General features: G+C 65.4%; 51 protein-coding genes and 2 pseudogenes (2 of these 53 cut by a window edge). 32 read left to right on the top strand and 21 right to left on the bottom strand.

What is annotated here, in order from left to right:
• Nucleotides 1–461 (bottom strand): annotated as a pseudogene (locus ACQPZ2_RS14550) (cytochrome P450) (its annotated part extends 199 nt beyond the left edge of the window); the annotation flags it as partial.
• Nucleotides 462–614: 153 nt separating this feature from the next.
• On the opposite strand from ACQPZ2_RS14550, the gene ACQPZ2_RS14545 reads away from it, so the two are divergent.
• The 15 genes and pseudogenes from ACQPZ2_RS14545 (at nt 615) to ACQPZ2_RS14475 (ending at nt 17995) form a co-directional block, all read left to right on the top strand.
• Nucleotides 615–1904 (top strand): amidohydrolase family protein, encoded by a 1290-nt coding sequence (locus ACQPZ2_RS14545; protein WP_433526012.1) that lies wholly within the window; start codon nt 615–617, stop codon nt 1902–1904.
• Nucleotides 1905–2023: 119 nt separating this feature from the next.
• Entirely contained in the window at nt 2024–3301 is a 1278-nt protein-coding gene (locus tag ACQPZ2_RS14540; protein WP_433527425.1) for a TetR/AcrR family transcriptional regulator, read from the top strand.
• 467 nt (nt 3302–3768) lie between these two features.
• Nucleotides 3769–4509: pseudogene (locus ACQPZ2_RS14535) on the top strand (dihydrodipicolinate reductase); the annotation flags it as partial.
• Between the two features lie 177 nt (nt 4510–4686).
• Nucleotides 4687–6297, top strand: coding sequence for an SMP-30/gluconolactonase/LRE family protein (locus ACQPZ2_RS14530; RefSeq protein WP_433526011.1), 1611 nt, complete (start codon nt 4687–4689; stop codon nt 6295–6297).
• 7 nt (nt 6298–6304) lie between these two features.
• Nucleotides 6305–7159, top strand: coding sequence for an SDR family NAD(P)-dependent oxidoreductase (locus ACQPZ2_RS14525; protein WP_433526010.1), 855 nt, complete (start codon nt 6305–6307; stop codon nt 7157–7159).
• A 15-nt stretch (nt 7160–7174) separates the two neighbouring features.
• On the top strand, nt 7175–8545 hold the full coding sequence (locus ACQPZ2_RS14520) for an aromatic ring-hydroxylating oxygenase subunit alpha (RefSeq protein WP_433526009.1): 1371 nt from the start codon (nt 7175–7177) through the stop codon (nt 8543–8545).
• Nucleotides 8546–8593: 48 nt separating this feature from the next.
• Entirely contained in the window at nt 8594–10414 is a 1821-nt protein-coding gene (locus ACQPZ2_RS14515; RefSeq protein ID WP_433526008.1) for a flavin-containing monooxygenase, read from the top strand.
• Nucleotides 10415–10445: 31 nt separating this feature from the next.
• Nucleotides 10446–11360 carry an SDR family NAD(P)-dependent oxidoreductase gene (locus ACQPZ2_RS14510; protein ID WP_433526007.1) on the top strand — a complete coding sequence of 305 codons (915 nt, stop codon included), beginning with the start codon at nt 10446–10448 and terminating at the stop codon, nt 11358–11360.
• A gap of 2 nt (nt 11361–11362) precedes the next feature.
• Nucleotides 11363–13069 carry a thiamine pyrophosphate-binding protein gene (locus ACQPZ2_RS14505; RefSeq protein WP_433526006.1) on the top strand — a complete coding sequence of 569 codons (1707 nt, stop codon included), beginning with the start codon at nt 11363–11365 and terminating at the stop codon, nt 13067–13069.
• Nucleotides 13069–14493: an aldehyde dehydrogenase family protein gene (locus tag ACQPZ2_RS14500; RefSeq protein WP_433527424.1), complete on the top strand. Its 1425-nt coding sequence runs from the start codon at nt 13069–13071 to the stop codon at nt 14491–14493. The genes ACQPZ2_RS14505 and ACQPZ2_RS14500 overlap by 1 nt, the downstream gene beginning before the upstream one ends.
• A gap of 9 nt (nt 14494–14502) precedes the next feature.
• Nucleotides 14503–15330: a TauD/TfdA dioxygenase family protein gene (locus ACQPZ2_RS14495; protein WP_433526005.1), complete on the top strand. Its 828-nt coding sequence runs from the start codon at nt 14503–14505 to the stop codon at nt 15328–15330.
• Nucleotides 15327–16082 carry an SDR family NAD(P)-dependent oxidoreductase gene (locus ACQPZ2_RS14490; protein WP_433526004.1) on the top strand — a complete coding sequence of 252 codons (756 nt, stop codon included), beginning with the start codon at nt 15327–15329 and terminating at the stop codon, nt 16080–16082. Before ACQPZ2_RS14495 ends, ACQPZ2_RS14490 begins: the two co-directional genes overlap by 4 nt.
• A 24-nt stretch (nt 16083–16106) precedes the next feature.
• Nucleotides 16107–16685 (top strand): carboxymuconolactone decarboxylase family protein, encoded by a 579-nt coding sequence (locus ACQPZ2_RS14485; protein WP_433526003.1) that lies wholly within the window; start codon nt 16107–16109, stop codon nt 16683–16685.
• Between the two features lie 11 nt (nt 16686–16696).
• A complete protein-coding gene (locus tag ACQPZ2_RS14480) occupies nt 16697–17596 on the top strand; it encodes an acyl-CoA thioesterase (protein WP_433526002.1) in 900 nt (299 codons plus the stop codon).
• 15 nt (nt 17597–17611) lie between these two features.
• Entirely contained in the window at nt 17612–17995 is a 384-nt protein-coding gene (locus ACQPZ2_RS14475) for a DUF427 domain-containing protein (RefSeq protein WP_433526001.1), read from the top strand.
• A 16-nt stretch (nt 17996–18011) separates the two neighbouring features.
• On the opposite strand, the gene ACQPZ2_RS14470 is transcribed toward ACQPZ2_RS14475, so the two are convergent.
• The 5 genes from ACQPZ2_RS14470 to ACQPZ2_RS14450 all read right to left on the bottom strand — a co-directional run bounded on the left by ACQPZ2_RS14470 (nt 18012) and on the right by ACQPZ2_RS14450 (nt 23758).
• A complete protein-coding gene (locus ACQPZ2_RS14470) occupies nt 18012–18872 on the bottom strand; it encodes a mycofactocin-coupled SDR family oxidoreductase (RefSeq protein ID WP_433526000.1) in 861 nt (286 codons plus the stop codon).
• Between the two features lie 96 nt (nt 18873–18968).
• Entirely contained in the window at nt 18969–19757 is a 789-nt protein-coding gene (locus ACQPZ2_RS14465) for a CbbQ/NirQ/NorQ/GpvN family protein (protein WP_433525999.1), read from the bottom strand.
• Nucleotides 19754–21439, bottom strand: a complete 1686-nt coding sequence (locus ACQPZ2_RS14460) for a nitric oxide reductase activation protein NorD (RefSeq protein ID WP_433525998.1) — start codon at nt 21437–21439, stop codon at nt 19754–19756. Before ACQPZ2_RS14460 ends, ACQPZ2_RS14465 begins: the two co-directional genes overlap by 4 nt.
• Nucleotides 21440–21501: 62 nt before the next feature.
• Nucleotides 21502–22641, bottom strand: coding sequence for a spirocyclase AveC family protein (locus ACQPZ2_RS14455; RefSeq protein WP_433525997.1), 1140 nt, complete (start codon nt 22639–22641; stop codon nt 21502–21504).
• A gap of 4 nt (nt 22642–22645) precedes the next feature.
• Nucleotides 22646–23758, bottom strand: a complete 1113-nt coding sequence (locus ACQPZ2_RS14450; RefSeq protein ID WP_433525996.1) for an ABC transporter substrate-binding protein — start codon at nt 23756–23758, stop codon at nt 22646–22648.
• A 314-nt stretch (nt 23759–24072) separates the two neighbouring features.
• Here ACQPZ2_RS14450 and ACQPZ2_RS14445 point away from each other — a divergent pair, with 314 nt between their 5' ends.
• Genes ACQPZ2_RS14445 through ACQPZ2_RS14435 form a run of 3 tightly spaced genes read left to right on the top strand, consistent with a single transcriptional unit; the run spans nt 24073 to nt 27539 of the window.
• A complete protein-coding gene (locus ACQPZ2_RS14445; RefSeq protein WP_433527423.1) occupies nt 24073–25248 on the top strand; it encodes a cytochrome P450 in 1176 nt (391 codons plus the stop codon).
• A 6-nt stretch (nt 25249–25254) separates the two neighbouring features.
• A complete protein-coding gene (locus ACQPZ2_RS14440; RefSeq protein ID WP_433525995.1) occupies nt 25255–26412 on the top strand; it encodes an acyl-CoA dehydrogenase family protein in 1158 nt (385 codons plus the stop codon).
• Nucleotides 26409–27539, top strand: coding sequence for an acyl-CoA dehydrogenase family protein (locus ACQPZ2_RS14435; RefSeq protein ID WP_433525994.1), 1131 nt, complete (start codon nt 26409–26411; stop codon nt 27537–27539). The genes ACQPZ2_RS14440 and ACQPZ2_RS14435 overlap by 4 nt, the downstream gene beginning before the upstream one ends.
• Here the strand turns inward: ACQPZ2_RS14435 and ACQPZ2_RS14430 are convergent.
• The 5 genes from ACQPZ2_RS14430 to ACQPZ2_RS14410 all read right to left on the bottom strand — a co-directional run bounded on the left by ACQPZ2_RS14430 (nt 27497) and on the right by ACQPZ2_RS14410 (nt 31884).
• Nucleotides 27497–28747, bottom strand: a complete 1251-nt coding sequence (locus ACQPZ2_RS14430) for a TetR/AcrR family transcriptional regulator (protein ID WP_433525993.1) — start codon at nt 28745–28747, stop codon at nt 27497–27499. The genes ACQPZ2_RS14435 and ACQPZ2_RS14430 overlap by 43 nt on opposite strands.
• A gap of 72 nt (nt 28748–28819) precedes the next feature.
• Entirely contained in the window at nt 28820–29029 is a 210-nt protein-coding gene (locus tag ACQPZ2_RS14425) for a ferredoxin (protein ID WP_433525992.1), read from the bottom strand.
• Between the two features lie 14 nt (nt 29030–29043).
• Nucleotides 29044–29802 (bottom strand): SDR family NAD(P)-dependent oxidoreductase, encoded by a 759-nt coding sequence (locus ACQPZ2_RS14420; protein ID WP_433525991.1) that lies wholly within the window; start codon nt 29800–29802, stop codon nt 29044–29046.
• Nucleotides 29803–29830: 28 nt separating this feature from the next.
• Nucleotides 29831–31099 carry a cytochrome P450 gene (locus tag ACQPZ2_RS14415; RefSeq protein ID WP_433525990.1) on the bottom strand — a complete coding sequence of 423 codons (1269 nt, stop codon included), beginning with the start codon at nt 31097–31099 and terminating at the stop codon, nt 29831–29833.
• Between the two features lie 185 nt (nt 31100–31284).
• Complete coding sequence (locus ACQPZ2_RS14410) at nt 31285–31884, bottom strand: TetR/AcrR family transcriptional regulator (RefSeq protein ID WP_433525989.1); 600 nt, start codon at nt 31882–31884, stop codon at nt 31285–31287.
• Nucleotides 31885–32063: 179 nt separating this feature from the next.
• Here ACQPZ2_RS14410 and ACQPZ2_RS14405 point away from each other — a divergent pair, with 179 nt between their 5' ends.
• The gene (locus ACQPZ2_RS14405) at nt 32064–32708 is read left to right on the top strand and encodes a maleylpyruvate isomerase family mycothiol-dependent enzyme (protein ID WP_433525988.1); all 645 of its coding nucleotides are present in this window, start codon (nt 32064–32066) and stop codon (nt 32706–32708) included.
• Here the strand turns inward: ACQPZ2_RS14405 and ACQPZ2_RS14400 are convergent.
• Genes ACQPZ2_RS14400 through ACQPZ2_RS14375 form a run of 6 tightly spaced genes read right to left on the bottom strand, consistent with a single transcriptional unit; the run spans nt 32705 to nt 39512 of the window.
• Entirely contained in the window at nt 32705–34261 is a 1557-nt protein-coding gene (locus ACQPZ2_RS14400) for an MFS transporter (RefSeq protein WP_433525987.1), read from the bottom strand. The two genes, ACQPZ2_RS14405 and ACQPZ2_RS14400, sit on opposite strands and share 4 nt — an antisense overlap.
• A 9-nt stretch (nt 34262–34270) precedes the next feature.
• A complete protein-coding gene (locus ACQPZ2_RS14395; protein ID WP_433525986.1) occupies nt 34271–35107 on the bottom strand; it encodes a mycofactocin-coupled SDR family oxidoreductase in 837 nt (278 codons plus the stop codon).
• A gap of 5 nt (nt 35108–35112) precedes the next feature.
• Nucleotides 35113–35793, bottom strand: coding sequence for an SRPBCC family protein (locus ACQPZ2_RS14390; RefSeq protein WP_433525985.1), 681 nt, complete (start codon nt 35791–35793; stop codon nt 35113–35115).
• Nucleotides 35790–36275 carry a (2Fe-2S)-binding protein gene (locus ACQPZ2_RS14385; protein ID WP_433525984.1) on the bottom strand — a complete coding sequence of 162 codons (486 nt, stop codon included), beginning with the start codon at nt 36273–36275 and terminating at the stop codon, nt 35790–35792. The genes ACQPZ2_RS14390 and ACQPZ2_RS14385 overlap by 4 nt, the downstream gene beginning before the upstream one ends.
• Nucleotides 36268–37143, bottom strand: coding sequence for an FAD binding domain-containing protein (locus tag ACQPZ2_RS14380; RefSeq protein ID WP_433525983.1), 876 nt, complete (start codon nt 37141–37143; stop codon nt 36268–36270). Before ACQPZ2_RS14380 ends, ACQPZ2_RS14385 begins: the two co-directional genes overlap by 8 nt.
• A complete protein-coding gene (locus ACQPZ2_RS14375) occupies nt 37140–39512 on the bottom strand; it encodes a xanthine dehydrogenase family protein molybdopterin-binding subunit (RefSeq protein ID WP_433525982.1) in 2373 nt (790 codons plus the stop codon). Before ACQPZ2_RS14375 ends, ACQPZ2_RS14380 begins: the two co-directional genes overlap by 4 nt.
• Before the next feature lie 321 nt (nt 39513–39833).
• Here ACQPZ2_RS14375 and ACQPZ2_RS14370 point away from each other — a divergent pair, with 321 nt between their 5' ends.
• From ACQPZ2_RS14370 to ACQPZ2_RS14310, 13 genes are all read left to right on the top strand, one after another.
• Nucleotides 39834–40907, top strand: coding sequence for an XdhC family protein (locus ACQPZ2_RS14370; RefSeq protein ID WP_433525981.1), 1074 nt, complete (start codon nt 39834–39836; stop codon nt 40905–40907).
• Nucleotides 40908–40942: 35 nt separating this feature from the next.
• Nucleotides 40943–41659, top strand: a complete 717-nt coding sequence (locus ACQPZ2_RS14365; protein WP_433525980.1) for a TetR family transcriptional regulator — start codon at nt 40943–40945, stop codon at nt 41657–41659.
• Between the two features lie 361 nt (nt 41660–42020).
• Entirely contained in the window at nt 42021–42365 is a 345-nt protein-coding gene (locus ACQPZ2_RS14360) for a 2Fe-2S iron-sulfur cluster-binding protein (protein WP_433527422.1), read from the top strand.
• Between the two features lie 22 nt (nt 42366–42387).
• The gene (locus ACQPZ2_RS14355) at nt 42388–43683 is read left to right on the top strand and encodes a cytochrome P450 (RefSeq protein ID WP_433525979.1); all 1296 of its coding nucleotides are present in this window, start codon (nt 42388–42390) and stop codon (nt 43681–43683) included.
• A gap of 19 nt (nt 43684–43702) precedes the next feature.
• Nucleotides 43703–45004 (top strand): MlaD family protein, encoded by a 1302-nt coding sequence (locus ACQPZ2_RS14350; RefSeq protein WP_433525978.1) that lies wholly within the window; start codon nt 43703–43705, stop codon nt 45002–45004.
• Nucleotides 45001–46038 carry an MCE family protein gene (locus tag ACQPZ2_RS14345; protein WP_433525977.1) on the top strand — a complete coding sequence of 346 codons (1038 nt, stop codon included), beginning with the start codon at nt 45001–45003 and terminating at the stop codon, nt 46036–46038. Before ACQPZ2_RS14350 ends, ACQPZ2_RS14345 begins: the two co-directional genes overlap by 4 nt.
• 4 nt (nt 46039–46042) lie before the next feature.
• The gene (locus ACQPZ2_RS14340) at nt 46043–47095 is read left to right on the top strand and encodes an MCE family protein (RefSeq protein ID WP_433525976.1); all 1053 of its coding nucleotides are present in this window, start codon (nt 46043–46045) and stop codon (nt 47093–47095) included.
• Nucleotides 47092–48204 (top strand): MCE family protein, encoded by a 1113-nt coding sequence (locus ACQPZ2_RS14335; RefSeq protein ID WP_433525975.1) that lies wholly within the window; start codon nt 47092–47094, stop codon nt 48202–48204. Before ACQPZ2_RS14340 ends, ACQPZ2_RS14335 begins: the two co-directional genes overlap by 4 nt.
• Nucleotides 48201–49313 carry an MCE family protein gene (locus ACQPZ2_RS14330; protein ID WP_433525974.1) on the top strand — a complete coding sequence of 371 codons (1113 nt, stop codon included), beginning with the start codon at nt 48201–48203 and terminating at the stop codon, nt 49311–49313. Before ACQPZ2_RS14335 ends, ACQPZ2_RS14330 begins: the two co-directional genes overlap by 4 nt.
• A complete protein-coding gene (locus ACQPZ2_RS14325) occupies nt 49310–50605 on the top strand; it encodes an MlaD family protein (protein WP_433525973.1) in 1296 nt (431 codons plus the stop codon). The genes ACQPZ2_RS14330 and ACQPZ2_RS14325 overlap by 4 nt, the downstream gene beginning before the upstream one ends.
• Before the next feature lie 28 nt (nt 50606–50633).
• Entirely contained in the window at nt 50634–51224 is a 591-nt protein-coding gene (locus ACQPZ2_RS14320) for a hypothetical protein (protein WP_433525972.1), read from the top strand.
• 4 nt (nt 51225–51228) lie between these two features.
• On the top strand, nt 51229–52071 hold the full coding sequence (locus ACQPZ2_RS14315) for an MlaE family ABC transporter permease (RefSeq protein ID WP_157124194.1): 843 nt from the start codon (nt 51229–51231) through the stop codon (nt 52069–52071).
• Between the two features lies 1 nt (nt 52072).
• On the top strand, nt 52073–52927 hold the full coding sequence (locus ACQPZ2_RS14310; protein ID WP_063039496.1) for an MlaE family ABC transporter permease: 855 nt from the start codon (nt 52073–52075) through the stop codon (nt 52925–52927).
• Between the two features lie 13 nt (nt 52928–52940).
• On the opposite strand, the gene ACQPZ2_RS14305 is transcribed toward ACQPZ2_RS14310, so the two are convergent.
• The 4 genes in view from ACQPZ2_RS14305 to cysD are tightly spaced (at most 49 nt apart) and all read right to left on the bottom strand, a layout consistent with a single transcriptional unit that may run on beyond the window.
• Complete coding sequence (locus tag ACQPZ2_RS14305; protein ID WP_433525971.1) at nt 52941–54551, bottom strand: MFS transporter; 1611 nt, start codon at nt 54549–54551, stop codon at nt 52941–52943.
• Between the two features lie 49 nt (nt 54552–54600).
• A complete protein-coding gene (locus ACQPZ2_RS14300; protein WP_433525970.1) occupies nt 54601–55314 on the bottom strand; it encodes a 3'(2'),5'-bisphosphate nucleotidase CysQ in 714 nt (237 codons plus the stop codon).
• 2 nt (nt 55315–55316) lie between these two features.
• Entirely contained in the window at nt 55317–57239 is a 1923-nt protein-coding gene (cysN, locus tag ACQPZ2_RS14295; protein WP_433525969.1) for a sulfate adenylyltransferase subunit CysN, read from the bottom strand.
• On the bottom strand, nt 57239–57671 hold the 3' end of the coding sequence (cysD, locus tag ACQPZ2_RS14290; RefSeq protein ID WP_433525968.1) for a sulfate adenylyltransferase subunit CysD. It continues 503 nt past the right edge of the window; 433 of the gene's 936 nt are visible here — the last part of the coding sequence; its start codon lies off the right edge, out of view; its stop codon occupies nt 57239–57241. The genes cysN and cysD overlap by 1 nt, the downstream gene beginning before the upstream one ends.

Genomic DNA, 57671 nt, shown 5'->3' with positions numbered 1-57671 from the left:
CGTTCCCGGAAAATGTCGAAGCGCTCGGGATCGACCCACCTACGCTCGTCGTGGTTGGCGCTGCCGAGGTTGACCGCCATCAACGAACCCGCCGGAATCGCCACACCGTGGAACTCGATATCGTATGTCGTCTCACGCATGAAGTTCAGCAGCGGCGTTTCCCAGCGGATGCCCTCCTCGATCGCCTGGGGCAGCAAGCCGCGGTCGGCCTGGACCGCGGCCAGTTGATCCGGGTGTGTGAGCAGTGCGAAGGCCAAGCTGGCGGTGGATCGCGAGGTGGTTTCCGCGCCCGCGGGCAAGAGGTTTCGCAGGAACCCGTAGATCTGCTCATCGGACATCTTGACGCCGTCGATATCGGCCTGCGCCAGCACAGTGATCATGTCGTCGCGGGGCACGCGCCGACGCTCGGCGAGGATACCGACGAAATACTCACGCAACTGCGCCGAGGCCCGCAGCGCGGTGACGCCCTGTGTCAGTTCATCGGCCATGTGACGACTCCTCGACGCACCTAACTTTTGTTCGGATCGTAACCCTTCGGGAAGCGATCCATCGACCGTTGACCAAATATCTGTTCAGAGTTACAGTCCGAACGAACGGTAGACAAGGAGCGCGGTATGGACATGAACGACTTCGTACTCGTCTCGGTCGACGACCATCTCGTCGAACCGCCGGACATGTTCGACAACCACATCCCCGCCAAGTACAAAAACGATGTGCCCAAGCTCATCCAGCGAGCGGACGGCACCGATGCGTGGGTGTTCGAGGGACAGGAAGCCACCAATGTCGGCCTGAACGCGGTGGCGGGCCGACCCCCGGACGAGTACGGCGCCGAGCCGACCAAACTCAGCGAGATCCGCGACGGCTGCTACAACATCCACGAGCGCATCCGCGATATGAACGCCAATGGCGTTGCCGCAGCGCTGAATTTCCCGTCCTATCCGCAATTCTGCGGTCAGTACTTCGCCCGCGCCGAGGACAAGGACCTGGGCTTGGCCGTACTGCGGGCCTACAACGACTGGCACATCGACGAGTGGTGCGGCGCCTACCCGGGACGAATGATCCCGCAGGCGCTCCCCCCGATCTGGGATCCGGAACTCATGGCCGAGGAGGTACGACGGGTGGCGAAGAAGGGCTGCCACGCCGTCACCTTCTCCGAGAACCCGGCCAAACTGAACTATCCCTCACTGCACGACCCGCACTGGGATCCGTTCTGGCAGGCGTGCAGCGACGAGAACACCGTGGTGAATCTGCATATCGGCTCGTCGTCGAGCGTGGTCATCACCTCGGTCGACGCACCGGTCGACGTGATGATGACCCTGCAGCCCATGAGCATCGTGCAAGCCGCCGCCGACCTCATCTGGTCGCCGATGCTGCGGAAGTTCCCGGATCTGACCTTCGCGCTGTCCGAGGGCGGGATCGGCTGGGTGCCCTACTTCCTCGAGCGCGTCGACCGGGTGTACAAGATGCACCGGGCGTGGACGCACCAGAACTTCGGCGACCGGCTGCCCAGCGAGGTCTTCCTCGAACGCATCGCGCTGTGCTTCATCGACGACGGCTTCGGCGTCGAGAACCGGCACAACCTCGATCTCGACATGGTCGCCTGGGAATGCGATTACCCGCATTCGGATTCCACCTGGCCGCTGGCTCCAGAGACACTGGCCGGTTACCTCGACGGTGTGCCCGACGACGAGATCGACAAGATCACCCACGCGAATGCGTTGCGGCTGTATTCCTTCGACATGTTCAAACATCTGGCCGAGCAGGACGCCACGGTCGGCGCACTCCGGGCGCAGGCCACCGACGTCGACCTGGGATTCCGTTCATCCGAACGCCTCAAGAAGACCGGCACCGATACCGTGACGGTCCTCGACCTGGCCCGGCAACTGCCGACGCCGTCGGCTTGAGCCCCTCTGCTACCGTTGAACAAACATTGGGTAGCCCTAATTATCAGGGGCCCATAACGGCGGCGAGGTGTCGGGGAGGTGTTGTGGGGCGTGGCCAGGGTAAGCCGGCGCAGCGCGATGTGCGGCCGCGCGCCATCGCCGCCGATATCGGCCACGCCTACGACGACGGCACCCGACGCACCGAGATCCTGCAGACCGCCGCATCCCTGATCGCAACCTCTGGGCTGCGCACGTCGCTGCAGGAGATCGCCGACGCGTGCGGCATCCTCCCGGGCAGCCTGTACCACCATTTCGAATCCAAGGAAGCCATCCTCGTCGAATTGCTGCGCCGCTATCACGCGGACCTGGACCAGGTCGCGCAGCGGGCACAGGACCGGTTGAACCATCCGGACTCGCGACCGCCTTTCGATCGAATCGTCGAACTCGGTTCGGCGATCGCGCAGTGCGCGGTCGCCCATCGCGCCGCCCTGCAGATGTCGTTCTACGAGGGGCCGAGCTCGAAACCCGAGCTCGTCGAATTGACCAGGCAGCGACCGACCGCCGTACTCGACGCAATGCTGCAAACCCTGCGCGCCGCGCGGTGGAGCGGCTACCTGCGGGCCGATGTCGATCTGCCGATACTGGCCGATCGGATCTGTCAGACGATGCTGCAGGTCGGTTTGGACGTCATCCGGCACAAAGGATCGCCGGATCAGTTGGCCACCTTGCTGTGCCGAATTCTGCTGGAGGGCTTGGCCACACGGCAGCACACCGATGCGGAGCTCGACCGTTCCGCCGCCTTCCGCGCCGCCGACGAAGTCGTCCGGAGCTGGTCGCAGGAGAGCGAGCCCGATGACAAGGCGGCTCGCGTCCGCGCCGTCGCGCGGGCCGAATTCGGTCGCCGCGGATATGAGAATACGACCGTCCGCGATATCGCCTCGGCCGCGGGACTCGGCACCGGGACCGTGTACTGGCTGATCGGCTCGAAGGAGGAGTTGCTCACCTCGATCATGCAGTCCTTCGGTGAGAAGATCGGCCTCGGCTGGACGAATGTGCTGCGATCGGATGCCTCGGCGGTCGAGAAGCTGGATGCGCTGAGCTGGATCAATACCAACGCGCTCGATCGTTTCGGTGACGAGTTCCGCATCCAACTGGCGTGGATGCGGCAGTCGCCGCCCGACACCCCGAATCCGGGCTGGCTCTTCACAAAGCGGCTGCGACAGATGAAAACATTGCTCGCCGAAGCGATTCGATCGAATGAGATCGAGGTCGACAGTCCGTCGAACGAGATGCTCGCCCGCTGCGTGATCGTCGTGGGCTGGATCCCGGAGAACATCCTGCGGGATATCGGGACGCACGCGTCCCAGATTCACGTCCGCGACACCGTGTTGCGCGGCGTCATCGAGCGAGCGGGTTGATTCGTAAGGCACCTCGGCCGAGCCACACAATCCGGTCGATTTTGACCAAATTTCAAGCTAAGCAGTCACCCTGACGGCTTCCCGGAACGGTTGCCTGGCAGACCGACGTCAGCCAATCGCGATCAACGCCATCGGCTGACAGCCGGATCTTGAACTCGTGGGGCCATCCACCAGTTTGGTGTATCCCGTTCCCTGGAACAGGTCAAAACGCTCCAGGGACCTGACGGATTACTCCGCAGGGTTGGCCTGCAACCGAAGCCGCAGGTCTGCTCGTGGCAGTACCACCGCCTTGCCTAAGCCTGGTCTTACACGGTTTCCAGCAAGCGTTTAACGTCCGACGCAACTCGCCTAGACGGTGACATGGTGTAACGAATAACGGACTGGCAGCTTGGTTTTCACTGCTAGTCGACTTCACCCAATCTACATCACGATGTGACGTTCTGGCGCAAAACGGGCGAACAGCTACGCCCCCGGCGTACTACTCGCCCGAATGGCGCGACCAACTCGAGGCCGCCGCGAAGTCCAGCAAGGCGTCGTTCTATGCGTCCGGCATCTTTCCGGGATTCGGGTCGGATAACCTGGCGCTGCTGCTGGCCACGCAGTCCAAGAAGATTCGATGCGTCAAGGCGACCGAAGTCGCGTTGAACGACCACTACCCGGTGGCCGACGTGATGACGGACGGGATGGGTTTCGGCAGGCCGCTGGATTTCGAACCGATGCTCGCGACCCCCGGATTCATCGAAATGGCTTGGCGGGCACCGATCTACCTGATCGCCGAAGGTCTCGGCGTCGAGGTGGAGCAGGTGCACGGAGCACTCGATCGGCAAACAACAGAGCGGGATATCGAAGTCGCCTTCGGCACGATCGCCGCCGGAACCTGTGGCGCCGTGCGCACCCGAGCCGCGGGCGTCGTGAACGGCCGGGAAGCGATCGTGATCGAGCACATCATCCGGATGTCTCGCGATGTGGCCCCGGACTGGGCGACATCGGAATTCGATGCCACCTACCGGGTCGACATCGAAGGCGATCCGGATATCCACTGCGCGATGAACCTTGGCGCCGCCGAGGGGCACGGGGCAGGGCACGCCGCGATGACTGCGACCGCGATGCGTGTCGTGAACGCCATCCCGTTCGTGGTGGACGCGCGAGCCGGATTGCTCAGTTCCCTCGATATGCCGACCACCCTGCCACGGTACGCATTCGACTGAGTGCGAGAACAGCATTCTCGAAACCCGGAATGTCGACTGGCGAATTTCGACCAGTCAAGTATTGCTATCCTTATGAGGATTGAAGTAGCGTGAGCCCACGAAAAGTGGCCTGCGTCACGACCACCGATCCCGGCCCGGCGTGCAGCACCACATCGTGGACATCGACCTTCTCTTCGCATGGGAGGCCCCGCCTTGACTCGAGGGGCGCGCTATACCAGCACCGCACCAGTAACTCTCGCCGCAGGCTGGAGTCTGGAACGACTCACACCGCCGAGCCGACTGTTCGGCGCCAACGGATTACGCACCGGTCCCGACGGACGCATCTATGTCGCCCAGGTGACCGGCAGCACGATCAGCGCCCTGGACGTCACCACCGGACAGGTGGAAACCATCAGCGCCAAGGGCGGCGACATCATCGCACCCGATGACGTCGCCTTCGACGACGCCGGCAATCTCTACGCCACCGAGGTGATGGACGGCCGGGTCAGCGCACGCGGCACCGACGGCCGCAGTCGGCTGCTGCGCGACGATCTGCCCAGCGCCAACGGCATTACCGTGCATGAGGGACGGCTGTTCGTGAACGAATGCCGGGTCGGCGGGCGGCTGATGGAACTGCCGCTCGACGGTAGTGCACCGCGCGTCCTCGTGGAGAACATCGCGATGCCCAATGCCATGGAGGTCGGCCCCGACGGCCTCCTGTACTACCCGGTGATGGGGAGCAACGACATCTGGCGCATCGATCCCGAAGGCGGTGAACCCGAACGCGTCGTCGGCGACCTCGGCGTCCCCGACTCGGTGAAATTCGATGCCGACGGATTCATCGTCTCCACTCAGGTGGCCAGCGGCGAGGTACTGCGCATCAACCCACGCAACGGCGAACGCCAGGTGCTGGCCGCCCTGACACCGGGGCTGGACAACTGCACCTTCGTCGATGGTCGGCTCTTCGTTTCGCACTTCACCGGTGCGATCACCGAAATCCTCGGCGGCGGCGAAACCCGGGAAACCCTTCCGGGCGGCCTGAATTGGCCGCTGGATCTGACCGTCGGACCCGACGGAATCCTGTACGTCGCCGACGGTACCTACTTCTACGCGCTGCGGCCCGGCGGCGAACCGCAAACGGTCGGGATGCTGTTCACACCGGGCTACCCGGGCTTCCTCCGCGGCGTAATCGCCGTCGGTCCAGGCGAATTCATCGTCACCACCGCGAACGGCGAGGTCGGCCGCTACCTTACCGGTGCATCCGAAACCGAGGTGCTGGCCGAGGGGTTCGACCAACTCTACGGCGTGGCAGTGGCCCCGGGCGGGGCCGTCGTGACCGCCGAACTCGGCCGGGGACGGGTGCTGTCGATCCGGTCCGGCACAGTCGAGGTGCTGGCCACGGGGCTGAACGAGCCGCTCGGAGTCGCCTTCGGCGCGGACGGCACCTGTCTGGTCTCCGAATCCGGTGCGGGACGGATCATTTCGATCACGGGTGCGGGAACCGACACGGTTGTCGACGGCTTGGACAAACCGCAAGGCATCCTCGTCCGCGACGGAGAGTTGTTCGTGGTCGACGCCGGAGCCAAAACGCTGATCAGTGTCGATCTGACCACCAACGCCCGCCGGATCATCGCCCGTGACCTGCCGGTCGGCGCACCGGCCGGGGTAACGCCCAAACCGCTGCACGGTTTGCCGCCGTTCTCCGGACCGCAGGGGCCCTTCGCCGGGATCGCCGCCGGTCCGGATGGCACGCTCTACCTTTCCGCCGATGCCGAGGGCAGTGTCATGGCGCTGCGCCGGACCGAATGAGCCGATTATGACCAACGCGGACAACGACTTCTTCGGCCTCGGCGGACGCATTGTCATCGTCTCCGGCGCGGGCGGCGGCGGTATCGGCACCGCGGTGACCCGCATGGTCGCGCGGGCCGGGGCCACCGTGCTCGCGGTGAGCCGATCCGCGGAAAATCTCGGCAAGCACATCGAACCGCTTGCCGCCGAGGGACTTTCGGTCGTATCAGTGGCGGCCGACGCATCCACCGACGTCGGCGTCGCCACGGTGCTGGAGCGAGCGCGCCTGCTCGACGGCGAACTGTACGGGCTGGTCAATGTGGCAGGCGGCGCCGCGCCGTCGACCTGGATGCCCTCGACCCGGGTGACCCGCGACGACTGGCGTGCCCTGTTCACCCAGAACCTCGAAACGATGTTCTTCATGAGCCAGTCGGTCGCGGCGGAGCTGAAGTCGCGGGGTCGTCCGGGATCGATCGTCTCGATCTCATCGATCAGCGGTATGAACACCGCGCCGTTCCATATCGCTTACGGCACAGCCAAAGCCGCGCTGGTGGCGGCCACCCGGACCATGGCCGTCGAACTGGCGCTGGACGATATCCGGGTCAATGCCGTCGCCCCCGGCGTGACGGAAACGCCCGCCTCGGGCGCGTATGTCGGCGACGATGTCGAGCGCGATCGCCGGGCCATCGCCATGGGCCGCCGCGGCCGGCCGCACGAGCAGGCGGGGGCGATTCTGTTCCTGCTGTCCGAGCTGTCGAGCTACATCACCGGGCAGACCCTGCTCGTGGACGGCGGTCTGAATCTGAAATGGCCCCACCTGGGCGCCGACAATACCTCCCTATTTCTCGAGGACGAGTCGTTCCGCGCGGCAATCACCCACTGACATCAGGAGAATGCCATGACCGAAACCGTCGAGAACGCACAAGCACCGGCCGAGCCGTTATCGACGCCGATGACGATCGGCGTGGAGGCGTATCTGTCCGAGCAGTACGCCCGCGCCGAGCGGGACAGGCTGTGGGCCAAGGTGTGGCAACAGGTCTGTCGCGTGGAAGAGATTCCACGGGTCGGCGATTTTCTCACCTACGACATCCTCGACGACTCGTTCATCATCCTGCGCACCGCGCCGGACACCATTCGCGCCTATTACAACGTCTGCGCGCACCGGGGCCGACGGCTGATCGACACCCCGCCGGGCGCGCACGACGCCCGCGGCAGCCGCAAACAGTTCGTCTGTGGTTTCCACGGCTGGCGCTACAATCTGGAGGGCCAGAACACATTCGTACCCGAACGCGCGGACTGGACCTGCGGGTTGACCGAGCGCAACGACGGGCTGCGGCAGGTCGCGATCGACACTTGGGGCGGCTGGGTCTGGATCAATATGGATCCGGAATGCGAACCGCTAAGGGAATATCTGGAACCCGCGGCCGGTCTGCTCGACCCCTTCCACCTGGAGAATATGCGCTACCGGTGGCGGCGGTGGCTGACCTTCGACTGCAATTGGAAGGTCGCCTTCGAGGCGTTCATGGAGACCTACCACGTGCCCTACACCCACCCGGAGTTCATGAATTTCGGCAACTTCCTCGGCTGGGGACGGGCCCAGGGCAAGCACAGCAATATCGGTTACGACGCACCGAAAGGTATGGAGGAGAACCAGGGCAAGCTGCGGATCGGCAGCGGCCCCGACGCTCGCCTGTCCACCGCCCAGCTGCAGAACTTCACATGGGACAACGCCAATACCAACACCACCGAGTCGATGGTCGCCGTCGCCAATCGGCTGGCCGACGAACTGCCCGAGGGCACGCCCCCGACCGAGGTACTGCGGTATTGGCTGGACACGTGCCGCCGCGAGGACGCCGAGCGCGGCGTGATCTGGCCGACCGTGGACCCCGAAACCGTCGCGAAGAGCGGCACCGCCTGGCAGATCTTCCCCAACTTCCAGATCGGCCATGCCTTGAACAACATGCTGTGCTACCGATTTCGGCCCTACGGCTACGACCCTGACAAATGCATTTTCGAGGCCGCGGTGTTCGAACTCTTCCCGGCGGGCGAGGAACCGGAAACGGAGTGGATCTACACACCGGTCGGCGATAAGGACTGGCGGACGGTGCTGCCACAGGACTTCGACAATATGGCCGCCGTCCAGCAGGGCATGAAGTCACGCGGTTTCTCCGGCCCCAAACCCAACCCGTATCGCGAACGCACCATCGTCAACCTGCACCACAACCTGGCCAGGTACATGGGCACCGGCGAACCGCACGAACTGCGCTGACGCCCCGTTTTCTCGACCTGAATCATCATCAGTAACAAAGGAATTGGCATGCAAGACTGCGCACCCACGCAGACCCCCGACGTCGACAAGGCGGCGCTGAGAGCGAAGTACCTGGTCGAGCGGGACAAGCGCCTGCGTCCCGATGGCGGGAACCAGTATCTGCAGGCCGAGAACGAATTCGCGGAGTTCTACGAGGGCGATCCGCACCTGCCGGTCGTGCCACGGGAGCCGATCGCCGATGACATCGAGGTGGTGGTCATCGGTGGAGGTTTTTCGGGTCTCATCACCGCGCACCGCTTACAGCAGGCCGGTGTCGCCGACTTCCGGATCATCGAATTGGGCGGCGATTTCGGCGGTGTCTGGTACTGGAACCGCTACCCAGGCATCCAGGTCGACTCGGACTCCTATTGCTATCTCCCCCTGCTCGAGGAAACCGGCTTCATGCCTAAGGAGAAGTTCTCCCACGGCGACGAATGCTTCGAGCACGCCCAGCGCATCGGCAAGCATTTCGGGCTCTACGAGAAGGCGATCTTCCACACCCTGATCCGCTCGCTGGCATGGGATGAGCAGCTCGAGCGCTGGCGCATCGCTACCAACCGTGGCGATCAGATCCGGGCCCGCTTCGTCGTCATGTGCCAGGGGCCGTACAACCGGCCGAAGCTGCCGGGTATCCCCGGCATCACCGACTTCAAGGGCCACACTTTCCACACCGCACGCTGGGACTACGAATACACCGGCGGCGATCTGCACGGCGGGTTGGACAAAATAGCCGACAAGAAGATCGCCGTCATCGGCACGGGTGCCAGTGGCGTCCAGGCGATTCCGCATCTGGCGCGTGGCGCGCGGCATCTCACCGTTTTCCAGCGGACCCCGTCCTACATCTTCGAGCGCGACAACCACCCCACCGATCCCGAGTGGGTACGGACGCTGCAACCGGGCTGGCGGGCCGAGCGGCAGCGCAACTTCCACAACGCGGCCTTCGCCTTCTACTCCCCCGGCGAACCGGACCTCATCTGCGACGGTTGGACCGAGGTCGCCCGCAACCTGGCCGCCAAGCTGAATCGCGGCAATCGCTGGGCGGAGCTGACGCCCGAGAAGTTCATGGAGTGGAAGGAAGACGAGGACTACCGGGCGATGGAACGGCTCCGGCGGCGCGTCGAGGAGATCGTCGAGGATCCGCAGACTGCGGAAAAGCTGAAGCCGTACTACCGCAATATGTGCAAGCGGCCGGTCTTCAACGACGATTACCTGCCGACCTTCAATCGACCGAACGTCACGCTGGTCGATGTGTCGCAGAGCAAGGGCGTCGAGCGTATTACCGAAAAGGGCATTGTCGCAGACGGTTTCGAGTACGAGGTCGATTGCATCATCTTCGCGAGCGGATTCGAGATCACCACCGGCCTGGACCGCCAACTCGATATCGAGCCGTTCGCGGGCCGCGAAGGCAAGTCGCTCTACGACCACTGGGGCAAGGGATTCCGCACGCTGCACGGCGTCATGGCGCACGGCTTCCCCAACCACTTCGCCACCGGTTTCATTCAGGGCGGTGTGACCGCGGCGACGACCCTGATGTTCGAGCAGCAGGCCGATCACATCGCCTACATCATCAAAGAGGCGCAGAACCGTGGCGCGGCCATTGTGGAGCCGACCGCGGAAGCCGAGGCGGAGTGGGTCCGGACGATCCGGGCGAACGCCTTCGACAACAGCGCCTTCGTCATGGAATGCACGCCCGGCTACTACAACGGCGAGGGCGAGCCGAACGGGCGTTCGTTCCTCGGTGATCCCTTCTGGGGCGGCTTCTACGTACTCGAGGAGTTGCTGCAGGCCTGGCGCGATGCGGGCGACCTGCGGGGCCTGACGCTGAGCTGACCGGTATCGACCTATCGGGAGAGGAAACCCATTGTCGGAATTGAGATTCGACGATCGTGTCGCCGTAATCACCGGCGCCGGACGTGGTTTGGGGCGCGCATATGCCGAATTGCTGGCCGCCCATGGCGCGAAGGTCGTGGTCAACGATGTCGGCGGCACCGTGCGCGGCGATGACACGGCAGGCGATGTCGCGGCCGAGGCGGTGCGGGCGATCACCGACGCCGGTGGCACGGCGGTCGCGTCCACCGATTCGGTCGCCACGCCCGCGGGCGGTCAGGCGATCATCGATACCGCGTTGGATGCCTACGGTCGCATCGACATACTCATCCACAACGCGGGCAATGTGCGCTACGGCTCATTGACCGAATTGAGCTACGAGGATTTCGACGCCGTCGTGGACGTGCATCTGCGCGGCGCCTTTCACATGGTGCGGGCGGCGTTCCCGCGGATGAGCCGGGCGGGCTACGGCCGGGTGGTGCTGACGTCGTCGATCGGCGGCATCTACGGCAACCTGGCGGTCGCCAACTACGCGGTCGCCAAGGCCGGTGTGATCGGACTGTCCAATGTGGTCGCGTTGGAGGGGGCCGAGGTCGGCGTCAAATCGAATGTCATCGTTCCGGCCGCGCTGACCCGGCTGGCCGAAGGTCTCGATACCTCCGCCTACCCGGATATGCGCCCCGAACTGGTGGCACCGACGGTGGGGTGGCTGGCCCACGAATCCTGTTCGGTCAGTGGGGAATTGCTGGTATCCATCGCCGGACGGGTGGCGCGCGCCTATATCGCCGAGACGCCGGGGGTGTATCAGCCGTCCTGGACCATCGACGAGGTCGGCGCGCGCATCGACGAGATCCGCGACACCGGGAACTCCTGGGTGCTGCCGCCGGTGCCGTCCGCCTTCGGCGAACACATCGGGCGCAGCTTCGCGATGGCGACGGAATGGAAGTGAGCATGAGGACCAAGGTTTACGAGCGCATCCTGGACCTGTTCGAGGCCGAAGGAATCAATACCCTGTTCGGCATCCCGGACCCCAACTTCGTGCACCTTTTCCATCGCGCCGAAGAGCGCGGCTGGCAGGTCGTGGCACCGCACCACGAGGAGTCCGCCGGTTTCATGGCCGAGGCGGTCTCGCGGATGACCGGCAAAGCTGCGGTATGCATCGGCACGCTCGGCCCCGGCGTCGCCAATCTGGCGGGCGCCATGATGTGCGCCAAGGTGGAGAATTCGCCGGTCATCTTCCTCGGCGGACAGCGCGCCCGCATTACCGAGCAGCGGGTGCGTCGCGGGCGGATCCAGTTCGTGAAGCAGTCCGGGCTGTTCGAACCGTCGGTGAAGTACGCGGCGAGCATCGAATACGCGGATCAGACCGATGAAATCATCCGGGAGGGCCTGCGCAGGGCACTCAGCGGGACGCCGGGGCCGGTCTATATCGAGTATCCGTCGCACGTCATCCTCGAAGAGCTCGACGTCGCACCCGCATTACCGCCGGAGAGGTATCGCCTCGTCGGACAGACGGCGGGACCGGACAAGATCGCCGCGGCCGTCGAGCTGATCCGCGCGGCGCGGCAGCCGGTCCTGCTCGTCGGCCACGGTGTGCACACCGCCCGCGCCGGTGCGTCGGTCAAGGCACTCGCGGACCTCATGGCGGCGCCGGTCATCCAGACCTCCGGCGGCACGTCCTATATCGAGGGTCTCGAGGACCGCACCTTCCCCTACGGCTTCTCCCCCTCGGCGGTCGAGGCGGTGGTGCAATCGGATCTGGCCTTGGCCATCGGCACCGAACTCGGTGAGCCGGTGCATTACGGCCGAGGGCGGCACTGGGTCGCGGGTGAGGCCGACCGCAAGTGGATCCTCGTCGAGCAGGACCCCACCGCGATCGGCGTGAACCGGCCCATCGATGTGCCGCTGGTCGGTGACCTGCGCGCGATCGTCCCGCAATTGGTTGCGGCACTGCAGGATTCACCGCGCACGGCCTCGCCCGAACTGGCGGGCTGGATCGAGCGAGATGCGGCCCGGCTGGCCGAACTCGCCGAGACCGCCCCATCCGGCACGTCCCCGGTCCATCCCGCACGCCTGATCGTCGAGGCGACCAAGGCGTTCCCGCCGGAGGGCATCATGGTCCGCGACGGCGGCGCCACCACGATATTCGGCTGGACCTACTCCCAGGCCAAGCCGCACGATGTGATCTGGAACCAGAATTTCGGGCATCTGGGTACCGGCCTGCCCTACGCCGTCGGCGCATCGGTGGCCGAAGGCCGCAAGCGTCCGGTCATGCTCATCACCGGAGATTCGTCGTTCCAATTCCAGATCGCCGAGTTGGAGACGGCGGCGCGGCTGAATCTGCCGCTGGTTGTCGTTGTCGGAGTCGACTATGCCTGGGGTCTCGAAGTCGGCGTCTACAAGCGCACTTTCGGCCAGGGATCACTCGAGACGGGTGTGCATTGGAGCACGAACACCCGCTTGGACAAGGTCGCCGAGGGCTTCGGCTGCTACGGCGAATATGTCGAACGCGATGAAGATATCGCCCCGGCGATCAAACGGGCCTATGCCAGCGGCAAACCGGGCGTCATCCATGTCGCGGTGGATCCGAAGGCGAATTCGGAGGAGATGCCGAGTTATGACGAGTTCCGCACCTGGTACGCGGAGGGAATGCAGTGATAGGTAGGTATTCGAAGTTCTATATCGGCGGGCAGTGGGTCGAGGCGGTCCAGGCGCGGACGATCGATGTCGTCAACCCCGCGACCGAAGAGGTCTGCGGCACAGTCGCATTCGGCTCCTCGGCCGATGTCGACCGTGCGGTCGCGACGGCCCGTGCGGCATTTCCGGCCTGGTCGGAAACCACCGTGGCCGAGCGGCTGGATGTGCTACGCGCCATCGCGGACGCGTACCAGAAGCGCCGTGACGATCTGGGCACCGCGCTGACCGAGGAGATGGGCGCGCCGACCGGGTTGGCGAATGGATTCCAATTGGATCTCGCGGCCGGGCATCTCGCCAAGGCGATCGAGGTGCTGGAAACCTTCGCCTTCGCCGTGCAGCGCGGACAAACCCTGATCGTCAAGGAGCCGATCGGGGTCTGCGGCCTGATCACACCGTGGAATTGGCCGTTGAATCAGATTGCGGTGAAGGTATTTCCGGCCCTGGCGACCGGCTGCACCACGGTACTCAAGCCGTCGGAGCAGGCACCGTTCACCGGGCAGATATTTGCCGAAATCCTTGATGCCGCAGGTGTTCCCGCCGGGGTGTTCAATCTGGTGCAGGGTGACGGCCCGAGCGTCGGCGTGCCGCTGTCGGCGCATCCGGATGTCGACCTGATCTCCTTCACCGGTTCCACCCGCGCGGGCATCGATATCGCCCGCAATGCCGCGCCGACGGTCAAGCGAGTGACTCAGGAACTCGGCGGCAAGAGCCCGAACATCATCCTCGACGACTCCGACTTCGCCGACAATGTCGGTAGGGGTGTATCGGGGGTGATGCTCAACTCCGGCCAAACCTGCAGTGCCACAACGCGTATGCTGGTCCCGCGCAGCCGCATGGCGGAGGCCGTCGAGGCAGCACGCGCTGCGACCGCCCAAGTGACGGTGGGTGATCCGAACGGTGACGCCACGATCGGACCGGTGGTGTCCGGATCGCAGTTCGCCAAGATCCAAGCGCTGATCCAGCAGGGCATCGATGAGGGCGCCACGCTGGTGATCGGCGGCACCGGCCGTCCCGACGGGCTGGACAAGGGCTACTTCGTCAAACCCACGGTGTTCGCGAATGTCACCAACGACATGACCATAGCCCGCGAGGAGATCTTCGGTCCGGTGCTATCGATTCTCGGCTACGACGACATCGACGATGCCGTGGCGATAGCCAATGACACGGAGTACGGGCTGGCAGGCAATGTGGCGGGTGCGGATCTCGACCGGGCCCGCGCCGTCGCCCGACGCATCCGCGCCGGTTGGGTATCGATCAACGATGCCTTCGACTTCGCCTGCCCCTTCGGCGGTTATCGCAAGAGCGGCAACGGTCGCGAATGGGGCGAATTCGGTTTCGACGAATATGTGGAAATCAAGGGCATTCTCGGGTACGCGGACCAGTAGGAGTCATCGATGGCCGCGCTTGCCACGAAGAAACTGAGTGCGACGGTCGGAGTGGAAATCCTCGACATCGATGTCGAGCGACTGCTCGGTGACGACGATCTGCCCGCACAGTGTCTCGAACTGCTCGAGCGGCACAGCGTATTGCTGTTTCGCGAATTGCACGCCGGTGACGATGCCCAGGTAGCGTTCGCCCGGAAGTTGGGGCCGCTGGCGCGATTCCCCAATTATCCGAACCCGCACGTCATGATCATCAGCTTCGACCCGGACAATCCGAATGCGAAGTACTACCCCAGCAACGACTACTGGCACATCGACGGAGCCATGGACGAGGTCCCCGCCAAAGCCTCGATCATGAGCGCCCACGTGATCACCGACAAGGGCGGCGAAACGGCATTCGCCAGCACCTACGCCGCCTACGATTCACTATCCGATCCCGAGCGCGAGCGCTTCGCCGATCTCCAGGTGATCCACCGGATGGCCCGGATCCAGCGCCTCACCTACCCGAATCCGGCACCGGAACAGGAGTCGGATTGGGCGCGCTGGCCCGACCGCGTGCATCCGCTGGTGTGGACACATCTATCGGGCCGAAAGTCGTTGGTATTCGGTGCTTCCGCGTCACATATCGTCGGGATGGAACCCGAGCGGGGGCGAGCGCTGCTGGACGATCTGACGGCACGCGCCACCGCGCCCGACCGGGTGTACAAGCACACCTGGTCGGTGGGCGACATGGTGATCTGGGACAACACCGGCCTGATCCATCGGGCGTGCGAATTCGACCGAACACTGCCGCGCCGGATGCACCGGTCCACCGTCGTCGGCGAGGAGTCGATCAAATGACTTCTCGCACAAGTGATCCCACTCGAACAGCCATCATCACCGGCGGCGCCTCCGGTATCGGCGGCGCGATCGCCCATCGCCTGGCGGCCGACGGTGCGCAGGTGGTGATCTTCGATCTCGACGGTGCTGAAGCCGCGGCCGCCGCGATCGAGACAGCCGGTGGCCGGGCTATCGGTCTGTCCGTCGATGTGGCCGACCGCTCCGCCATCGATGCCGGTGTCGCCGAGGCCCGCGCCCGGCTGGGCAAGCCGACCATCCTGGTGAACAGCGCGGGGGTCACCATCGCCGGACCGTTCCTCGATATCACCGCCGAGACCTGGAACCGGGTGCTCGCGGTCAACCTCACCGCAACGTTCGCCTGCTGCCAGGCAGTGCTGCCGGACATGATCGACGAAGGCTGGGGGCGCATCGTCAATATTTCGTCCTCGAGCATGCACTCCGGTGTTCCCGGTATGGCGGCCTACGTATCGTCGAAGGCGGGCGTGGTCGGTCTGACCAAAGTGCTGGCACTCGAATACGGCCGAAAAGGTATTACGGTCAACACGATTCCGCCCGGCTTCATCGAAACCCCCATGATGCGCGAGAGTCTGCGCCGAGGGGTATTCGACCTGGACAAGCAAGTGGCCGCGACCCCGGTGGGCCGGATCGGCCAACCCGAGGATATCGCCGCCACCTGCGCGTTCCTGGTAAGTGCCGAGGCCGGATACATCACCGGTCAGGTCATCGGCGTCAACGGCGGCCGCAATACCTGACCGACTCGAAAGGATTCGACGACTATGGCTCGCATAGCACCGGTACCCCGCGCGGAATGGTCGGAGGATATGACGGCGTTCATCGCCCGATTCCGCAATTCGGTCATCGGCGAGGAACCGGACGACAGTCACCAGAGCGGTTCCAATCTGCTCGGCACATTGGCGGGCTATCCGGCCTTGACGAAGCCGTTCCTCAGCTTCAACCGGCACCTGCTGGCGGAGAACACGTTGTCGGCAAGGCAACGGGAGTTGGTCATCCTGCGGGTCGCGCACCTACGGAATTGCGGCTACGAATGGGCACAGCACACGATCCTTGCCGAACGGGCCGGTATCGCTCCCGATGAGATCGCCCGCGTAGCGCACGGAGCTCTTCCGGACTGGTCGCCAGGCGAGCGAGCCCTACTCGGCGCGACCGACGAGTTGCTCGCCGACGGCACGATCGGCGAGGACACCTGGCACGTTCTGGTCGGCGAGTTCGACGACAAGCAGCTGATGGACCTGGTCTTCACGGTCGGCACCTATGCTTTGGTTGCCATGGCTTTGCGTTCGTTCGGCGTCGAGCCCGAAACCGAACTCCTCCCGCACCTCCCGAACGGCCACTGAATGCGAGCCATATGCTGAGCGACGAATTCGATACGCAGGTAGATATTGCCGCGCCCGCGTGGAATCAGGCGGAACTACAACGCCTGATGGATGTGCAGCCGTCCGGCGCGGGCCGATATCTGGCCCCGGCTCACGGTCCGACGGCCCGCGATGTGGTCGAAGCCGGACAAATGCTCGGCGACGCGGTGGTGGCAGCGGCCAAACATGTACCGCACCAACGCGTTACCTCGGCATCGATGATCTTCTCGCGCGCCGCCGCACATACGGCCCCGCTCGATATCGAGGTCGATGCACTGCGATCCGGGCGCACCTACACCACCGCGCAGGTCACCATCCGCCAGCACGATTCGCCGCGCTGCGCCGGGATCGTGCTGCTCGACGCCGGTGCGCCCGACCTGATTCGCTCGGCGGCCCCGATGCCGCAGGTCGATCCGCCGGATCGACTGCGCCCACTCGCCATTCCGGGCACCGAGGTGGACGGCCGCGACATGCGGGTGGTCGATGACGCCTACGACCCGGATCCGAATCGGGTCGGCCCGCCGGAGTTGTTCGTCTGGACGCGATTTCGCGACGCACCGGAGCACGACTACCTGCACGCCGCGCTGCTGACTCAGTCCAGCACCCACTGGACGGTGGCCGCCGCGCTGCGCCCGCACGCGGGTTTCGGTGAGGCGATGGCGCACCGGTCGATCTCCACCGGAATCACGATGGCCACCATCACCTTCCACGACGAGGTCGACGTGGCGCGGTGGCTGCTGTACGCCACCCGCGTCACCTACGCCGGACGCGGCCACGCCCAGAGCGAGGGCCAGGTGTATACCGAAGCGGGGGCCGTGGTCGCCTCCTACAGTGTGCACGCGATGGTGCGTGGCCTCGAACCACGCGCCACGAACTCCGACACACTGCTCTGACCCACAGGAGACATCTTGGAGCCAACGGGCTATCTGGACCGGCCGGATTATCGCGTCGAAATCCGACGCATCCGCAATCTGGTCCGAGTCACCTCCGGCGAACGGATTTTCGGCGAGTCGACCGCGAGTCTGCTTGTCGCGGAACAGGATCACGGCATCGTGTTCTATCTGCCTGCATCCGATGTGCGCTTCGACCTGCTCGTCCCCCACGAGCAGACATCACGCTGTCCGTTCAAGGGCACGGCGCGGTACTGGCGTCCGGCCGATGGTCCGGATCCGGTCGCCTGGGAGTACGCCGAGCCCTATGCGGAGGTCGCGATATTGAGCGGCCACATCGGTTTCTATCAGGATCGAGTCCGCGTCGAGGTCGGCGTGGCCACCCCCGCGGTCAGCCGGTGATTCCCGGGGCCGCGTGTCAGACGTGGTAGTCGTACCACCTGAGGTAACCACCGGCATCCACCCGCATCTGCATACCGGTCACGTAGCGTGATTCGTCCGATGCGAGGAATACCACCATCTCGCTGATGTCCTCCGGCTCCACGTAAGGCACCGGCATCACCTGCTGCACCGGAAAGGCCACCTCGGCATCCGCGCGCGTGGGATTCTCCAGATCCGGACGGAACGCGCGATACATGGGCTCGCTGTGCAGCATCGGCGTATTGCAGTTGGTGGGGTGAATGACATTGGCACGAATCCTGCGTGGGCCGAACTGTGCCGCGAACTCGTGCATGTATTGGGACAGCAGGCGTTTGGACAGCGGGTAGGCGATACCGCCCGGATCGCTGCCGGGGACGTCCAGTTTCTTGGTTTCCATCAAGCCCGCGGTGGAGCCGGTCGCGATCACCGACGCGCCCTCCCGCAGATGCGGCAGTGCCGCCTGAACGGCGTTGATGGTGCCCATCAAATTGGTGGCGATCACGTCGCACCACGCCTGATCCTGCGGTTCGCCCCGCATCCCGGCGATACCCGCCTGGGCGACCACGATGTCGAGCTTGCCGAATTCGGCGATACCGCGCTGGACTGCTCGACGCATCTGTTCGGGGTCCCGCGCATCTGCCTGGATCGTCAGGATGCGCCCACCCGCCTTCTGCACCAGCCGGGCGGTTTCGTCCAGATCTTCCGGTCGCGCCAAGGCGTATCGGATCGTCTCGATATCGCGACATAGATCGACCGCGACGATATCGGCGCCCTCCTCGGCCAGTCGCACCGCGTGACTTCGCCCTTGGCCGCGGGCCGCACCCGTGACGAATGCGACCTTGCCTGCAACACGCCCCATCTCGATTTCCCTTCGCACAGTTTCGATTTCGACCCCCGTCTGACTTCTCAGCTTACGGAACGAATATTCGGTTCACAAGCAAAAGTGCGTCCGCGATCAATTACCGAGATAGGCATCGACGAGTTCGACAAGTCCGGCCGTCACGGCAGGATCATCGCTGAGCGGACCGGCAATCGCCGCCAGTGCCGCATCTCGCGGATCCAGTCCCTCGGCGATGAGCCGGCCGGCCGTGACCAGCACCCGGGTCGAGGCGACCTCACGGAGACCGACGCCGTCGGCGCGGCGAACGGCGTGACCAATCTGCACCAGTCGCGCGGCCGTCTGCGGATCGACACCGGCTTCGGCGGCGATGATCTTCTCCTCCACCTCTATCGGCGGGAAGCCGAGCTCGATGGCGACCATGCGCTGGCGCGTCGAATCCTTCAGATCCTTCAGCACACTCTGGTATCCGGGGTTGTAGGACACCACGAGACAGAAACCCTCGGCGGCATCGAGCGTGACGCCGAGGCGATCGATGGGGAGCTGCCTGCGATGGTCGGCCAGTGGATGGAGCACGACCGTCGTGTCCTGTCGAGCTTCGACGATCTCGTCGAGGTAGCAGATCGCGCCCTCGCGCACCGCGCGCGTCAAAGGTCCATCCACCCAACGGGTTTCGCCACCGTGCAGCAGATAGCGACCGACCAGATCGGCGGTGGTCAGGTCGTCATGGCAGGCAACGGTGATCAGCGGCCGCCCGACGGCGTGCGCCATCGCCTCGACGAATCTCGTTTTCCCACAACCGGTCGGCCCCTTCAGCATGACCGATAAACCCTGCCGGAATGCCGCTTTGAAGACCTCTTCCTCGGTACCGACCGGCACATAGCAGGGACGTAGCGAAACTGTCATGGGGGTCTCCTGGAGATCGTCTGCTGCCGAAGGTCTGCCGCACGAATTGCGTCGCGGAGTAGTGGACCGATCACCGGCACCAGATCGTCCGGCCGGGGCACGGCGGCGTGTGCGGCGGTTCCGAAGACCCGGCGAAGTGCGGCCAGCTCCGCATCGGCACCGATACTCAGGCACAGACAACCCGTGCCGTGCGCGCGGGCCTCGGCCAAGGCACGCCGCGCGTCGGCCTCCGCGTATGGGCCTTCGTAACCGTGGTCGTAGGCGAACCCGTCGGAGAGCACGACCAATATGCGGCGAGTCATCCCACCGCAGGTCTCCAATAGCGCTGTGCCGTGCCGGATTACCGCACCCAGGCGGGTATACGCCCCAGGCACGAGCGCGCCGAGGCGGCGCAGCGCGGGCAGATCGAGGCGATCGTCGAAACTCTTCACCCGCACCAGGCGGACGGCGGATCGTCCCTGGGAATAGAAGCCGTACAGTGCGACTCGATTGCCCAGACCGTCGAGCGCGGTGGTGAGCGATGCCGCCGCGGCTCGCTGGAGTTCGTGCACCGACGCCCCGCCGAGGCTCGGCATGGCCGTCGAGCCCGAGACATCGAGCAGAACCAGAACCGCGAGATCGTGTCTGCGCCGGACACTTTCGATATAGACCGCACCGTCGGGCGTCGTACCGGTCATGGCATCGACCCGCTCCTCGACGGCCGCGTCCACATCCAGATCGTCACCTTGCGGCCGTCGACGGCGGCGTTCCAGACTCAGGCCAAGGCGGGCCAGCGGTCGATACAGTCCGGGACCGGTGACGACGACCGGTGTGCCGAGATCGCGCGGATCCAGCTCGGTCACGGTGCACCAGTCGGGCCGGTAGCGTCCGCGGCCGAGATCCCATTCCGGGTACGCGATACCGCGATGTCGGATCGCCGGTACCGCAGCACGCAGCGCGGCGGTACCGATCACCGGTCCGGTGCCACGCAGGCGCGCCGCGGCGACCCGCATGACTCGCGGCCGGTCCCCACCGGTGGCGCCGCCCCGCGATGTGCGGCCGAATCCGATCATGCGCTCGAACAGCCTCGATAGTGCCCCTCGACCGCCGACCAGATCGATGCTCAACGATGGGGCTGCCGAATCGTCTTCGGTTTCGGATTCGGGCTTCCGGCGCCCGGTTTCGTCGTCGACCGGGCGTTGGCCCAGAATCGCCGCTCCCGAACACTTTTCCACCGCCATTGTCGAGCGTTCCGCGTGGATGACTCCGAAACTCGGAGGCGGATCGGGCAACGGGTCGGCGCCACGGGCAACGGCCAGCGAGGCGGCCGCCGAACCGACGCGCCCGGCCAGATCGACATCGATGATCGACTGCACCGGCCACGGCAGCGCGAACCTGTTGGCCGCCAAGGCCCGATGGCCCTCGATCGCCAGGTATCGCCGGGCGAGCGCGGGCCGACGGGCCAGTGGCCGAACGACTTCGGGCGCGAGGCTACCGGCGGCGAGCAACGATGCCTGCACGGCGACAGCCGTGATCTGCTCCCGGATGGTGGCGGCCGGATCGAGGTGGACGCGGGTACCGTCGGTCCAGGCCGGTTCGCCGACCTGCGCCGAGACCACCTCGAGCGGCCGACCAGCGATACCCGAAGCCAGCAATCCGAATCGATCCGGCTGCCGCTCTCGACCAGGGCCGACCGCGATCATCCGATCCCCACGGCTAGTCCCGCCGCCGACTCGAATTCGGCAGGCCGAACTCGCCGCTGACCTCAGCCATTGTTCGCTCCACAGCGGCCGCCATCCGCGGGCGGAGTCACGGCGGGGCGTCCGGATTGCGCGCTCTCCCACCCCGACCAGATCCCGGCGGAATAGGGGCCTGGCTGTCCTGCCTTCTCGTAGAAGCCTTGCGGGTCATACACTTTCGCCTCCGGAAACGGCCACGGACAGGCCACCGATGTGGCGACTCGGGTATCGCGAATGAGCGTGAAACCGGCGCCGTAGCAGAAGTAGGCGACGTTCACGATCACGAACATCACCACGAACGCACCCAGCACGGGCCTGCCGCGGAACAGTCGCACCCGCAGCGCCAACTTCTCGGCGACGGTACGACCGGTGTCGTCCCGATAGAGCAGCACGCCCGCCGGGATCATCACGACCGTGACCAGCGCCGACTCCCAGATCAGCGGAAACTGGTAGGACTCACCGGTGAATACCGAACCGAACGGAATGACCTGCGAATAGATGTACAGCTGGGTCCGGACCAGAAAGCATTCCAGCAGTGCGTCGAAGACGAACCCGATAGCGAGAATCAAAGCGGCCAAGCAGATCAGCGGATGCCGCCAGATGAACGAGCCGGGCGCCCGGCGGGCCTGAATTCGCCGCAGCAGCCAGATGGCCGGAAAGAACGGTCCGAGATAGAAAGTCGCGTAACCGATCACGATGAACGGCTCGACCGTCGGCGACAGCGAGACCAGCGGCCAATGCACCGGCCAGTGCCACAGTTGCGGGTTGTAGACGGCGTACGGGGCCCAATTCATGATCGGGTCCTGCCACACGATCGCCGTTGTCACCAGCACCATCAACAGCACCGGATGGCGCGGATGGCGCCGCCACATGACCACAACCACCGTGATCAGCGCGACCATCATGACGACGGTCCCGATCTCGTGCAGCGTGATCCAGTGGTCCCACCCGAACAGCGGCGGCACCGGACGGGGCGCACCGCTCACGTCGGGGTTCGCGATGCGCGGATCGTCGGCGCCGCGCCTGGCGTTGGCGGCGATCAACCCGATCACGACGATGATCACCGCCACCACCGTGATCGGCAGCCACCTTCGCGCATGCCCTGCTGCGACCGGATCCGTTGTGCCGAGCGCTGTTTCGCTCGTATCCGATTTCGACGATGTCATGGTTTCAGTCCTCACCGAATCGCGCGACGAGATGTGAATTCTGTCCATCCGGATCCAATTTGCGGGCGACGAGATACCCGGCGCCCATCCAGCCCCGCCGAGTCCACTTCCCGAAGGAGAGCCGGGTTCCGGGTGCACCCGCGGCGGCGGGCAGCATCTTCACCCGCTCCATGGCCTCCTTCACCCCGCGCGGCGACAGCGGATGAGCGTCGGCGAACGCGTGCAACAGCACTGTCGCGATATCCCGGTTCATCACCGGCACGCAATACTGCGGACGGCGTCCGTAGGCGGTCTCGTACTCGTCCAGAAACCGCTGGCCGACCGCATTTCCCTCGTCGTACTGATCGACACCGGTCCAGCCGAGGAAGGCCCGCCACAAGAGCGGATTGATCCAGGCATTCTGGAATGCGGTGCCCATGAAACGGGGCGGGTCCCAGTCGAGCGCGTGCAGCGCGGGCGTGACCATGGCGACGCCGAATCCGAAGCCGCAGTGCACAATTGCGCTCGCCTTGGCTTCCCGCAGTGTGCGCACCGCGGGGCTGATGTCCTGGGCCGTCTGCGGTATCTGCGCGTCGGCCACGATCCGGATGCCCTGCTCCCGGCACGCGCGGCGAAAGTTCTTGATATAGCTCTCGCCGACCAGTGACTGTTCCACGAGTGCACCGACGTCGGTGTGTCCGCCCTTGGCCAGCAGATGCGCCCAGAACACCGGTTCATCGGTCATCGAGCCCTGCGGCAGCGCGAATGTCCACTCGCCGAGCCAGTCGTCGGTCCCGGACACATTGATCGCCGGAACATGAAATCGTCGTTCGATCTCCTCGCGGGTGGGGACCGCATTGTCGGTGATGTGCGGTCCGAAGACCGCGAGGCAGCCCTCGTCGACGAGTTCGCCGTAGGCGTCGATCACCGCCTTCACCGTGCCCTTCGGCAGGCCCTCCACCTCGCGGAACACGATCTCGACGGGGCGGTCGATGATGCCGTGCCCGCGGCCCTGTTCGAAGACCAGATCGAATGGGCGGGTCAGATCCGCTCGCATCTCGGGCGGATAGCCCTCCGGGAGGCGGAAGTCGAACAGATAGCCGAGTTTGATCGGCTCGGCAGTGCTTTCGTAGGCCACGTCACTCTCCGTCCGCGCGGCCTTTCTCAGGCCGAACCTAAAATTCGTTCAGAATGTTACGTAGCGGTACCGGTGCCGTCAACGGATCGATCGGGCCTGCCCGACGCCAATTCCCGAGCGCCGCAGCTGACCTGGTTGAACGGCAGCGACAGCCGCCGGAGACCGTTGACGCGACCATTCGACTCACTTACGCTGACTCGGAACGAATATTCGGTCAGATGCAAGGAGAAGCCGTGGACACCCCTGTTCGGACCACGACCGGCAATGCGAATGCCGACCAGGATCGCCGCGCAGGCGACGACAGCGACTTCGAAGTGTTCGACGATGCCGTCGCGGGCGATGTCCGCGACCCGTACCCCGAGCTGGCCCGCGCCAGGCAAACCAATCCGGTGCAGCGCTTGGACACCTCGAATATGCCGCACGCCGACGATCAGGCGGTGTTCTTCGTCTACGGCTACGACGACATACTCGAGGTGCTGCGCGACGGAGCGAGGTTCTCCTCCGGGCACATCATCGACATGCTGCTCGGCGACATCATGGGCAAGCACATCATGCTCGGAATGGACGATCCCGAACATCGCCGCTACCGCGGACTGGTATCGACCGCGTTCCGGCAGAAAGCGTTGGCGCGCTGGGAAACCGAACTCGTCGCCCCCATCGCCGACGAACTCATCGACGGCTTCGCCGACCGCGGACGAGCCGAGCTGGTCAAGGAATTCACCTTCCCGTTCCCGACGCAGGTGATCGCGGGCATGCTCGGGCTGCCGCGCGCGGACTACAAGCAGTTCCAGCGCTGGTCCATCGCCATTCTCAGCTTCCACACCCAGCGCGAGCTGGCGGTGGCCGCCGCACAGGAGGTCAAGGAATACCTCGCCACAATCCTCGACGAGCGGCGTCGGTCCCCGCGGGAGGATTTGATCAGCGATCTGGCCCGCGCCGAGCTGGAGGGTGAGCGCCTGACCGACGAGGAGATCTTCTCGTTCGTGCGACTGCTGTTGCCCGCCGGCGTCGAGACGACCTACCGCTCCACCGGGAACATGCTGATGACCCTGCTGTCGCGTCCGGCCGAACTCGAAGCGATCCGCACCAATCGCGCGCTCGTGCCACGGGCGATCGAGGAGGTGCTGCGGTATGAGACTCCGCTGCTGAACATCACTCGATTGGCCACCCAGGACACCGTGCTGTCGGGTGTGCCCATCCCGGCCGGGTCGACGGTCATGCTCATGCTCGCCGCGGCGAATCGGGACGAGAATCGCTGGCCGGATCCGGACCGCCTCGATATCGTGCGCGCCTCCCGGCCGCATATGTCGTTCGGTCAGGGCGCACATCTGTGCCTCGGAATTCACTTGGCGCGCACGGAAATGCGCGTGGCGCTCAACCGGTTGCTCGATCGCCTGCCCGATCTGCGCCTGGATCCGGACGGCGACGACCCCCATATCCGCGGTCAGGTGTTCCGCTCGCCCACCGCGCTGCCAGTGCTGTTCGGGTAGGTCCGCGTGGACTTCTCCCTGCCCGCGCACGTCGAGGAATTTCGAGACGAGCTGCGCACCTGGTTGGCCGAGCATTTGACCGATGACATCGTGACGGCGAGCAAGCACATCGCCGACGATCCGGCCGCGTTCGAGGTCGTGCGCGACTGGAATCGCACCATGGCCGACGCAGGGTGGGGCGCGGTGTCCTGGCCGGAGGAGTACGGCGGTCGTGGGGCGGGCCCGCTGGAGCAGCTCGTCTATGTGGAAGAAACGGTGCGTGCTCGGGCTCCACTGCCCGTCAATATCATCGGCCTGAACAATATCGGCCCGGCGATCATGCACTACGGGACGCCGGAGCAGAAACGAACGCTGCTGCCGCGCATGGTCCGCGCCGACGATATCTGGTGCCAGGGCATGTCCGAACCCGACTCCGGCTCGGACCTCGCATCGCTGCGCACCCGCGCGCTGCGGGTGGGCGATGAGTTCGTGGTCACCGGTCAGAAGATCTGGACCTCGCTGGCCCAGCGCGCGCACTGGTGCCAGCTGTTCGTCCGCACCGATCCCGCAGCCCCCGAACACCAGGGCATTTCGTGCCTCATCGTGAATATGAGACGGCCCGGAATCCAAGTGCGGCCGCTGAAGACGCTCACCGGCGAGGCCGAATTCGCCGAGATATTCCTCGATGAGGTACGGGTGCCACGCACTGCCCTACTCGGTCCGGTGCACCAGGGCTGGCAGGTGGCCACCACCACGCTCGGCCACGAGCGGGCCAATGCCGCCCGGCTGTATTCGGAGCTGCAGGTCCGGCTCGACGATCTCGTCGCCGACCTCGACGAGACCGGTGTCGACGGCCACGCCCCCCTGGACGAGCCGAACACCCTGCATCGGCTCGGTGAGGTGGCCGTACGGATCGCATTTCTCGAAGACCTTTGCCGCCGAGCGGTTTCGGCGGCGATGGCAGGCAACGATGCCATCGGTTCGGCCAGCCTCGCCAAGACCGTATGGGGCGAGCTGGGTCAAGATCTGGCCACGCTCGGTTTCGATGTGTTCGGTCCGCATGCCGCCGACGGCAAGTGGGCGAAAATGCGGTTGGCCGCACGCGCCCTGACGATCGCGGGTGGCACAACACAGATCAACAAGAACATCACCGCAACTCGCGCACTGGGGCTACCGCACCGATGAACCTGGAATTCACCGAAGAGCAAGTGGCACTACGCGATCTGGTTCGTCGCTTCCTTTCCGAAAAGGCACCGATCACCGAACATGTGCGCATGATGCTCGACCATCCCACCGGCACCACGCAGCCGCTGTGGCAAGGCCTGACCGACCTCGGCGTGACCGGCCTGCTCGTCCCGCAGGATTACGGCGGCGCAGGCGCCACCATGGTGGAAGCCGGAATCGTGCTCGAGGAAATGGGTCGCGCACTGGATCCGGGGCCGTGGCAATCCACCGCGGTCGCCGCGACCCGAACCCTGGCCCGGCTCGACGCGACCGAGCACGCCGCCGATGTGCTGGCAGGCATCGCCGACGGATCGGCGACGGCCACGGTCTGTCTGCCGGATGCCCGAGACGTCGTCGCGAGTGCGCTCGGCACCGACTCGTCGGTGACCGGCACATTCACCGCGGTGCCCGATGCGGCGGCCGCGAACGTACTGCTGGTACCAGTCCCGACGGCAACGCACATATCGTTGTTCGCCGTCGAAATACCTTCGGCCGGAGCGGAAATCACGCCGCAACCCACTGTGGACCGGACCCGCAAGCAATTTCGGGTGACTCTGGTGAACACGCCCGCTCGACACCTCGGCACCGCGCCGACGACGAGGCTCGCGGCGGTGATCGACGACGTTCTCATCGCATCGGCCGCCGACGCTCTCGGTGCGGCACAACGCATTCTGGAACTGAGCCTCGACCATGCCGGGACCCGTCAGCAATTCGGCCGACCGATCGGCGCATTCCAGGCGGTTCAACACCTGTGCGTCGACATGTTCGAAACCGTGGAATTGGCTCGCGGCGGCGTGCTGCACGCACTCTGGGCCGCCGATTTCGCCTCGGACGAGCACCGGCACCTGGCCGCAATCCGGACCAAGGCCTTCGCGGGCCGACTCGCGACCGTCGGGGAAGCCGCGATCCAGATCTTCGGCGGCATCGGCTTCACCTGGGAACACGATGCCCATCTCTACCTAGAGCGGCTGTTGAGCTGGAGCGCGTTCCTGGGCGGACCCGACCGGTACCTGCGGGAGATCGGCTCACACGTCGCCCGGAGCCGTCAACGCACAGCTACACCGCGCAGCACGGTATCGCGTGCGTGAATGAGCGCGGCGCGCTTGCCGATACGACGGACGATGTTCTCGGGCATCCAGGTCAATTCGAGGACGCAGCGCGCGGTCAGTTCGGCCGCCGGGTTGGCGAGGCGGATCTCTTCCTGTTCGGCACCGGCACCGGCACCGGCACCGAGCAGGGTCCGCAACTGCCGAAGCACGGCAGGGAACGACATTCCGGGATTGCTCACCTCGGGCGGCGATTGACGTAGCCAGGTCAATTGGATCTTGAACTCGTCATTGAACCGGTCCACGACATTGATGTGCAGCCAGGCCAGGGCGTCGAGTTTCTGGACGACGGTCGAATCGGAGCCGAGCGCGGCCTCCCAGCCCGCGACGGTCTTCTTGGAAAACGAGCTCATGATCGAGGCCAGCAGTTCCTCTTTCGAGCCGACCGCCCGATAGACGGTCCCGATGCTCATGCCCGCAGCCGCGGCGATATCTCGGATCGTGGTGACCTCATAACCGCGGCGGCCGAATTCCGAACGCGCGACCTGGCGGATCAAGGCAACCTTACTGTCCTCGTCGGCCTCGTCCGTCTCGTTCCACAGTCGGATGACTCGATCGACCGCGACCAGAGCATCCGACTTATCCAATTCACCATTTTCCGGCGACGCCGCGGCCACGCCGTACAGCAGGATCTCGCAGAACAGGTCGGCCACCCGATCGACCGCCGTGTAACGGTGGAACAGGTACAGACCCACGTGCAGAAAAGTCTGGCACATTCGATCGGCGAGCGTCACCAGATCGATACCCGGACGAATGAATCCGATCGACCGCCCGGCGCGCAGCGTCTCCAGCACGGCGAATTCGATCGCCGTCGCACCACGGCTGGTCAACCGCACCAGCTCGAGTCCGGCGCCGGCCGACGGCTCATAGAAGGTGAACTGCAGGGCGGCACTGTTCCGGGCGGCGCATTGTGCGATCGCCTTACCCAATTCGACGATATTATCCGGGGTGAATCGGGAACCTTTCAGGCCCGCGCGAGCCGTCTCCGCCACGCGATCGATTTCGACGTGATAGCGCTGAACCAACTCGACGACGATGGCTTCTTTCGAACCGAAATGATGATAGAGACTCTGCGGTTTGATACCGCACGCATCCGCTATTTCCTGCAGCGAGGTACGCAAGCCGGAGGAGGCGAACAGGCGAGCGGCCGTCTCGAGAATTTCATCCTTTCGGCGGCCATCGGTCGACAACGCACCGACGCTAGTTTTCACACCGTGCCCGACTCTCACTTGTCCGAGCCTACCGGACGATGATTCGGCCTCCTACTCCTGATCGGCTATGTCGTCGAATGCCGTAATGGCAAGTGTCGGACAGGAAGCCACCGCCGCTCGGATGTCCGGCCAGGCCTTGTCATCGGGTGCCGGATCGATGACTCGGGACAGGTCGTCGTCACCGACTTCGAACACGGTCGGCGCGATGGCCGCGCACAACGCGTGCCCTTCGCATTTCTGCGGATCGACAGATATTTTCATACATATCTCCATGTTCAGACGTACAAGCCGCCGTTTACGCCGATGAGTTGCCCGGTAATGAAACCGGCCTGATCGGAGCACAGGAATTCACACGCGGCTGCCACATCCTCGGCGGTCCCGGCGCGGCGTACCGGCGTCACCGCGGCAATGGCAGCCAAACCGGGGAACCAGCCCGCTTTCGTCGCCTGGTGTGCCATGGGTGTGTCGATGATGGACGGCGGAATCGAGTTCACCGTAATGCCTTTCGGCGCCAACTCCGCGGACAACGCCTTCGTCAAGGCGATCACGCCACCCTTGGAAGCAATATAGTGAGCCATATTGGCCGCACCGGATTGGGCGCTGGACGACGATATCGTGACAATCCGCCCCCAACCCGCCGCGATCATATCCGGAACGACGGATTGAATGCACGCGAAGGTGCCGGTGAGATTTACCGCGATGATCCTCTCCCACTGCGTTCTCGTGATGTCGGTAACCGGGGTATGCTCCTGAACACCGGCGCTGGTGACCATTATCTGCACCGGACCGAATTCTTTGCGGACGCTCCCGATCGCCTCGGTGACCGAATTTTCGTCGGCGACGTCCACCGCGTAGGTCAACGCCTCGATACCGACAAACCGCAATTCCGCGGCGACCTCACCGAGCGCCTCGGCATCGCGGTCGAACAAAGCCATTCGGTGCGGGCCTCGGGCCAATTGCCGGGCTACTGCCGCCCCGATTCCGGACCCAGCTCCGGTCACAATGGCGACTCGCTTCGCGGTGTCCTGTGTCATCACTGCTCCTCACCGATGCGAAATGCGATCAACCGACCGGGGTGAATTCCACATGCAATGCGCTGAGCCCACGCAATATGTATGTCGGTTCAAATGTGTAGCGCCGGGCGTCGGCTGGGCCGTGCTCGGATTCGGAAATCCTGATATCGCGCCAGCGCTGCAGGATCCGCTCGAAGCTGATGCGCGTCTCCATGCGGGCGAGCGGGCCGCCGGGGCAGGTGTGGATGCCGCGGGCGAACGCGATGTGCTCGCGCGCGTTCGCACGGTCGTAACGGAACTCGTGCGGATCCTCGAACCGGCTCGGTTCCCGGTTGGCGGCACCGGGCGCCACCATGACCATGGTGCCCGCCGGAAGGTCGACGCCGCCGAGTTTCGTTGTCCTGCGGGCCAATCGGAAATCGCATTTGACCGGGGCCTCCATGCGCAGGCACTCCTCGACGAAACCCGGCATGGCCGAACTGTCCTCCCGCAATATCTGCTGCAGGTCCGGCCGTTCGGCGAGTATGCGCAGACCGGATGTCATCAGCTTGGCGGTGGTTTCCTGACCGGCGGCGAACAGGAAGGCGGCCAAATGGACGAGTTCGTCGACGGCAGGCAGTGCGCCGTCCGGGAATTTCGCAGAGGCCAAGGCGGTCAGCACGTCACCACTCGGTTTGCGGCGGCGCTCCTCGATGTAGGACGTGAAGCGGTCGGCGAGAAATTCGAGCGGATTGCCTATCAAGGCTTCGCTTTGGACGGCACCCGGCGGTGTCTGCGAAGCGAGTGCCTGCCGAAAGTCCGGATAGTCGCGTTCGGGCACACCGAGCAGATTCGCGATCACCAGCATGGCGAGCGGCTGTGCGTATTCACGCAGGAATTCGAGCTCGGAGCGGGTGTCGAACTCGTCGAGCAGCTGATCGGCCTGCCGCCACATGAATTCCTCGTTCTCCTTCAGCCGCCGCGGCGTGAACAGGGTTTTCAGCAGGTCGCGTTGCGCGGTGTGCTCGGGCTGATCGAAGGTCACCATGTGTTCGTGCAGCGGGAATTTCTCCCGATGCTGTTCGATCAGCGGCCCGATATCGTCACCGGCGGGTTCGAATGGCAGCGGCGGGAAGGGCCCCGTCGGCGCGACGCAACTCGAGAACACCTGATGGTTGCGATACACCTCCACCGCCTCGTCGTAGCCGGTCACCGCGACGACACCGTGGTGCGGCTCGCGAAAGACCGGACATTGCGCACGCAACGCGTCGAAGTAGGGGTGCGGATCGACAACGGTCGACATGTCGGTGAAGAAATCGATTTCGTCGGACATGCTCACGGCAGGCTCCTAGCGAGAAAGAGCACCGCACAGCCCACCAGCGATCACGGGAGGATATCCCCGCCGGTCGACGCCATGCTAACCAAGTGCTCAGCATTTGTTGCTGAGCACATGCTTAGCACGCGTGGCCGAGGCCGGTCAAGGCATGCGCATGCGCGCTGCCGTCAGCGATCAGGTTGCGGGGGTTACTCGGGTTCGACGGGCAGCGGGCCGAACCGGTCCAGCTGCCGTTCGACGAACTCCGTCATCGCCGCGTGTGCGCTCGTCATCCCGAACCCGTTCTCCAGGACCATGGTTCGAGACACACTCGCCATCACGAACGCCACCACGGCGGCGGGCCACTCGGCGGAATCGACCCCGTAGCGTTCGAGCAACTTCTCCATCGCCGCGACTTCGGCCTCCCGGAAGCGGCTCGAATAATCGGCAAGCGCTGCGCGAACCACCTTTCGATGGTTGGCCAGCGCGACGAACTCCGTCGTCAGCGCACCACTGGCCGCCGCCTCGAGGTTGAACTGCCACAGCGCGCGCAACGGATCCGGCGACTGCAGTGCGGCCGCCTGGCGCTTCAACCCCTCTTCGGCGCGCCGCTGGAAAACCGCGAGGAACAGGTCGTCCATCGTGCGGAAGTAGTAGTAGACGAGCTGATACTTCAGTCCGGCCTTGCGCGCGACGCTGCGCGAACTCACTGCGGCATAACCTTCTTCGAGCATCAACTGCTCGGCCGCATCCAGCAGCACGGCACGATTCTTCGCATCGGGCGTACCGATCCTCCTCGGCGATGCCATCACAACAACCTCCATAACCCTTGTCATCGACCCGATGTCGACCTCGCCCGCAAGTGTTGACCACGACCTGTCCCACATGCTAACCATATGCTCAGCATTTCGCGCTGAGCACATGCTTAGCGCGGGCCCGGTCGGCGGTGGTCACCGTACGCGCGGCAAGCCCCGAATCGAGGTAGACGATGAGCGAGGCCGATGCGACGGAGCTCTTCGCCGCCGTCGCGGACGAGCGGCGGCGAATCGCGGATCTGCTCGACGAGTTGGACGACGCACAGTTGGCGACGCCGAGTCTCTGCGCGGGATGGGATATCAAGACGGTGGCCGCACACCTGGTCAGTGTGCTCGCCGACAGTTTCTGGACGTTCCAATGGCGGACAGTGCGCCACCGGAGTCTGGCCGCTGGGATCGATGCGCTGGCGCGACGTCGCGCTCGGCAACCGGCCGCGGAGATCGCCGACACACTGCGTCGCTGTGCCGATCGCCCCATCAGCCCGCCACTGTTCGGGCCACTCGACCCGCTGGCCGACATCGTGGTGCACAGCGGCGACATCAGGATCCCACTCGGCCTGCCCTTCGCTCCGGACCGGTGGCGGGCCGGTCTGGCGCTCGACTTCCTGACCGCACCCTGGCGGATCGGCTTCGTGCCATTGGGTCGACTGCGTGGAATTCGCCTGTGCACCAACGATATCGATCGGACGTGGGGGCACGGAGCCGAGGTTCGTGGGTCGGCGGCAGCGTTGCTGATGAGCGTGGGTGGCCGCACCGCACTCATGCATGAGCTGGACGGCCCCGGCCTGCCACTGCTGCGCCACCGGTTGTCCGGCTAGTCGGGTTCGGCCACCTGTGTGGCGCTCGGTGCGGCGGTGGGCGGGGTTCGGCCGACGCGCCGACCGGGGGCCCATAAACCGATGGCGAGGGCGGCGGCCAAGGTCAGTGCGCCGAGGATCGCCGCTGCTTGGCGGACGCCGTGGACGAACGCCGCCTTGGCCGCGTCGGCGAGCGGTTGGGCTTGCGGGCCCAGATGCTCGGCCACCGCCAGCGCCCCGACCAGTGAGCCGGAGACCGGACCGCGTAGCTGTTGCGGGAGCATCGGCAGGATCGCCCCGATCTGGTGGCTGTAACCCGCGGCGAGAATGCTTCCGGCCAAGGCTATTCCGATCGCGGCGCCGACCTCGCGCGATACGTCGTTCACGGCCGCCGCGATGCCGTGCTGATCGGCAGGCACACCCGCCATGATCGCGGCCGTTGCCGGCGCCGCCGACAGGCTGATGCCGAGACTGACGATCAGCAGCGGCCAGACGACATCGAAATAGGTGCCATCGACCGACAATCGGGCGACCGCCAGGAGCCCTACGCCCAATAGCGCGAGGCCGCACAGGGTTTGCAACCGCAATCCGAATCGCTCGGCGAGCCACGGCGAGATCGGCGAGATGGTCACGAAGGGAATCATCATCGGCGCCATGGCCAAGGCCGAGATCAGCGGACGGTAGCCGAGGATCAGCTGCAGGAACTGCACGACAAGCATGAACATGCCGAACGAGACCAGGAACTGGATCGCGACGGAGGCGGTCCCGGTGCCGAATCGACGATCGGCGAACAACCGGACGTCGAGCAGCGGATGCGCCACTCGCAATTCGATCAGCGCGAATGCCGCGAGCGACACGATGCCACCGATGGCGGCACCGATCACCAACGGATGCGACCAGCCGAGCTGCGGCGTCTCGGTGGCCGCCGCCACGATCATGCCGACGCCGATTGCCGAGGTCACCGTGCCCCACGGGTCGAAACCGGGCCGTGCCGACGCGATCGATTCGGGGATGACGCATCCGGTGGCGGCAAGCAGCGCGCTGCACGCGCTCATCGCCGCCATGATCGAAAGCCAGGTCCAGAACTGCAACAGCAGGCCGGAGACGAGGATCCCGCCCACCGCGCCCATACCCACGGAACCGGCCCACATCCCGACGGCGACGCCGCGCCTGCTCTCCGGCAATCCGGCGGTGAGCAGCGACAGCGTCGACGGCATCACCAGTGCGGCGCCGAACCCGGCCGCCGAACGAGCCGCGATCAGCCAGATCGGACCGTCGAACAGCAGCGGCACAGCGGAAAACAGTGCGAACACCCCGAGCCCGATAAGCAGCATCCTGCGGCGTCCGTACCGGTCCCCCAATGCGCCGCCGGGCAGCACCAGACAGGCCAGTGCGAGGGTGTAGCCGTCCACGATCCAGGTCAGCTGCTGCTGGGTGGCGCCGGTGGCCGCGGCGATCTCGGGCAACGCGGTGTAGAGCGCCGCCATCGAAGCGACGACCAGCGCCACCGCGGCACAGGACAGCATCAGCGCCCACCGCTGCATGACGGACAACCGTATCGCGGTGGAATCCATGTCCTGCCCCTACTTGAGCATCATGCCGCCGTCGACCGGTAATGCCACCCCGGTGATGTAGCGGGCCTCGTCGGACGCCAGGAACAGCACGGCGTTGCTGATATCTTCCGGCTCCACCCAGGCGATCGGCAATACGTGGAACATCTGCGCGACAGGGATGAAGTCGTCGACGGTCGGATTCTCCAGATCCGGTCGGAACATGCGGAAGGTGGGCTCGTTGAGCAGCATCGGCGTCGCCACATTCGTGGGGCAGATCGCGTTGACGCGAATGCTCTTGTCCCCCAACTCCATTGCCAGCGAGCGCATGATGCCGATGACACCGTGCTTGGCGGCGGCGTAGTGGCCGATATTCGGAACGGCGCGCAGGCCGCCGATCGAACTGGTGAGCAGGATCGACCCGCCGCGACCGCCCGCGACAATGTGCGGCACCGAGACCCGCGTGGTCATCCAGACACCGGTCATATTGACGTCGATCATGTCGCGCCAGGTCTGTTCGCTCATTTTGTCCATCGCATCGCCATCGCTGGCCAACCCGGCATTGGCCACCACGATGTCCAGGCGACCGAGTTGTGCGACGCCGTCGTCGACCACGGCCTGCATGGTCTCCAGATCGCGCACATCGGCCTCGACGGCGATGATGCGCCGACCCGTCGCCTCGACCAGTGCGACCGTTTCGGCCAGGTCATCCGGTGTCGACATCGGAATGGTGACACCGTCGAGCTGCTTACAGACATCCACGGCGATGATGTCGGCGCCCTCCTGCGCCAGTTTCACCGCATGGCTGCGCCCCTGACCGCGCGCTGCACCCGTGATGAAGGCGACCTTGCCCTCTACTCGTCCGGTCATCGGTATCACTCCCTGGGTTCATGGCCGTCGGCCCGGTGCCGACGGCGAAGCAAAAGCAGAACGGTCGCCAGCACGGCGGCAACGGCTATCGCGCCGTAGCGCGCCGCACCGCTCATGCCGCTGGCGGCGAGCAGGTCGATCGGCGCGGCTGATGCGCGCGGCTCGGCGACGGCGGCGTACTCTGCGCTCGACGCGTGCTCGACTTCCCCATCGGCGGAAGCGGATTCGGGCTCGGTGTGCGCACCGGCGGTGATCTCCGCCGCGAGGTTGGTGGCAAACGTTCCGATGAGGGTGCCCGCGACCTCGGCGAGGGCGCCGCGCCCGAACTGGGCCGGTTTGCCGGTGATCGCCAAGTCGGTATCGACGAAAACATCTGTCACGCCATCGGATTCGACGAGTCGGCAGGTGATCATCGCCTTCGCGGTGCCGTTGCCGCGCGCCTCTCGCCCGCCGCCCTCTAGCACCGCGATCCCGGCCGCCTCGTCCTGAGAAGCGATCTTGATGGTGCCGGTATAGGACAGCGTGACCGGACCGAGTTTGACCTTGATCTTGCCGAGGTAGTCGTCGCCGTCGCGCCCGGTGATGGCGGCTCCGGGGACACAGGGCGCGATCCGCTCCAAGTCGAGCAGCACCCGCCAGGCTTGTGCGGCGGGGGCGGGAATGCTGAAGGTGTTCTCGAATTTCATGCGGACTCCTTGGCGATCGATTCCGCCGCCGCACGAACGGCTTTCACAATCCCCTGATACCCCGTGCAGCGACATACATTGCCGGACAGCGCTTCTCGGATCTCATCGTCGGACGGGTCGGGACTCTCGTGCAGGAAGGCGGTCACACTCGTGATGAAACCCGGTGTGCAGAAACCGCATTGGAGCCCATGACAGTCTCGGAATGCGGCCTGCACCGGGGATAGTCGGCCGTCCGGCGATGCGATCCCCTCAACGGTCGTCACCTCCGCACCGTCGGCCTGCACGGCCAGGACCAGGCAGCCACGCACCGCCTGGCCGTCCAGCAATACCGTGCACGCACCGCACACCCCGTGCTCGCAACCCAGGTGGGTCCCGGTCAGCCCGCATATTTCGCGCAGGTAGTCCGCCAGCGTCAGGCGAGGTGGCACCCGATGGCGCCGGGCACGCCCATTGACCCGCACCTCGATATCGATGTCAGTCATTACTCGCCTCCTCAACAGCGCGACGCCAAGCGCGCGCCACCATCACCGCCGCGACCCGTTTGCGATAATCGGCCGCGCCGTGCAGATCGGACGGCACCGCGGCCAACGGTTCCGTCGCCGCATGTCCGACCTCTTCGGGAGCGACATCGGCGATGTCGCGTCCGATCAGTTCCGCCTCGAGGGCGGTGACCCTGGTCGGGGTGGGTCCGAGTCCGAAAAGACCGATACCGCACCGGTCTATGCGGGAGTCGGCGTCGAGGCCGACGGCCACGACAGCACCCGCCAATGCGAAATCGCCACTGCGGCGGGCGAATTCCTCGATCGCGAAACCGCACCGGCCGCGTCGCGCCGGAAAGACGATCCCGGTCAACAGTTCATCGGCGGCCAGTTCCGTGCTCCACATCCCGGTGAAGAAATCCGACGCGGGCAGTGTGCGGCGCCCGCGCGGCGACTCCGCCTCGATTCGCGCGTCGAGAACCATGGCCACCGCCGGATATTCGGCCGCGGCATCGGCGTGCGCGATCGAGCCGCCTATCGTGCCCCGGTTGCGGATCTGGGGATGACCGATCAGCGGAGTCGCCCGTGCCAGCAGTGGCACCGCCTGATTGATCTCCGCCGACCGGCCGACCGCGGTGTGGGTGGTCCCCGCCCCGATCCACACCGAGTCGGCGCGCGACTCGATACCGCGCAGTTTATCGATGCGGCGCACGTCGACCAGATGCTCGGGGACCGCCAACCGCAATGCCAGCATCGGCACCAGACTCTGCCCACCGGCGATGAGCTTCGCATCGTCACCGAGTTCGGCGAGCAGCTCGACGGCCGCGATGGTGGAGATCGGCGCGTGATATTCGAACGGCGCGGGTTTCATGCCTGCACCGTCCCGGTTAGATCGGCGCGCGCCCGGTCCACCAGTGCGACGATCGCGGCGGGCGAGAGCGGCAGGTGGGCGAGCTCCACGCCGAACGGTGCGAGGGCATCGATCACGGCATTGATCACCGCGGGCGCGGACCCGATGGCGCCGCCCTCGCCGACCCCCTTGAAACCGCCCGGACCTGGGCTCGGTGTCTCGACATGTCCGACCTCGATGACCGGCACCTCGGTCGCGGTGGGCAGCAGGTAGTCCATGAAGGTCGTGCTGATCGGATTCCCGCTCTCGTCGTAGGCCAGGTGCTCGTACAGCGCGCCGCCGATGCCCTGGACGGTGCCGCCGAAGATCTGGCCCTCCACCACATCCGGGTTGATCATCGGTCCGCAGTCCTCGCTGACGATGTAGCGCAGCAATGTCACCGCACCCGTTTCTATGTCGACCTCGCAGGTGCACACATGGGTCGCGTTGGCCCAGATCATCATGTGCGGCGTCCGATATCGGCCGCTGGCCTCCAAGCCCGCGGGCACTCCCGGCGGCAGGTCGTATCCGTTGAAGTAGGCGATATCCGCTATCTCGGCCAGCGTCATCGCCGCATCGGGCACGCCACGGACCTGCGCCCATCCACGCGTCAACTCCACCTCCTCGACGGGCACGCCCAGCTTGTGCGCGGCGATCGCCACCATCCGCTCACGCAGTACGGCGGCCGTCTCCGCGATCGCACCGGCCAGCATGGAACCCGACCGGCTGCCGCCGGTGCCGCCGCCGAACGGTGTCAGTGCGGTATCACCTTGAATCGTGTGGACATCGGCGATGTCCACACCGAGCGCATCGGCGGTCAGCTGAACCACGGTGGTCTCCAGACTGTTTCCCGACGATCCGCCCGACACATACACATTGACCTTCCCGGAGGGTTCGATCCGAATGGTCGCGCCTTCGGTACTGTGCAGCGGCGTGCCGCCGGTGGTCGGTTCGAGGTAGGTACAGGTGCCGACCCCGAGGTACCGGCCGTCGGCCCGGGCGCGCAACTGCTGGTCACGGAAGGCGTCGTAGTCGAGCATGGCCAGTGCCTGCTCGAACGTCTCGGACGGCGACACATCGGAATACGGCATGCCATTGGGGTTGAACGTCGGAAACTCGTCCTGTCGCAACATATTTCGGCGTCTCAGTGCCACCGGATCCATCCCCATCCGGCGCGCCGCGGTATCCAGCAGCACCTCGCGAGCCACCGACTCGAACTGCCAGGGACCGCGATAGGCGACACGCCCCACGGTGTTCGAATACATAAGCCGCACATCGAATGTCGCGGCAGGCACCCGGTACGGTCCCGGGAACAGCATCCCGACCGGGATGGCGGCCGTCAACGGTGACGGTGTCGGATACGCGCCGACATTCTGCACGTAGTCGATGGCGGCGGCGAGGATGGTGCCGTCCGCATCGAAGGCCATTCGGGCATCACCGTGTTCGTGCCGCGCCATGCCGCCCGCCATCAGGTTTTCCTGCCGGTCCTCGATCCATTTCAGCGCCACCGGCAGCTTGCGGGCGGCCAGCACGATGCAGACGTCCTCGCGCAACGGCGCGGCCTTCAGCCCGAAGCCGCCGCCGGTATCGCGCATGATGACGCGCACCGAATGTTCGGCGATGCCGAGCAGTCGCGCGCAGAAGCCGCGGATCTCGTGCGGCACCTGGGTGGATGCCCAGACCGTCAGCTCCCCGCTGGGAGCCCACCATTCCGCGATCAAACCCCGCGTCTCGATCGGCACCGGCGCGTACGCCTGCTGAAAGATCTGCTGCCGCACCACATGGGCCGCAGAGTCGAAGATCGGGTCGAGCTCGGCCGCGGGACGCCCACTCAGCGCGCCGGCCAGGTTGCCCGGGCACTGCGCATGCACCAGCTCGGTGGTTTCGTGTGCCGTGCGATAGTCGACGACCGGCTCGAGCGGTTCGTAGTCGACGACCACCAACTCGACCGCGTCCTCGGCCACATACCGATCGATGGCGACCACCAGGGCGACCGGATCACCGACGAACCGCACCTCGCCCTCGGCCAGCGGCGGCCGCGGCACCGGCGGCAGTCCGGGAGCGTCCAGCGAGTACGAGAACTGGTGCACTTCAGGATTCAGGTCGGCCGCCGTGAACACGGCATACACTCCGTCGAGCGCCGTGGCCTCCGCGGTATCGATGCCGACGATGCGACCACGCGGTATCGGACTTCGCACGAAGCAGGCGTGCAGCATGCCCGGCCGATGCACATCGTCGACGAAGCTGCCCGCGCCGGTCACCAACCGGAGGTCTTCGACCCTGGGCACCCGGGTGCCGACGAATCCGGTCGGCGGCGCTTCCGTCACCTGACGAATCCCGATATCTGTCATCAGGCGGGCCTCCCATTCACTGTGCGCAGCGTTTCCGCCACCACCGGGTAAATGGTGTCGGGAAACGCTCTGCCGGAAGAAATATGCACTAGGGCGATGAAAATCTGGGAGCAGGGAAAAAGGGCATCGCAATCCGTTCGAATCAACGCGATCCGGCACCCCTCGGAGCCGCTCATCGCTGCTGAGGAATTGTCTAGCACCGCTGCTATAACGGTGTCAAGAGTGTAATATGTCTTGACTGAGAATTATGATCTCCTGTTGGGCACTTATGATTCTTCCACCTGCACCTGCCATCGCGCAATGTCGTCGAGAGGGTCGATCATGCGGGAACTGACCGCGTCATTACTGCGCTGGCATGCGACCGGTGCGCACTACGCGATCGCGACCGTCGTCGGGGTGACCGGAAGCGCTCCCCGACCGGTCGGCGCCACGCTCGCCGTCGACGCCGCCGGGACCGTCCTCGGCAGCATCTCGGGCGGCTGCGTCGAGGCCGCAGCATACGAACTGTGCCGACAAGTGCTGCGATCGGGCACGCCGACGCGCGCGAGCTTCGGCTACGACGACTCCGACGCCTTCGCGGTCGGTCTGACCTGTGGCGGCACCATGGATGTTTTCATCCATCGGGTGCGTTCGGTCGACCATCCGATCATCGAAGCGGCGCTGCGCCCACCCGGCCCGGTAGCGCTGGTCCGCGATCTGAACAGCGGGGCCATGACCACGGTCGATCCGAGCCGCACTGTCGGGGCGGATTTGGACGACGCCGTCGTCGCAGAGGTCCGCGCCATGCTGGACATCGGCGCCACCGGTGTGCGCACGATCGGCTGCGACGCAGGGGAATCGACGTTTTTCGTCGAGTCCTTCGCGCCACCACCACGGATGATCGTCTGTGGGGCAACGGATTTCGCCGCGGCGGTGTGCCGGGTGGGCGGCCTGCTCGGCTATCGGGTCGCACTGTGCGACGCCCGCGCGGTATTCGCGACGCGAGATCGTTTTCCGGATGCCGACGAGGTCGTCGTCGGTTGGCCGCACCGATACCTCGCGGACACCCCGATCGACGCCAGAACCGTGGTGTGCGTCCTGACCCACGACCCGAAATTCGATATCCCACTGCTGGAGATCGCACTGCGCCTGCCGATCGCCTACGTGGGCGCGATGGGTTCGCGCCGTGCCGACGCCGAGCGCCGAACCCGGTTGCGCGCGGCCGGCCTCACCGATGCCGAGCTGGCCCGCCTGCACTCTCCCATCGGCCTGGACCTGGGTGGACGGACCGCCGCCGAGGCCGCGGTCGCCATCGGAGCCGAAATCGTCGCGGTCCGGCGCGGCGGATCGACCCGACCACTGCATACCACCGATCGGCCGATCCATCCCGCCGAAAGCGTTCCCTCGAGGCAGTAACACGGTTACCATGGTAACCGTGTTACAGTTCTCGCGTGAGTCGGACAGCAGCACGGATTCCGTCGAAGAAGATCATCAAAACCGTGCTCGCACTGCTACAGACCGATGGCTACGACGCCGTTCAGCTGCGCGAGGTAGCGCGGCGCGCCCATGTATCGCTCGCGACGGTTTACAAGCTGTTTCCCACCCGGGACGCGCTGATCATCGCCGCGGTCCACGAGTGGATGGCGACCAATACCTATCCCGACATCGCACCGCCCACCCCCGAGGAATCGATCGCGGACGGTGTGATTCGCGTGCTGCGGCATGTGTTCGAGCCGTGGGAGCGCAATCCGACGATGCTCGAGGCGTTCCACCGGGCCCACTCGGCCCCGGGCGGTGCGCGCCTGAGCGTCGACGGGTTCGCCGCCGTCCTACCGGTAGCCGGACAGATCCTCGACGGTGCCGATCCCGAGTACCTCGAGGACATCGGACTGATACTGACCAACGTGATCTACGCCCTGATCGCACGGGTCGCCGACAAGACCCTCGACATAGACGAGATCCTGCCGGTACTCGAGCGCACCGTGCGGCGCCTCACCGCGGACAACACCGACCAGGACCGGGCCGTTCGCGAGCGGCGCAGCGCCACCGACCAGCGGCAGCCATTGGTACTGGATCCATCGGTCACCGCACCTTTCGTACGGGAACGGCCCCTGGACACCGACGCGTCGACACAGGACGACGCCGCACATCGACCGAACGCGGGCTAGCACGCCCCGAGCACAGCCACACGGTCCGCCGGGTCGCCGCGACACCGCGGCCGGGCGACAGCGGGGGGTGGTATTTCTGATCGGAAATCCGATCGTTCAACAGAAATAGAATTAAGTTGGACGGGTGACCGGAATTTTCGGTTCCCGAATTCGATGCACCCTCCGATTATCATGCGGTGAAGGTGTATTCCAACGCGCCCGAAAAAGGAATCGGCAGCAGCGAAAAATATTTGCTCGCACCTATTGACCCGACCTGTGACCGCGCGCACAATCGTCGGCGTAGCAAATCGGATCGGAAACACTGATTCGATTTCGAGCAGCTTTTCTCCGCATGCGCTGCCGCCATAATCCCACGAAAGTGATTTCGCGATCGATGTTGATCCCGCACACTCCCGCGCCCGCCGAACCCGGGCTACCTCACAATGCGGTGGCAAATGGAATTGTGACAATTCACTTGGACGGTGCCACGACCGCACAGCCCGGCCGAGCCGGCGATACCGTGCTCGAAACCGCACGCCGGGCCGGGCTGACACCACCGTTTTCCTGCGAGGCAGGCAACTGCGGAACCTGTATGGCCACCCTCGTCGAGGGGCGGGTCGTGATGAAGGTGAACGACGCGCTGACCGACGACGACGTCGCGGCCGGTTACATCCTCACCTGCCAGGCCGTTCCCCAGACCACCTCGATCACCGTGCAGTACCCGTGATCTCACGACCCAGGAGCCGACGATGACCGATTTCGACACCATCGACTACTTCACCGATCCGGCACTCGTGCCCGATCCCTATCCGTATTTCGATCACCTGCGCGCCAAATGCCCGGTGACGCGGGAGCCGCACTACAACGTCCTCGCGGTCACCGGCTACGAGGAGGTCGCCCAGGTCATGCGCGACGCCGAGACCTTCTCCTCGTGCATCGCGGTGGGCGGGCCGTTCCCACCGCTGCCGTTCGAGCCCGAGGGCGACGACATCGACGCGCAGATCGAGGCGCACCGCACCCAGCTGCCCATGTACGAACACATGGTCACGATGGATCCCCCGGAGCACACCTATGCCAGGTCGGTGCTGAACCGGCTGTTGACACCCGCGCGGTTGAAGGAGAACGAGGAGTTCATGTGGCGGCTGGCCGACCGCCAGCTCGACGAATTCCTGGCCAACGGCCGCTCCGAATTCGTCGCCGAGTACGCGAAACCGTTCTCGCTCTTGGTGATCGCCGACCTGCTCGGCGTGCCGGAACAGGACCACCAGGAGTTCCGGGTCGTGCTCGGCGCCGAGCGGCCCGGCAGCCAGGTCGGTGCGCTGGACAAGGTGTCGGTCGGAACGAATCCCTTGGAGTGGCTGGACGAAAAGTTCAGTGGCTATATCAGCGATCGGCGGCGCGAGCCGCGCGACGATGTGCTGACCTCGCTGGCACTGGCGAAATATCCGGATGGGTCGACCCCCGAGGTCATCGACGTGGTCCGTTCGGCGACCTTCGTATTCGGTGCCGGACAGGAGACGACCGCCAAGCTGCTCGCCGCCGCCGTACGCGTACTCGGTGACGATCCGGAGCTGCAGCAGGCGCTGCGTGCCGATCGCAGCCGCATCCCGGTATTCATCGAGGAGACATTGCGCATGCACGCGCCGGTCAAGAGCGGCTTCCGGCTCGCGCGCCGGAACACCGAGGTCGGCGGGGTGGACGTACCGGCCGGATCCACGCTCATGGTCTGCCCCGGCGCGGCCAACCGTGACCCGAGCCGGTTCGAGAACCCGCATGAGTTCCGCATGGATCGCGCGAACTTCCGCGAGCACATGGCCTTCGGCCGTGGCGTGCACTCCTGCCCCGGCGGTCCGCTGGCGCGAGTGGAGGGTCGGGTATCGCTCGAACGCATCCTGGATCGGATGCTGGACATCACGATCGATGCCGATGAGCACGGTCCCGCCGACGACCGCCGCTACCGCTACGAACCCACCTACATCCTGCGTGGGCTCACCGATCTACATATCCGATTCACGCCACGAGACGCATCCGCGCCGCGAGAGTGAGTTGGATTTCGTGTCGATCATGTTCGAACCCGACGGCCGAGGCCCTTCCTCGGTTCGCCTGCTGGTGGCCGGTGTCTGCTGCATCGTCGTCATAGCGGCCGCCGCCACCGTGATGGTCGCGAATTCCCATGGGGCACTGCGCAAGACCGTGACGGTGACCGCCGTCATGGCCAATGTGGGCGATGGTCTGCCCACCAAGTCGGATGTGAAATTCCAAGGGGTTCGGGTCGGGTTCGTGACGGCGGTGACGCCGGCCGCCGAAACCGGCATGAACGATGTCCGCATCGAGCTGACTCCGCACTTCGCGCAGGCGATTCCGGGCACGGTGACCGCGCGGGTGGTGCCGAGCAACGTATTCGCGGTGCCCTCGGTGCAACTGGTCTACAACGGTGCGGCGGCGCCGCTGAGTTCAGGCGCCCGGATCAGCCAGGATCACAGCCTGGCGACCGTGCGCCTGCAGACCTCGCTCGATCAGCTGCGGCGAATCATCGCCGCGGTCGGTCGGGAGGACACCGACAACGCGGTCGGCATGTTGGCGACCCTCGCCGAAGCCACGGAGGGGCGCGGCGCCGGGATCGAGAATGCGGCGGCACGGCTGCGCGATATCGTCGTCGAACTGGACAAGGTCGTCTCAGTGAACGCGGCCCCTTCCACGCTCGACTCGCTCTCGGCCGCAATGCGCGAACTCCAGTCGACGGCACCGGATCTGCTCGATGCCATGCACCACGCGATAGTCCCGCTGCAGACGCTGGCAGAGCAGCGGGCGAAACTCGCCGCGCTGCTGGCCGGCGGCCTGTACACGCTCGGTACCGTCGGCACCGCACTCGACCACAACACCGACAAAATCATCGACGTCACCACGCACATATCACCGGCCCTCGGCGCACTCGGTGACGGTGCGAGCAAGTTTCCGCAGATCAGTACTTCGCTCACGCGAATGACCGGCCGATTCAACGAGTTGTGGAATCCGCAGACCCAACGGCTCAACGCGCGCGTCATTCTGCAGCTGACGCCCAACCGGCAGTACACCTCGGCGGACTGCCCCCGGTACGGCGAGCTGGCCGGTCCCAACTGCGCGAGCGGTCCGGCGACTCCCGCCCCGGCCGAGGGCTTGCCGCCCGGCTTCGATCCACGCCGCTTCCAGCCACCGAGCTCCCTGCTGACCAGTGATATCGGGCCGGTGGGCAGCGCCGCCGAACAGGAGCGGATCGCCGAAATCCTCGGCGGCGAACCCAATGCCGCCGCGGACATCCTGTTCGGTCCGCTCGCCCGCGGCGCCACCGTCGCGATCGCACCGGACCAGAACGGAGGCACCCGATGAGCTACCGCGGATCACTGGTCGTGCTGATCGCCTTCCTCGTCAGTTCGGCGCTGCTCAGCTGGTCGGTCGCCGTCACCCTCGAGCGTGGCATCAGCGGCCAGACCACCGGCTACTCAGCACTGTTCACCAACGTATCCGGCCTGCGCGTCGGCGATGACGTCCGGATGGCCGGGGTGCGGGTCGGCCGGGTGGAATCGGTCGAGTTGGCGGGCACGCTCGCGCGGGTCGGTTTCCGTATCCACAGCGATCAGGCGCTGACCGGGAACAGCACGGTATCTGTGACGTATCAGAACCTGATCGGGCAGCGCTATCTCGGTGTGGCCATGGGCGACCACGGCGACCCCACCGTATTGAAACCGGGCGCCGAAATCCCCGTCGACCACACCGAGCCGTCCTTCGATATCTCCAAGCTGCTCAACGGTTTCGAGCCGCTGTTCGGCACGCTGGACCGGACCGCGGTCGACAACATCACCGGTGCCCTGATCAAGGCATTGCAGGGCGACAGCGGCTCGGTCACCACGTTGATCGCCGAGACGACCCGGCTGGCGGAATCCTTCGCCGGGCCGGACGAGGTGCTCGGCCAGGTCATCTCGAATCTGGCCACCATCGTGGGCAACCTCGCCCAGCAGAGCGGGAATCTGACCACCGTGATCGACCGGACCCGATCGGTTTTCGAAGGCCTGCAACAGAATCGGCAGGCATTGTTCGATTCCGTGGACCGGATCGCGGTGGTGGTCGGCCGGGCCTCGCAGATCGTGGCCGCCGACCAGCCCACCCTCGTCGACTTCCTGAATCGGGAACCGGGATTCGCGCAGCACTTCCTGGACAACAAGGCGAAGTTCGAGTACCTCGGCTACAACCTGCCGATGATCCTCAAAGGGCTGGCCCGCATATCGCAGGAAGGCGGTTACATCGACGCCTACGTCTGCGATGTGACCCTGTCACTCGTCCCGGGTCTGACACCGCTGATTCCGCAAATAGTCGACGCGGTGACCCCCGGCGGGGTGGCCCAACACACCTCCAAGTGCAGGTGAGCACATGCGCATACCGTGGAATCACAAGGGCCACACGCGAATCGGGCGTCGGCAACTGGAAGACCTCAGCAGGCCATGGCTCGGTTTCACCGCGATTGCCCTCCTGGTCGTCGCGGTCGTCGCCGCGCTGGTCGTCAATTCGCTGGATATCGGTGAACGCCGCCTCGAGGCCGACTTCGCCCAGGCCGCGCAACTCGGCGCAGGCGATCAGGTGACCGTGGCGGGGGTGCCGGTGGGCCACGTGGTCGGATTGCGCTTGGCAGGCGACCGCGTGACGGCAACGCTGAGCATCGCCGACAATGTGGCGCTCGGCCCCGCCACGACCGCGTCGATCAAACTCACCACCTTGCTGGGCAATCGGTACGTGGAGCTGGCACCGTCCGGATCCGGTGCACTGCCGAACGGCCGAATTCCCTTGGCACAGACCAGTGTTCCCTACGATCTGCAGTCGGCCCTCGCCGACGCGACGACCACCTTCGATCAGGTCGATGCCGACAAGGTCGGGCAGGCGCTCACCGAACTGTCCACCCAGCTGCACGGTTTGCCGCAGCTGATTCCGTCGGTGATGCAGAACATTACGACGCTGTCCGGTGTGATCGCCGAACGTCGCGGGCAGATCGGCACACTGCTGACCAGCACGAGCCAACTCACCACGGTCATCGAGAACCAGCGGGCCGGCCTCGGCGTGCTGGTCGACCAGGGTCGCGATCTACTGCGGGAGGTCGCGGCGAAACGGCAGGCCATCGCGGCCCTCATCGCCGCCACCAGCAATGTGGTGCGGACGCTGCAGCCGATCGTCGTGGACGATCAACCCGAAATTCAATCCCTGCTCGACAATCTGAGTCAGCTGGTGCAGATGCTCAGCCGGCACGACGACCTGCTGCGCAACATATTGCAGATCCTTCCGGTTCCCTGGCGCAGCTGGGCGGATGTGACCGGCTCCGGCACGGAACTGGACGCCAACGCGTCATCGGGAGCGTTCGTCGACTCCTTCATGTGCGCGCTGGTCGGCCGCGCGCAGGTGCAGCTGCCGCCCTATTCGGAGGACTGTCGATGAGATCGTTACCCCGCCCGGTGAAGCTGGTTCTGGTACTCGCGGTCATCGCGCTGATCGCGGGCGCCGCCAGCGCTCCACTTGCCCAGCTGAATCGCGAAACCATTACCGTTACAGCACATTTCGACAGTGCCGCCGGTGTCTTCGTCGGAAACCCGGTGGATGTGCTCGGCATGCGGATCGGCAAGGTGGCGAGCGTCGCGCAACGCGGCTCCTATGTCGAAGTGACGATGAATGTGGATGCCTCGGTACGGATTCCGGCCGACGTCACGGCGGTGACCGTGTCGGATTCGGTGCTGACCGACCGGCACATCGAACTCACCCCGGTCTACCGCGGCGGGCCGACACTGTCCAACGGTGCGACGTTAGGACTCGATCGGACGAAGACCCCGGTCGAATTCGACAGTCTGCTCGCGATGGCGGACAAGCTGTCCACGTCACTGCAGGGCGACGGGCAGGGCCACGGCCCGATCGCCGACGCGGTCGATGTCGGCGCGGCGGTGGCGACCGACAACGGCGCGCAGATCAAGGCCGCGCTGGATCAACTGTCCCGCGCGCTGCGCATGGGCGACGATCACGGCGCCGCGACCAAGAACGCGATAACCACCCTGGTGAACAACCTGGACGCGCTGACCGCCGCGGCCGCGAGCAACGACCAGACGATTCGCGAATTCGGCGCCGGGGTCCGTCAGCTGAGCGACCTGCTCGCCGAACAAAACCTCGGCACCGGCGACACCGGCGCGAAACTGAACGAAATACTCACCCGGACAACCGATCTCATGCAGCGCAATCGCGGCACGCTGGCCGGTACGGCGAGCGGAGCCAACGTCATCTTCCAGAGTCTGTCGGCTTACAACCGCAACGTCGCGGAATTCATGGACCTGTTCCCGCTGGTCGTCGACAACGCCTATGCCGTGATCGACCCGAATGTGGGTGCTGGCCGGGTGCACGTGAATGTGGACAAGGTCGCATTGGACGGGCAGATGGTGAAGCAGGTGTGCAATCTGCTCGACCTCGAACAACTCGGCTGCAACACCGGGAAGATGTCCGATATGGGGCCGGACTTCGGCATCGTGGCCATGCTGGCCGGAATCGCGGGTTTGCCGAAATGACCACCAGGAAAGCAACATTCACCGCTGCCGCCGTCGTACTCCTGGCCGTGGCTCCGGCGAGCGGGTGTTCGGCGGGGCTGGACCGGATGCCGCTGCCCGCGCCTTCGGTCGGATCGCACAGCTTCGCACTGACGGCCACCTTCGCCAACGCGCTCAATCTCCCGACCAAGGCCAAGGTGAAGGTCGACGGCGCCGATGTCGGGGAGGTCGAATCCATGACGGCACGCGATTATGCCGCCGTCGTCACCCTGCGGATCCGATCCGAGGTCGTGCTACCGGCGGGCACGACCGCCGAATTGCGCTCGGCCACACCGCTCGGCGATGTGTTCGTCGCGCTCAACCCGCCACCCAGTCCAACTCCGGGCACCCCGGCGCTGCGCGATGGGGACAGCATTCCGCAGTCGTCGACCTCGGCGGCGGCCACCATCGAGGAAGTGCTCACGCGGGCGGCATTGCTGGTCAACGGCGGGGTGATCCGCGATCTGACGAAGGTGATCAACGGTCTCGGCGCCGAATTCGGTGGGCGGGGTGATCGCATGGGGGAACTGATCGCCCAGACGACCGCATTGGTCCAGACCCTCTCGGCGCGATCGGACCAGATCCGAGCGGTCGTCCACGACACCGCCGCACTGACCGCCACCGTGGCGGCGCAGCAGTCGGTGGTGAACGACGTAGTCGCCGCCGCGGGCCCGGCCCTGGATGTCGTGGCCGCCAGCACCCAGGACATCGTGGATATCGCCGCCCAGTTGAATCGGATCGCGAGCCAGCTCACCAAGTTCCCGTCGATCAACGCCACCGGAAAGCGCAGTCTGGTAAGCGATCTCAACAATCTCGCCGCCGGACTCAACACCGCCGCGACCGACCCCGGCGCCAACCTCGACGGGTTGAATTACACCCTGGCCCTGGTCGGCGGCAAGGTAGCCAACTCCACCGCCGCCAGCGCCGACGCCGATATCTATCAGATAGCGCTCGGCGCAGTGCCCGATCCGAACTTTCCTGGCAACCCGGAAGCCCGGGTGCCGGACCAGACCGACTGGGCCAACTTCGCCGGTTCGCTGGCATACACGTTGGGCCGGTTGTACGGCCGAGTGATCGGGCCGGGACGATGAAGCGCCCGGACCTGAATCGGTCCCTCGAGGTGCGCGTGGAGTCGGCGGCGAGCGCGGCCCTCGCGGTCACCGACCGATTGGTCCGTCATCGGCTCGTCGTCTCCTTGATCGCCCTGGTGGTCACGCTGATCGTGGGCGCGACGTATGTCGTGTTCGGATCGCTCGAGCTGAACCCGCTCGCCTCGACGTATCAGATCCGGGTCCACCTGGCCCAATCCGGTGGTCTGCTGCAAGACCGGGATGTCACAGTGCGCGGTGTCCGCGTCGGCCGGGTGACTTCGGTCGATCTCGTGGACGGTCAAGTGGTCGCGGTCGCATCGATCGAGGCAGGCGCCAAGATCCCGGCCGACAGCACGGTCCGGGTGGCCGGACTCTCACCGGCCGGTGAACAATACCTGGATTTCGTCCCCGCCACCTCCAGCGGCCCGTATCTGGCCGCCGGTGCGGTCATCGGCACCGACCGGACCACAGTGCCGGTGCAATTGGCCCAGTTGCTCGGCGACCTCACCGGCACCATCGCACAACTCGATCCCGACAAGCTCCAGGCGATCGTGCACGAATTGGGCGCGAGTTCAGCGGCGCCGGAGAAGCTGGCGGCGATCATCGATGGCGGCGCCTTCATGATCACCACCCTCGGTGCGGTACTCCCGCAGACCGTCAGCCTGCTGCGCAACAGCGAGGTGGTGCTCGGCACCGCACGCGACCTCGGACCTGGCCTCGCGATTACCGCGGCCGATCTCGAACGCACTCTCGCCGGGGTGAATTCGATGACGGGCGGGTTCGAAACCCTGGTCGACACCGCGCCGGAGATGCTGCGGACGATGGACCAGATCATCGCCGACAACTCCCCGACCATGGTCCAACTACTCGGGAATCTCGCGACCGTGGCCCAGATGTCGTACGTGCACGTGCCTGCCATGAACAATCTGTTCTTCCCCACGCATCGGCCCGGGTCCGCGGCGGACGCACTGGGCACCGCATTCCACGACGGCGCGGTGTGGGCGATCGCCAGCATCTATCCGCGAAAGCAGTGCGACTACAACCTTCCTCGCCTGCCCATCACCGTCGCGGACCATCCCGAACCCTACTTGTACGCCTACTGCACCGACCCGGATCCGACGCTCGTGCCGCGTGGCGCGCGCAACGCACCACGGCCCCCCGGCGACGACACCGCACACCCACCGCCCGGAGTCGATCCGCTGGCGACCGCCGATCCGACACCGCAGGGCCCGCTGTCGGTCCCGACACCGTATGGCGGCGTACCCGTTCCGGCATATGTACCGCCGAAGTAGCAAATAACAACGAAGGCCAGGAGTTTCGATGAAGCAACCAGTGCTGGAGACGGAAACCGCTACCGAGACAACCGATTCGGATTCGGTGACCGAGGACTCGGCCGTGGACGAGGAGGCCGCGCCGCCGTTCCGGCGACGTCCCTGGGTGCCTCGCGCCGGGGTCGGCGCCATCGCGGTCGTCGCGGTATCGGCATCGGTGCTCGCGGGCATTCTCGGCTGGAAACTGCACGACCGCGACGAGGTCGATGCCGCTGCCCGGCAGGCCGCGACCACCGCGCAGAACTACGCGATCACGCTGACCAGCATCGATTCCCAGCACATCGATCAGAATTTCGCCGCCGTCCTCAGCGGTGCGACCGGTGAATTCAAGGACACTTATACCCAGTCGAGCAACCAACTCAAGACGCTGCTGGTCCAGAACAACGCGGTGAGCAAGGGAAAGGTGGTGGGCTTCAGTATCAAGTCGGCGACGAAGGACCGGGTCGAGGTGATGCTGTTCGTCGATCAGGAGGTCACCAACTCGGTGAGCCCCGATCCACGGATCGATCGCAGCCGCATGGTCATGACCATGCAACGGATCGGCGACAGCTGGCTGGCCGGCAAAGTGGAGTTGGTGTGATGTGATCGATCAATCCACCGCACCCTCGGTCACACGGATAAGGAACTGGGGACGCGGCTATCTGCACCGTCATCCCGTCGCATCACTCGATACCGTTGGCGCCCAGTTCATTCTGGGTGTGCGAGCGGTGCAGTATCTCGTAATCGACGTCGCGACAGGCCGTTTCGCATTCAAAGAGTTCGTGCGGCAGGCCGCTTTCATGATCAAGACCTCCTACCTGCCGACCGTCGCGGTCGCATTGCCGATCAGTGCGACCCTCTCGATCCAATTCGGACTGATCGCGGGTCAGGTCGGCGCGACCTCGCTGGCCGGGGCGGCCAGCGGTCTCGCGGTCATCCGCCAGGCGGCGCCGGTGGTCACCGCAATGCTGCTTGCGGCGGCGGTCGGCTCGGCGATCTGCGCCGATCTCGGGTCCCGCACCATCCGAGAAGAGATCGATGCACTCGAGGTGATGGGTGTTTCTGTGCTGCGCAAACTGGTGGTGCCGCGGGTGGCCGCCGGAGTGCTGGTCGCGGTCGGGCTGACCGGGCTGAGCGCTTTCGTCGGATTCCTCGCCGGTTATATGTTCAATGTCTATGTCCAGGGCGGTACGCCCGGTAGTTTCATCGCCACCTTCTCCTCGTTCGCGCGCATCGGCGATATGTATCTGGCGGTGGTCAAGGCCGTGGTGTTCGGGCTCATCGTGACCGTCGTCGCGTGCCAGAAGGGATTGAGCACCAAGGGCGGTCCCGGCGGTGTCGCGAATTCGGTCAATGCCACCGTGGTGGCCTCGATCGTGCTGCTCATGGTGGTGAACGTGGGGTTCACCCAGATGTACACCATGCTCTTCCCGCGGCAGGCGCTCTGAGATGGCCGCACCGTACTATCCGCTGCACATCAGGCAGGTGCTCCGCGTTGCCGACGCGCCCTTGCGCGGAGCCATGCGCCTCGGGCATATGGCCATATTCTTCCTGCGCGCGCTCGCCTCCATTCCGGTCGTCCTGCGCCACTACCGCAGGGAACTACTGCGGCTGATCTCCGACATCACCTGGGGCAACGGATCTCTCATCGTCGGCGGCGGTACGGCGGGCATCATTGTCGTGCTCGGCGCGAGCGGCGGTGCACTGGTGGGGATCGAGGGCTACAGCGCACTGAAATTGCTGGGCATCGGCCCGGCGACAGGTCTGGTCTCGGCGACCGCGTCGACGCGCGAACTGGCTCCGATCATGGCTTCCATCGCCTTCGCGTCCCAGGCGGGCTGCAGATTCACCGCCCAACTCGGCGCCATGCGCATCGCCGAGGAGATCGACGCGATGGAAACACTCGCCATCCGGTCCATCCCGTACCTGGTGACCACGCGTCTCATGGCCTCGGTGGCCGCCATCGTTCCGCTCTATCTCGTCTGTCTGGCAATGAATTTCGTTGCGGTCGAGGTGGCTATCGGCGTCGCGGGCAGCCAATCGCCCGGCACCTACGACCACTACTTCCGCATGGTGCTCAGTGCGACCGACGTCATGTATTCGCTGGCCAAGGCCGTCGTCTTCGTCGTGATCACGACAACGATCCAGTGCTACTTCGGCTATTACTCCGCGGGCGGTCCGGTGGGCGTCGGCATTGCCGCCGGTCGCGCGATGCGCGCCAGCATCACCGTCATGATCTGTGTCAATCTGCTGATGACGCTGGCACTTTGGGGATTCGATTCGGGAGCGCGAATCAGCGGCTGACCGCAGCGCCCGACTACACGCCGCCGGTGGCGGGTTTGCGGCCGTGACGCATCAGCACCGCGATCACCAACGCCACGATCGTGGTACCGGCCACGAGCCAGAAGCTCTGGGTATAGCCGCGGTCGGTGAACACCTGTGGAATGACCTGAGTCGAGGCGTGGCCTGCCACGTCTATGTGGGCCTCGACCGGGTTGTTGTTGAGCAGGGCGGTGGTGATGGCGATGACGATGCCGGAGCCCATGCTCTGCACGACACCGAGCATGCCCGCACTGATGCCCTGTTGTTCCGCGGGCACCGCCTCGACGATCAGGTTCGGCAGCGCGGTGTAGAGGAAGCCGCTCCCGATTCCGCCGACGAGGTAGCAAGCCAGGTAGGCGGTCCAGCTGTAGGGGACGACGGCGAATCCGACAGCGGCCGCGGTGAGCAGCGCGAAGGCGGTGATCGCGAGTATCCGGCTGCCGACTCGGCGGGCGATGACGCCCGCGATCGGCGCCACGATGACCACCATCAGGCCCGCCCAGATGCCGACGTGCAGCGCGTACGCCAGCATGCCGAAGCCGTTGCCGTAGCTGTAGCCGGGGTCGAAGACCACCCGCACCAGCTCGGGTGGGAGATTCGCGCCGGTCATCTGCTCGGTATGCGCGATCACCCCTTGAACCACCTGCTCGCGCAGCCCTGCGGCATCGGGCGTCTGCGTCATATATCCCAGCGCCAGCGGCATCAGCGCCGTGATGCCGACACCGAACGCCGTCATCACCAACACGATGCCTACTTTCGGATTGATCAGCAGGCGCATGTCCATGATCGGCCGACTGACCTTGAATTCGACAACGAAGAACAGTGCGAGCAGCACGATCCCACCGACCAGCCAGGCCAGCGCGCTCGGCCGTCCCCAGCCCCAGTTCTGCCCGTTGTCCACGTAGAGCAGGGTGAGCAGGATTCCGGCCGACAGCAGGACCGCGCCGATCGGATCGATGCGCTCGTTGCTGCGCAACGGGGTCTCCGGCACGACGAACAGCACCAAGGGCGTCAGGACCAGCGTGAAGATCGCGAGGAACCAGAACATGGCCGGCCAGTCGAAATGATCGACCAGAATCCCGCCGATCACGGGTGCGAGCGCACCGGAGAAGCCGAGCCCGGCGCCGACCATGCCGAGGCCGATCGGAATGTACTTGCGCGGCAACAGATCTCGAATCAAGCCGTAGGCGATGAACTGGCTCGCCACAGAGAACGCCGATAGACCGCGCCCGACCAGGAACAGAGTCCAGTCGGTGGTGAGCGCGCAGATGACACAACCGGCGAAAAACAGTATCCCGCACAGCAGGAAAAGTTTCTTCTTGCCCCAGATGTCGCTGGCCTTGCCCAGCAGTGGCGTGGCGGAAGCGCCCACCACGCCCAGGATGATCACCGCCCAGTTGATATTTCCGCCGACGGTGGAGAAGGTTCGGCTCATCTTCTGCAGCGCGGCGGCGATCATCGTGTACTGGAACGGGACGACCTCCGTGTACAGCACGATGATCGCCAGCACCGCGAAGATGCGCGGGCGCGATGCGCCCTCGAGACGACCGGCGTCCAGGGCGGCGGGGTCGTCGGCGTTGTCCGACAGGGTTTCGGCGGTGGCCATGGAGAACTCCAAAATGCAAGCGACATCGGTTGCGAAGGGGAATGGCGGATCAGGCGTCGGCGAGTGCTTGCAGCACCGCGTCGGCACATTCAGGTCGGCAGATCAGCAGGTCGGGCAGGTAGGGATCGGGGCGGTTGTAACGCAACGGCGTCCCGTCGAGGCGAGATACGTGCAGCCCGGCGGACGCGGCGACGGCGACCGGGGCACACGAATCCCATTCGTATTGGCCGCCGGAATGGGCGTAGACGTCGGCGGCACCTCGGACGACGGCCATCGCCTTCGCTCCCGCCGATCCCATCGGGACCGGCGTCGCCGACAGCGCATCCATCAGCCGCGTCACCTGTTCGGAGAGCCTGCTGCGGGATACGGCCACCCGAATGGGTCCCGGCACGGCGGGTGCGAGCTCGGGTGGTTGCCCGGTGTGCAGGACCAATCCCGCGGCAGGCAGCGCCACCGCTCCGGCGACCGGGCGCCCGTCCACCGCGAGGGCGACATGCACGGCCCAATCCTGCCGGGGCGGCTCACCGTATTCGCGGGTGCCGTCGAGCGGGTCGACGATCCACACGCGCGAATGTTGCACGCGGGCAGGGTCGTCGGGACTTTCCTCGGACAGTACGCCGTCGCCGGGCCTGGCCTGCCGCAGCCGGTCCAGCAGGAGCGTATTGGCCTGCCGGTCCCCGGCCGCGCCGCCTTGTGATCGGATGGCGAGCAGAAGATTCCCGGCCGCCTCGGCGAGGGTGGCGGCGAGATCGTGGTCGTCCATGGCTATCCTTCGACCGCAGGGGCGAGTATTCCGGCCCGGCGCAGGTGTTCGATCACCTGGTCGGCAAGTTCGTCCGGGGTCCGCGTGCCGCTGGCATCCAGGTGCAGTTCCGGCGCGACCGGCGTCTCATACGGTGAGTCGATTCCGGTGAAGTTCACCAGTTCACCGCGACGAGCCTTGGCATACAAGCCTTTTCGGTCGCGCGCTTCGACCACCTCCAGTGGAGCGTCGACATGCACCTCGAAGAACTCTTCTGTTCCGATACGCTCACGTGCCCGCCGACGTTCGGCCGCGAACGGCGCGATGAACGAGGCCAGCACGATGAGACCGGCATCGGCGAGCAACCGTGCGACCTCTACGACGCGACGAATGTTTTCCACGCGGTCGGCGTCGGTGAAGCCCAGATCGGCGTTGAGGCCGTGCCGGACATTGTCGCCGTCGAGCAGGTAGGTATGGAATCCCTGCTCGTGCAAACGCTTTTCGACCAGATTGGCGATGGTGGACTTGCCCGCGCCGGACAGTCCGGTGAACCACACCACCGCGGGTCGCTGTCCCTTGCTACGGGATCGCGCCTGCCGGTCGACCTCCACGGACTGCCAGTGGATATTGTTCGCGCGGCGCAGTGCGAAGCGCAGCATGCCTGCGGCGACGGTGTCCTGGGTGAAGCGGTCGATGAGGATGAACGCACCCATATCCCGGTTGTCGGCATACGGATCGAACGGGATCTGCCGATCCAGATGCAGATTGGCGATGCCGATCTCGTTCAATCCGAGCGTGCGGGCGGCGACATGTTCGAGCGTATTGACATTGACGGCGTATTTCGGTTGCGCCACCTGGGCCACGGCCGTGGTGGTGGCCAGCTTGAGCAGATAGGTGCGCCCCGGCAGCATCCGCTCCTCGCTCATCCAGACCAGCTGACATTCGAACTGGTCGGCCAGGCCGGGCGCATTCTCGGCGGCAGCGAGCACATCGCCGCGGCTCACGTCGATTTCGTCGGCGAGTACCACGGTGACGGATTGATCGGCCACCGCCGTCGCGAGATCGCCGTCGGCGGTCACGATCCGCGCTACGGTGCTCTCGCGACCGGACGGCAGCACCCGCACCTTGTCGCCGGGATGCACTGTGCCACCGGCGATCTGGCCGGAGAACCCCCGGAAATCGAGGTCCGGCCGATTGACCCACTGCACCGGCATCCGGAACGGGCTGTCGTCGCGCTCATCGGTCACCTGGACCGTCTCCAGATGAGCGAGCAGGCTCGGGCCGGTGTACCAGGGGGTGTTCGGACTGGGCTGCAGAATGTTGTCGCCGCGCAGCGCCGACATCGGGATGCAGACGATACCGCCGAGGCCGATGCCGTCGGCGAATGCACGGTACTCCGCTTCGATCTCGTCGAACCGCCGCTGCGAATACTCGACCAGGTCGAGCTTGTTCACCGCCAGCACGATATGGCGAATACCGAGCAGTGACACCAGATAGCTGTGGCGGCGGGTCTGGGTCAGCACACCTTTGCGGGCGTCGATGAGGATCACGGCCAGATCGGCGGTCGATGCCCCGGTGACCATATTGCGGGTGTACTGCTCGTGGCCCGGTGTGTCGGCGACGATGAACTTGCGCTTTTCGGTGGCGAAGAACCGGTAGGCGACATCGATGGTGATGCCCTGTTCACGCTCGGCGGCCAGGCCGTCGACCAGCAGCGCGAAATCCAGCTCACCGCCCTGGGTGCCAACGGTTTTCGAGTCGTGCTCCAATTCGGCCAGCTGGTCGGAGAACACCAGTTTGGAGTCGTAGAGCAGTCGCCCGATCAGCGTGGACTTACCGTCGTCGACGCTGCCGCAGGTAATGAACCGCAGCATCGATTTACGTTCGTGCCTGCGCAGATACTCCTCGATATCGGTGGCGACGAGATCATTCATGGTGTGCGCCATCAGAAGTACCCTTCCTGCTTCTTCTTCTCCATCGAACCGGTCGAATCGCGATCGATGACCCGGCCCTGCCGCTCGGAACTGGTGGTCAGCAGCATCTCCTGCACGATGGTCGGCAACGTGGTCGCCGTGCTCGCCACCGCGCCGGACAGCGGATAGCAACCCAGCGTGCGGAACCGAACCATCCGCTGCTCGGGAATCTCACCTGGCTGCAACCGCATTCGCTCGTCGTCGACCATGATCAGTGCGCCGTCGCGCTCGACGACCGGGCGGGATGCGGCGAAATACAGGTCCACGATGGGGATCCGCTCGAGCAGGATGTACTGCCAGACGTCCAGCTCGGTCCAGTTCGACAGCGGGAAAACCCGCAGGCTCTCCCCCGGCTGCTTGCGAGTGTTGTACAGCCGCCACAACTCCGGGCGCTGCCGCTTCGGA

Origin of the sequence: Nocardia pseudovaccinii, from assembly GCF_050942345.1 — a bacterium.
GTDB classification, from domain to species: Bacteria; Actinomycetota; Actinomycetes; order Mycobacteriales; family Mycobacteriaceae; genus Nocardia; species Nocardia pseudovaccinii.
Note: the sequence above shows the minus strand (reverse complement) of the source record. Positions and strands in the feature narration are given on the sequence as shown.

What these genes read in the sequence shown, in the direction of transcription:
- ACQPZ2_RS14375 (WP_433525982.1), bottom strand. Translation starts at nt 39,512, where the DNA reads ATGACAGATATCGGGATTCGTCAGGTGACGGAAGCGCCGCCGACCGGA.
- ACQPZ2_RS14300 (WP_433525970.1), bottom strand. Translation starts at nt 55,314, where the DNA reads ATGGACGACCACGATCTCGCCGCCACCCTCGCCGAGGCGGCCGGGAAT.
- cysN (WP_433525969.1), bottom strand. Translation starts at nt 57,239, where the DNA reads ATGGCGCACACCATGAATGATCTCGTCGCCACCGATATCGAGGAGTAT.
- ACQPZ2_RS14515 (WP_433526008.1), top strand. Translation starts at nt 8,594, where the DNA reads ATGCAAGACTGCGCACCCACGCAGACCCCCGACGTCGACAAGGCGGCG.
- ACQPZ2_RS14455 (WP_433525997.1), bottom strand. Translation starts at nt 22,641, where the DNA reads ATGACATCGTCGAAATCGGATACGAGCGAAACAGCGCTCGGCACAACG.
- ACQPZ2_RS14420 (WP_433525991.1), bottom strand. Translation starts at nt 29,802, where the DNA reads ATGACACAGGACACCGCGAAGCGAGTCGCCATTGTGACCGGAGCTGGG.
- ACQPZ2_RS14545 (WP_433526012.1), top strand. Translation starts at nt 615, where the DNA reads ATGGACATGAACGACTTCGTACTCGTCTCGGTCGACGACCATCTCGTC.
- ACQPZ2_RS14395 (WP_433525986.1), bottom strand. Translation starts at nt 35,107, where the DNA reads ATGACCGGACGAGTAGAGGGCAAGGTCGCCTTCATCACGGGTGCAGCG.
- ACQPZ2_RS14305 (WP_433525971.1), bottom strand. Translation starts at nt 54,551, where the DNA reads ATGGCCACCGCCGAAACCCTGTCGGACAACGCCGACGACCCCGCCGCC.
- ACQPZ2_RS14355 (WP_433525979.1), top strand. Translation starts at nt 42,388, where the DNA reads ATGACCGATTTCGACACCATCGACTACTTCACCGATCCGGCACTCGTG.
- ACQPZ2_RS14405 (WP_433525988.1), top strand. Translation starts at nt 32,064, where the DNA reads ATGAGCGAGGCCGATGCGACGGAGCTCTTCGCCGCCGTCGCGGACGAG.
- ACQPZ2_RS14505 (WP_433526006.1), top strand. Translation starts at nt 11,363, where the DNA reads ATGAGGACCAAGGTTTACGAGCGCATCCTGGACCTGTTCGAGGCCGAA.
- ACQPZ2_RS14380 (WP_433525983.1), bottom strand. Translation starts at nt 37,143, where the DNA reads ATGAAACCCGCGCCGTTCGAATATCACGCGCCGATCTCCACCATCGCG.
- ACQPZ2_RS14485 (WP_433526003.1), top strand. Translation starts at nt 16,107, where the DNA reads ATGGCTCGCATAGCACCGGTACCCCGCGCGGAATGGTCGGAGGATATG.
- ACQPZ2_RS14400 (WP_433525987.1), bottom strand. Translation starts at nt 34,261, where the DNA reads ATGGATTCCACCGCGATACGGTTGTCCGTCATGCAGCGGTGGGCGCTG.
- ACQPZ2_RS14465 (WP_433525999.1), bottom strand. Translation starts at nt 19,757, where the DNA reads ATGACAGTTTCGCTACGTCCCTGCTATGTGCCGGTCGGTACCGAGGAA.
- ACQPZ2_RS14490 (WP_433526004.1), top strand. Translation starts at nt 15,327, where the DNA reads ATGACTTCTCGCACAAGTGATCCCACTCGAACAGCCATCATCACCGGC.
- ACQPZ2_RS14390 (WP_433525985.1), bottom strand. Translation starts at nt 35,793, where the DNA reads ATGAAATTCGAGAACACCTTCAGCATTCCCGCCCCCGCCGCACAAGCC.
- ACQPZ2_RS14460 (WP_433525998.1), bottom strand. Translation starts at nt 21,439, where the DNA reads ATGATCGCGGTCGGCCCTGGTCGAGAGCGGCAGCCGGATCGATTCGGA.
- ACQPZ2_RS14385 (WP_433525984.1), bottom strand. Translation starts at nt 36,275, where the DNA reads ATGACTGACATCGATATCGAGGTGCGGGTCAATGGGCGTGCCCGGCGC.
- ACQPZ2_RS14370 (WP_433525981.1), top strand. Translation starts at nt 39,834, where the DNA reads ATGCGGGAACTGACCGCGTCATTACTGCGCTGGCATGCGACCGGTGCG.
- ACQPZ2_RS14520 (WP_433526009.1), top strand. Translation starts at nt 7,175, where the DNA reads ATGACCGAAACCGTCGAGAACGCACAAGCACCGGCCGAGCCGTTATCG.
- ACQPZ2_RS14495 (WP_433526005.1), top strand. Translation starts at nt 14,503, where the DNA reads ATGGCCGCGCTTGCCACGAAGAAACTGAGTGCGACGGTCGGAGTGGAA.
- ACQPZ2_RS14335 (WP_433525975.1), top strand. Translation starts at nt 47,092, where the DNA reads ATGAGATCGTTACCCCGCCCGGTGAAGCTGGTTCTGGTACTCGCGGTC.
- ACQPZ2_RS14350 (WP_433525978.1), top strand. Translation starts at nt 43,703, where the DNA reads ATGTTCGAACCCGACGGCCGAGGCCCTTCCTCGGTTCGCCTGCTGGTG.
- ACQPZ2_RS14325 (WP_433525973.1), top strand. Translation starts at nt 49,310, where the DNA reads ATGAAGCGCCCGGACCTGAATCGGTCCCTCGAGGTGCGCGTGGAGTCG.
- ACQPZ2_RS14330 (WP_433525974.1), top strand. Translation starts at nt 48,201, where the DNA reads ATGACCACCAGGAAAGCAACATTCACCGCTGCCGCCGTCGTACTCCTG.
- ACQPZ2_RS14345 (WP_433525977.1), top strand. Translation starts at nt 45,001, where the DNA reads ATGAGCTACCGCGGATCACTGGTCGTGCTGATCGCCTTCCTCGTCAGT.
- ACQPZ2_RS14310 (WP_063039496.1), top strand. Translation starts at nt 52,073, where the DNA reads ATGGCCGCACCGTACTATCCGCTGCACATCAGGCAGGTGCTCCGCGTT.
- ACQPZ2_RS14410 (WP_433525989.1), bottom strand. Translation starts at nt 31,884, where the DNA reads ATGGCATCGCCGAGGAGGATCGGTACGCCCGATGCGAAGAATCGTGCC.
- ACQPZ2_RS14480 (WP_433526002.1), top strand. Translation starts at nt 16,697, where the DNA reads ATGCTGAGCGACGAATTCGATACGCAGGTAGATATTGCCGCGCCCGCG.
- ACQPZ2_RS14530 (WP_433526011.1), top strand. Translation starts at nt 4,687, where the DNA reads ATGGGAGGCCCCGCCTTGACTCGAGGGGCGCGCTATACCAGCACCGCA.
- ACQPZ2_RS14340 (WP_433525976.1), top strand. Translation starts at nt 46,043, where the DNA reads ATGCGCATACCGTGGAATCACAAGGGCCACACGCGAATCGGGCGTCGG.
- ACQPZ2_RS14525 (WP_433526010.1), top strand. Translation starts at nt 6,305, where the DNA reads ATGACCAACGCGGACAACGACTTCTTCGGCCTCGGCGGACGCATTGTC.
- ACQPZ2_RS14425 (WP_433525992.1), bottom strand. Translation starts at nt 29,029, where the DNA reads ATGAAAATATCTGTCGATCCGCAGAAATGCGAAGGGCACGCGTTGTGC.
- ACQPZ2_RS14435 (WP_433525994.1), top strand. Translation starts at nt 26,409, where the DNA reads ATGAACCTGGAATTCACCGAAGAGCAAGTGGCACTACGCGATCTGGTT.
- ACQPZ2_RS14470 (WP_433526000.1), bottom strand. Translation starts at nt 18,872, where the DNA reads ATGGGGCGTGTTGCAGGCAAGGTCGCATTCGTCACGGGTGCGGCCCGC.
- ACQPZ2_RS14320 (WP_433525972.1), top strand. Translation starts at nt 50,634, where the DNA reads ATGAAGCAACCAGTGCTGGAGACGGAAACCGCTACCGAGACAACCGAT.